At 35.1% G+C, this 57,671-nt stretch carries 44 protein-coding genes, 1 tRNA gene and 1 CRISPR repeat array (1 of these 46 running past the window's edge); of the genes, 11 read left to right on the forward strand and 34 right to left on the reverse strand.

Translation table 11 applies throughout. From position 1 onward, the window contains the following. The 4 genes from J3U66_RS06435 to recQ form a co-directional block, all read right to left on the reverse strand. Positions 1-618: hypothetical protein (locus J3U66_RS06435; protein ID WP_267348452.1), on the reverse strand; the 618-nt coding region annotated here is incomplete at its 3' end. Positions 619-1,676: 1,058 nt separating this feature from the next. Next, positions 1,677-2,855 carry a M20 family metallopeptidase gene (locus tag J3U66_RS06440; RefSeq protein ID WP_267348454.1) on the reverse strand — a complete coding sequence of 393 codons (1,179 nt, stop codon included), beginning with the start codon at positions 2,853-2,855 and terminating at the stop codon, positions 1,677-1,679. Positions 2,856-2,987: 132 nt separating this feature from the next. Beyond that, positions 2,988-4,220 carry a hypothetical protein gene (locus tag J3U66_RS06445; protein ID WP_416379677.1) on the reverse strand — a complete coding sequence of 411 codons (1,233 nt, stop codon included), beginning with the start codon at positions 4,218-4,220 and terminating at the stop codon, positions 2,988-2,990. Between the two features lie 94 nt (positions 4,221-4,314). Beyond that, positions 4,315-6,144: a DNA helicase RecQ gene (gene recQ, locus J3U66_RS06450; RefSeq protein ID WP_267344628.1), complete on the reverse strand. Its 1,830-nt coding sequence runs from the start codon at positions 6,142-6,144 to the stop codon at positions 4,315-4,317. A 297-nt stretch (positions 6,145-6,441) separates the two neighbouring features. On the opposite strand from recQ, the gene J3U66_RS06455 reads away from it, so the two are divergent. Further along, a tRNA-Val gene (locus J3U66_RS06455) sits at positions 6,442-6,518 on the forward strand. Positions 6,519-7,306: 788 nt separating this feature from the next. Further along, complete coding sequence (locus tag J3U66_RS06460; RefSeq protein ID WP_267332914.1) at positions 7,307-7,969, forward strand: DUF7424 family protein; 663 nt, start codon at positions 7,307-7,309, stop codon at positions 7,967-7,969. Between the two features lie 126 nt (positions 7,970-8,095). Here J3U66_RS06460 and J3U66_RS06465 read toward each other — a convergent pair whose 3' ends face one another. Next, positions 8,096-10,084: a TonB-dependent receptor domain-containing protein gene (locus J3U66_RS06465; RefSeq protein ID WP_267348456.1), complete on the reverse strand. Its 1,989-nt coding sequence runs from the start codon at positions 10,082-10,084 to the stop codon at positions 8,096-8,098. A gap of 172 nt (positions 10,085-10,256) precedes the next feature. Here J3U66_RS06465 and J3U66_RS06470 point away from each other — a divergent pair, with 172 nt between their 5' ends. The 4 genes from J3U66_RS06470 (at position 10,257) to J3U66_RS06485 (ending at position 14,746) form a co-directional block, all read left to right on the forward strand. Next, positions 10,257-11,183, forward strand: coding sequence for a siderophore ABC transporter substrate-binding protein (locus J3U66_RS06470; RefSeq protein WP_267348458.1), 927 nt, complete (start codon positions 10,257-10,259; stop codon positions 11,181-11,183). Between the two features lie 400 nt (positions 11,184-11,583). Continuing rightward, on the forward strand, positions 11,584-12,900 hold the full coding sequence (rimO, locus tag J3U66_RS06475) for a 30S ribosomal protein S12 methylthiotransferase RimO (RefSeq protein WP_267344624.1): 1,317 nt from the start codon (positions 11,584-11,586) through the stop codon (positions 12,898-12,900). A gap of 8 nt (positions 12,901-12,908) precedes the next feature. Then, on the forward strand, positions 12,909-14,297 hold the full coding sequence (locus tag J3U66_RS06480; RefSeq protein WP_267332918.1) for an MATE family efflux transporter: 1,389 nt from the start codon (positions 12,909-12,911) through the stop codon (positions 14,295-14,297). Positions 14,298-14,596: 299 nt separating this feature from the next. Further along, complete coding sequence (locus J3U66_RS06485; protein ID WP_267344623.1) at positions 14,597-14,746, forward strand: hypothetical protein; 150 nt, start codon at positions 14,597-14,599, stop codon at positions 14,744-14,746. Positions 14,747-14,842: 96 nt separating this feature from the next. Here J3U66_RS06485 and tkt read toward each other — a convergent pair whose 3' ends face one another. From tkt to J3U66_RS06515, 6 genes are all read right to left on the reverse strand, one after another. Beyond that, a complete protein-coding gene (gene tkt / locus J3U66_RS06490) occupies positions 14,843-16,849 on the reverse strand; it encodes a transketolase (protein ID WP_267348460.1) in 2,007 nt (668 codons plus the stop codon). 137 nt (positions 16,850-16,986) lie between these two features. After that, a complete protein-coding gene (gene tal, locus J3U66_RS06495) occupies positions 16,987-17,937 on the reverse strand; it encodes a transaldolase (protein ID WP_267348462.1) in 951 nt (316 codons plus the stop codon). A 213-nt stretch (positions 17,938-18,150) separates the two neighbouring features. Then, the gene (rpiB, locus tag J3U66_RS06500; protein WP_267332921.1) at positions 18,151-18,606 is read right to left on the reverse strand and encodes a ribose 5-phosphate isomerase B; all 456 of its coding nucleotides are present in this window, start codon (positions 18,604-18,606) and stop codon (positions 18,151-18,153) included. Positions 18,607-18,933: 327 nt separating this feature from the next. Then, positions 18,934-19,173 carry a FeoC-like transcriptional regulator gene (locus J3U66_RS06505; RefSeq protein ID WP_267332922.1) on the reverse strand — a complete coding sequence of 80 codons (240 nt, stop codon included), beginning with the start codon at positions 19,171-19,173 and terminating at the stop codon, positions 18,934-18,936. A 51-nt stretch (positions 19,174-19,224) separates the two neighbouring features. Then, complete coding sequence (gene feoB / locus J3U66_RS06510) at positions 19,225-21,561, reverse strand: Fe(2+) transporter permease subunit FeoB (RefSeq protein WP_267348463.1); 2,337 nt, start codon at positions 21,559-21,561, stop codon at positions 19,225-19,227. Then, complete coding sequence (locus tag J3U66_RS06515) at positions 21,558-21,800, reverse strand: FeoA family protein (RefSeq protein WP_267332924.1); 243 nt, start codon at positions 21,798-21,800, stop codon at positions 21,558-21,560. Before J3U66_RS06515 ends, feoB begins: the two co-directional genes overlap by 4 nt. A 605-nt stretch (positions 21,801-22,405) precedes the next feature. Here J3U66_RS06515 and J3U66_RS06520 point away from each other — a divergent pair. The 3 genes from J3U66_RS06520 (at position 22,406) to J3U66_RS06530 (ending at position 24,177) form a co-directional block, all read left to right on the forward strand. Beyond that, on the forward strand, positions 22,406-22,762 hold the full coding sequence (locus tag J3U66_RS06520; protein WP_267344618.1) for an ArsC family reductase: 357 nt from the start codon (positions 22,406-22,408) through the stop codon (positions 22,760-22,762). Between the two features lie 12 nt (positions 22,763-22,774). Then, positions 22,775-23,914, forward strand: a complete 1,140-nt coding sequence (gene dapE, locus J3U66_RS06525) for a succinyl-diaminopimelate desuccinylase (RefSeq protein ID WP_267348464.1) — start codon at positions 22,775-22,777, stop codon at positions 23,912-23,914. Positions 23,915-24,018: 104 nt separating this feature from the next. Next, the gene (locus J3U66_RS06530; RefSeq protein WP_082209445.1) at positions 24,019-24,177 is read left to right on the forward strand and encodes a YpfN family protein; all 159 of its coding nucleotides are present in this window, start codon (positions 24,019-24,021) and stop codon (positions 24,175-24,177) included. Positions 24,178-24,205: 28 nt separating this feature from the next. On the opposite strand, the gene cysZ is transcribed toward J3U66_RS06530, so the two are convergent. From cysZ to J3U66_RS06565, 7 genes are all read right to left on the reverse strand, one after another. Then, the gene (gene cysZ, locus J3U66_RS06535; protein WP_267333254.1) at positions 24,206-24,985 is read right to left on the reverse strand and encodes a sulfate transporter CysZ; all 780 of its coding nucleotides are present in this window, start codon (positions 24,983-24,985) and stop codon (positions 24,206-24,208) included. A 91-nt stretch (positions 24,986-25,076) separates the two neighbouring features. Further along, the gene (locus tag J3U66_RS06540; protein ID WP_267348465.1) at positions 25,077-27,017 is read right to left on the reverse strand and encodes a GNAT family N-acetyltransferase; all 1,941 of its coding nucleotides are present in this window, start codon (positions 27,015-27,017) and stop codon (positions 25,077-25,079) included. Positions 27,018-27,020: 3 nt separating this feature from the next. Beyond that, positions 27,021-27,476: a DUF441 domain-containing protein gene (locus J3U66_RS06545; protein WP_267332928.1), complete on the reverse strand. Its 456-nt coding sequence runs from the start codon at positions 27,474-27,476 to the stop codon at positions 27,021-27,023. Further along, complete coding sequence (purC, locus tag J3U66_RS06550) at positions 27,476-28,186, reverse strand: phosphoribosylaminoimidazolesuccinocarboxamide synthase (RefSeq protein ID WP_267344616.1); 711 nt, start codon at positions 28,184-28,186, stop codon at positions 27,476-27,478. The genes J3U66_RS06545 and purC overlap by 1 nt, the downstream gene beginning before the upstream one ends. A gap of 221 nt (positions 28,187-28,407) precedes the next feature. Continuing rightward, a complete protein-coding gene (gene bamC / locus J3U66_RS06555; RefSeq protein ID WP_267348467.1) occupies positions 28,408-29,172 on the reverse strand; it encodes an outer membrane protein assembly factor BamC in 765 nt (254 codons plus the stop codon). Positions 29,173-29,211: 39 nt separating this feature from the next. Continuing rightward, entirely contained in the window at positions 29,212-30,090 is an 879-nt protein-coding gene (gene dapA / locus J3U66_RS06560; protein ID WP_267332930.1) for a 4-hydroxy-tetrahydrodipicolinate synthase, read from the reverse strand. Between the two features lie 97 nt (positions 30,091-30,187). Then, entirely contained in the window at positions 30,188-30,946 is a 759-nt protein-coding gene (locus J3U66_RS06565) for a Nif3-like dinuclear metal center hexameric protein (RefSeq protein WP_267344613.1), read from the reverse strand. Between the two features lie 890 nt (positions 30,947-31,836). Between J3U66_RS06565 and rnt the strand changes: the two genes are divergently transcribed. Continuing rightward, positions 31,837-32,490 (forward strand): ribonuclease T, encoded by a 654-nt coding sequence (gene rnt, locus J3U66_RS06570; RefSeq protein ID WP_416379553.1) that lies wholly within the window; start codon positions 31,837-31,839, stop codon positions 32,488-32,490. Between the two features lie 55 nt (positions 32,491-32,545). Here rnt and J3U66_RS06575 read toward each other — a convergent pair whose 3' ends face one another. After that, complete coding sequence (locus J3U66_RS06575) at positions 32,546-32,872, reverse strand: Grx4 family monothiol glutaredoxin (RefSeq protein WP_323849467.1); 327 nt, start codon at positions 32,870-32,872, stop codon at positions 32,546-32,548. 377 nt (positions 32,873-33,249) lie between these two features. Between J3U66_RS06575 and yccS the strand changes: the two genes are divergently transcribed. Further along, entirely contained in the window at positions 33,250-35,394 is a 2,145-nt protein-coding gene (gene yccS, locus J3U66_RS06580) for a YccS family putative transporter (RefSeq protein ID WP_267332934.1), read from the forward strand. 57 nt (positions 35,395-35,451) lie between these two features. Here yccS and J3U66_RS06585 read toward each other — a convergent pair whose 3' ends face one another. The 15 genes from J3U66_RS06585 to J3U66_RS06655 form a co-directional block, all read right to left on the reverse strand. Then, positions 35,452-35,907, reverse strand: coding sequence for a hypothetical protein (locus J3U66_RS06585; protein WP_267348469.1), 456 nt, complete (start codon positions 35,905-35,907; stop codon positions 35,452-35,454). A gap of 343 nt (positions 35,908-36,250) precedes the next feature. Next, entirely contained in the window at positions 36,251-36,820 is a 570-nt protein-coding gene (gene cas6f / locus J3U66_RS06590; RefSeq protein ID WP_267348471.1) for a type I-F CRISPR-associated endoribonuclease Cas6/Csy4, read from the reverse strand. Positions 36,821-36,825: 5 nt separating this feature from the next. Continuing rightward, positions 36,826-37,854: a type I-F CRISPR-associated protein Csy3 gene (gene csy3 / locus J3U66_RS06595; RefSeq protein WP_267348473.1), complete on the reverse strand. Its 1,029-nt coding sequence runs from the start codon at positions 37,852-37,854 to the stop codon at positions 36,826-36,828. A 33-nt stretch (positions 37,855-37,887) separates the two neighbouring features. Continuing rightward, positions 37,888-38,811 (reverse strand): type I-F CRISPR-associated protein Csy2, encoded by a 924-nt coding sequence (gene csy2, locus J3U66_RS06600; RefSeq protein WP_267348475.1) that lies wholly within the window; start codon positions 38,809-38,811, stop codon positions 37,888-37,890. Then, positions 38,811-40,190: a type I-F CRISPR-associated protein Csy1 gene (gene csy1 / locus J3U66_RS06605; protein ID WP_267348476.1), complete on the reverse strand. Its 1,380-nt coding sequence runs from the start codon at positions 40,188-40,190 to the stop codon at positions 38,811-38,813. Before csy1 ends, csy2 begins: the two co-directional genes overlap by 1 nt. Before the next feature lie 69 nt (positions 40,191-40,259). Then, positions 40,260-40,583, reverse strand: coding sequence for a hypothetical protein (locus J3U66_RS06610; RefSeq protein ID WP_267348478.1), 324 nt, complete (start codon positions 40,581-40,583; stop codon positions 40,260-40,262). Positions 40,584-40,978: 395 nt separating this feature from the next. Beyond that, positions 40,979-44,332 (reverse strand): type I-F CRISPR-associated helicase Cas3f, encoded by a 3,354-nt coding sequence (gene cas3f, locus J3U66_RS06615; RefSeq protein WP_267348480.1) that lies wholly within the window; start codon positions 44,330-44,332, stop codon positions 40,979-40,981. Next, entirely contained in the window at positions 44,329-45,282 is a 954-nt protein-coding gene (gene cas1f / locus J3U66_RS06620; protein ID WP_416379729.1) for a type I-F CRISPR-associated endonuclease Cas1f, read from the reverse strand. Before cas1f ends, cas3f begins: the two co-directional genes overlap by 4 nt. Positions 45,283-45,443: 161 nt before the next feature. After that, positions 45,444-45,711: direct repeats of the CRISPR family, unit length 28 nt; unit sequence TTTCTAAACCACTTATGCAGTGTTGAAC. Between the two features lie 272 nt (positions 45,712-45,983). Beyond that, positions 45,984-48,092, reverse strand: a complete 2,109-nt coding sequence (locus tag J3U66_RS06625) for an SWIM zinc finger family protein (RefSeq protein ID WP_267348483.1) — start codon at positions 48,090-48,092, stop codon at positions 45,984-45,986. Beyond that, positions 48,089-49,258, reverse strand: coding sequence for a VWA domain-containing protein (locus tag J3U66_RS06630; RefSeq protein WP_267332944.1), 1,170 nt, complete (start codon positions 49,256-49,258; stop codon positions 48,089-48,091). The genes J3U66_RS06625 and J3U66_RS06630 overlap by 4 nt, the downstream gene beginning before the upstream one ends. Positions 49,259-49,266: 8 nt before the next feature. After that, positions 49,267-51,807: a DUF5682 family protein gene (locus J3U66_RS06635; protein WP_267348485.1), complete on the reverse strand. Its 2,541-nt coding sequence runs from the start codon at positions 51,805-51,807 to the stop codon at positions 49,267-49,269. A 9-nt stretch (positions 51,808-51,816) separates the two neighbouring features. After that, on the reverse strand, positions 51,817-52,911 hold the full coding sequence (locus tag J3U66_RS06640) for an ATP-binding protein (protein ID WP_267348487.1): 1,095 nt from the start codon (positions 52,909-52,911) through the stop codon (positions 51,817-51,819). 164 nt (positions 52,912-53,075) lie between these two features. After that, complete coding sequence (locus tag J3U66_RS06645) at positions 53,076-56,717, reverse strand: DUF4132 domain-containing protein (RefSeq protein WP_267348488.1); 3,642 nt, start codon at positions 56,715-56,717, stop codon at positions 53,076-53,078. Positions 56,718-57,070: 353 nt separating this feature from the next. Beyond that, positions 57,071-57,226, reverse strand: coding sequence for a hypothetical protein (locus tag J3U66_RS06650; protein WP_267344592.1), 156 nt, complete (start codon positions 57,224-57,226; stop codon positions 57,071-57,073). Between the two features lie 18 nt (positions 57,227-57,244). Next, a protein-coding gene (locus J3U66_RS06655; protein ID WP_267348489.1) for a DUF4132 domain-containing protein crosses the window boundary here: on the reverse strand, positions 57,245-57,671 show its end. The gene runs 2,117 nt beyond the window's last position; 427 of the gene's 2,544 nt are visible here — the last part of the coding sequence; the start codon falls outside the window, past its right edge; the stop codon is at positions 57,245-57,247.

Here is a 57,671-nt window from a genome sequence, read left to right on the forward strand (position 1 = left end):
CCCATACTGGGTGGTTAAACTACCAGCAGTAGTGGTTAATTCCACTTTATAAGGCGCATCACAGATATCTAAAGTAGCACTACGACTCACAGCATGATTTGCTTTATCGGTAATACGTACGCTTAAATTACCGCTAGCAGTAACACCATTAGTACCCTGACCATCACCATCTTCATCACCCCAATAATTATAGGGTGCACCAATTAAAGCACTTAAGGCAATGGAATTGGTATTGGTAGGTATTGACATAACAATATCAGCGAAACTCTGATTGGTTACCGGCAGCTGTATTGGGTTGACTGCGGTTGAAGTATTGGTTGCTGGTGTAATGTGAGTACCGTCGGATAGGGTAATCCATAACAAACCATCTGCAGTGGTAACCTTAGTTACCCCATTATCAAAGGTTAAATAAGGTGGATTACCATGAATATATTCAGTTGTACTTGCCGATAATGCTTGAGTATTAGAGCAATAAAACAACAATAACATCGGCATCCAAGCTAAACCAAGTTTAGATAACCTACCTGATGCTTGAGTTTGAGTATAAACCCCTAGTGAAGTTAAGATTAACCTTAAATTTATATCTTTAATTAAGCTTAAGGATAACGCTGAGCTCAAAGCGTATCTTTTGTTTACACTTATTGCTAAAAAACGATGATTATTTACGCTATTTCGATGAAATAAGTTAAAAGTAGAAGTAAGAATTGAATTAAATTTCAGCCTAAAGAGAGATTGATGAGTTTTTAAAACATTGTTTTGCCAGCGCTGGTGTCTGGTGTCTGGTGTCTATAATTATACTGCATGGCGTTCCATCCGTCAACTAATCTTTTATTTTATTTAGGTTTTTTTATGCTAAACGGCTATAAATTAAGCCTAAATCGTTTTAATTATAAGGGGATAATAAAAAAAAGCCACTCATTCAGCCGAATTATTTGTAAGGAAATGTAAAATAGTAAGATATATTTGAAATATATCGTATTATTTTTTATTCGAAAATATATCACCCCTTTTATTTCTTAAATTTCTTAATAGAATTTTTGGATTTTAGATTGGTTAAGATTTTGGACATTGGTCGTTTTGTGATGTTTTCTTTTCGGTGAAAACGACCGAGAAAAAAGGAGGTTTATGAACCTCCCCAAATTACTCGTATCGCCCATTTTTGCTTGCTTCTTCGAGGCTATTATCGCTATGTACTAATCTTCAAATTTGTTCCATAAAAAATTTGTCCCCACAACCGCTCGAATACTGGTCACAGCTTTACTGCTTTCGTTTCACATTAACAAACCAGCGAGAATCGTAGCTCGTGTATGCCCTCGCCTTATTCAGTATTCTGAATGTTCTAGGCCAATTCCCTCACTCGGCAAAATTTATATTGGAAATGAACATCTCGATTGGAATTAAGTAATCGCCCAAGAAAAAGGCTCAAGTATAAAACAACCTATGAAGCCTTTTTTAAACTGAATTCATACTTAGTAGTTGAATTCAAGCAAAGTTTTTATGCTAAAACGTACATATTTCCTTAAGCTTTTTGTCAAAATTTAATTTGTTAAATGATCTATTTGTCAGCAGTTGTGAAATAGTTTAGGTTAATTGATATGTTGAATTATCACGCTGCCAAGCCATTTGGCTCGGCAGAGTATCCGCCTAAATCAACTTTTTATTCAAGTTTTTGGCGTTTAGTTTTGATTTAAATAAGCCCAAGCATATTGTGCATAAAATTCTGCACCTAAGGTCATACCATCTTCGTCAACATTAAAGCAACCATGATGATGTGGCCATTGCGTGTCTTTTTCAGAATTACCGGAACCCACTAAGGCAAAAGCGCCTGGAATGTTTTCTGTATAGTAACTAAAATCTTCACCACCAGTTGTCGGCGGTTCAAAATAAAGGGTTTGTTCACCAAACGATTCGACAATAACTTTTTGTGCTAATAAGGCACTCTCTTTATCATTAATCACGGGAAGTGTACCGTAAATATATTCAACTTCGGCCGTAGCTCGGTACATAGCAGCAACTTGGTTAGCATATCGACGAATTGCTGCTTCAATTTTGTCACGTACAGCAACATTAAAACAGCGTACAGTGCCCTCTAATACCGCATTTTCGGCAATCACATTAAAACGAGTACCAACATCCATTTTGCCAATGGTGACTACAGCTGGATCAAGGGGAGATACCTCACGCGAGACAATAGATTGTATATTCATTACAAATGAAGATGCGACCATAACGGCATCAACAGTGTCATGTGGCATAGATCCATGTCCACCTTTACCTTTAAAACGAACAGTTAATAAATCTGCCGAAGCAAAACTAGAACCGACCACACAAGATACTTTCCCTACAGGTGTTTGTGACCAAATATGCATGCCAAAAGCGCTATCGACATCTTCAAGCACACCCTGTTTAATCATGCCTTTTGCACCTTGGGCGATTTCTTCCGCCGGTTGAAACACTAATCTCACATTACCTTTTAGCTGATCGCGAATAGCATAAAGTGCTTTAGCCGCAGTCAGTAGCATAGAAGCATGGGTATCATGACCACAAGCATGCATTTTGCCATCAATTGTTGATTTATAATCGATGTTGGTACTTAATTCTTGCACCGGTAATGCATCGATATCTGCTCTCAGTAAGATTCTTTTACCGGGTTTACCACCTCGGATATCAGCAATAATGCCTGTTGGTTTAGTCCGGCGGTAAGGAATACCGATTTTATCAAGTTGTTCAGCTATTTTGTCGGTGGTTCTAAACTCTTCCCATGGTAATTCAGGATGTCGATGTAGGTCTCGACGAAAAGCAATCATTTCATCAATATTTTGTTGAACGAGTTTTTTGATATCTGGATTTATCATGATACTACCTTTAATATTTCAATGTATTCTATTTTTTAGGATTAGATATGCAATCATCTAATCCTTATTTATGTCATTACTTTTTTTAATTGTGTCGGTTACTTTAGCCAATCAACACCATTTTATCTGTCACTAGGGCGTAACCGCTGATGGTGCAACAATCATGTTGACCATGATACCTGCAAGCACCACAGATACGATTGTGACTGAAATAAATCCACCAATCAGCATCGGGGGTAGCATATGGCTAGTCAGCACCTCTTTTTCTTTCTGATCTTTAGTTAAATTGTTGATCACTTCATTGGTAATAATATAATCGGCAGGAAAACCATATAAGGCGGTCAGTGCGATAGAAAACGCCATCTCTTTACTCACTTTTAAAACTTTACCCACAATCACCGAAAAGATAAACATGCCAACCACCGCAGATAAAATAAAGATGATAAGTGGTGTAATTAATCGAACTAGCATTTCAGGCGTTGCTTTACTTAAGGTATCAAAAATAAAGAGCATTAATCCCATCACCGCTAAACCAAATCCACCTGCTTTTTTGAGTGGATGACGTTCTAAGAAGCCACACGATGCCGCAATAACACCAAATAGTAAACATAAGACAAATGGGCTAACACTGACAATTGGCTTTAAAATTTCAGAGACAGAGTAAGCTAAAAGCCCAATAATTGCGATACGTAAAAAAATGAAATAAGATGAATTATAGCTGGAAGGAATTTTAGCAAACATGCGTGGCATCGGATTTTCATCATCTGCGACCACTGATTGTTTGTCAATCGATGACTTTGGATCGTTATTGGCATTCCAAGTACCTGCATGATACTGGCTTAGCACTCGTCGCCCTTCTCGTTTAAGCATGATTGAGGTAAGCGGATAACCAATAAAGCCTTGCATCACATAGATAATAATGGCAAATACAGCAAGATCAGGTAATCCAGCATCGGTTGCACCTTTCGCCATAATAATGGCCGATACAATGCCGCCAACTAGAGGCGGAATCGCCACAACAACGGTATTAAAGTCAAAGAATAGATAGCCCACTATTATTGCAATAATAATGATCCCCACAATTCCTGCCAGCGAAATTAAAATAGTTTTCCACTGTAGTAATAGTTCCTTAACCGATAATAGTGTGCCCATATTAACGATCAGTAAATACATAAACATTACAGCAACGACAGTTGGGATACCCGCACGAGCGACGATATCTTTTGGGAAAAACGTCCAATAACCAAGTAAGAAAAGTACAGCACAAATAAATACAGAGGGGATCCAAGCTTTGGTTCGGGTTGAAACAATATCGCCAAGATATAAAATAATTAACAATAATACGAGCGCTAACATTTGTGGCATGTCATTCATCGGTGACATAAAAAGCTCCATTTTTTATCTTTTTTAATAAATTTGTTTTCTTAAGAGACGCTATTATAGTTAATTATTTATGATGTTATATATTTTTTATCATGAAATCGTTAATTTCATCTAAAAATAAATTGCCATATTTCTCTAATTTAATTTTACCTACGCCTGTAACATTAAGTAGTTGTTTTTTGCTTTCTGGCATAGTTTGCACCATTTCTAATAAGGTCGCATCGCTAAATATGACATATGGTGCAATATCTTCAACATCTGCAATATCTTTACGTAATCGTTTTAGATTATTAAATAAAATACGCTCTTCATAAGACAAAATGGTAGTTAAGTTAATTGCTCTAGCATATCGATTTAAGCGACTCTTCTTCACAATCTCTAGTCGAGGTTTAGCTAATGATAAGCTAATCTCACCTCTTAAAATTTTTCGTGCCTCTTGAGTCAGTTGTAACGTTGTAAAAGTTGAAATATTTTGACTTAAGTAACCTAAATAAATTAATTGTCTAATGACACTTAACCAATAATCTGTTGAATGCTGTTTCCCAATTCCATAAACAGACAATTTGTCATGTCCGTTTTCTTTTATTTGCGAGCGAGCTGATCCTCGTAATACATCAGAAATATATTGCGCGCCATAACGTTGCTCAACTCGATAAACACACGATAAAACTTTTTGCGCATCAATTAAACCATCGTACATTTCTGGTGGATACAGACAAATATCACAGTTATTACAAGGCTCACTGTGATTTTCACCAAAATAATTAAGCAATACGATTCGCCGACAAGTTAAGCTTTGAGCGAATGATTCCATAGCATTAACTTTATGTTGCTCGACCTCTTTATGCTTACCATCCATTTTGTCAGCAATTTGTCGATGATACCAATTTAAATCTTTGCCATTAAAAAGTAATATTGCTTCGGCAGGTACGCCGTCTCGCCCTGCTCGTCCGGTTTCTTGATAATAAGCTTCAATTGTTCTTGGGCAATCTGCATGGATAACAAATCGAATATTCGGTTTATTAATTCCCATACCAAATGCAACTGTTGCAACAATAATTTGTACATTATCTTTTAAAAAAGATTCTTGTGCCTGTAAACGTTCGCTGTTAGTTAAACCAGCATGATAAGCTATAACAGAAAAACCACGTGCAGCAAGCCTTGTCGCCATATCTTCAACTTTAGAACGACTTGAACAATAAATTATGCCACTATTGCCTTTTTGTGTTTCAATAAAAGAGACCACTTGCTCGGTTAAATTAAACTTATCCACTACGGTATAACGGATATTGGGACGATCAAAACTACGCACGACAACTAAAGGATCCACTAGTTTTAATTGATGAATAATATCCGTCTGAGTCATCTTATCCGCTGTTGCAGTCAGTGCAACCAAAGGAATATCAGGAAAACGCGCAGAAAGCTGCCCTAATTGGCGATAATCAGGGCGAAAATCATGGCCCCATTGTGAAATACAGTGTGCTTCATCTATGGCAATTAATGAAGGGGGATGTTTTTCAATCATGGTAGAAAATGATGATACAGCAAGTCTTTCCGGTGAAATATAAAGCAATTTTATCGAGTGTGATAAATATTGTTCAATAACGGCTTGCTGTTCATCTGATGATTGAGTTGCATTTAGATATGCTGCCGAAATACCGTTGGCAATAAGTTGATCAACCTGATCTTTCATTAAAGAAATTAACGGTGAAATGACCAAAGCGGTACTTGGCAATAATACGGCGGGTATTTGGTAACATAACGATTTACCACCACCGGTAGGAATAATTGTTAAGGTATCTCGACCATCGATAATTGATTCAATAATTTCTTTTTGTTGATTTCTGAATGATTTATATCCAAAAATATTATGTAAAACATCCTCTATCTGATCTTTTATCGACATGTTAACCAAAACAAATAGCTCCTTAATTATTCCATGGAGTATAGCTAAATAAGACTAAACAAACCACAGAAAATTTACATTTATTTACAATTCGAGAAAAAAAAACTAAAACTGTTTTTTAAATTGTAATAATGATAAAAATAAATCTATTTTACAACCCTTATCTTGATCATAAAAACAACGGATTCGGTTATTCTATAACCACAATCGTTCAACAGATTAAAAAACAGGCTATTTTTAATTTTTTTACTTGATACAAATCGATTTCACAGCTAATATTTGCGTGTTTCAACATATACGCCCGTAGCTCAGTTGGTTAGAGCATCACCTTGACATGGTGGGGGTCAGTGGTTCGAGTCCACCCGGGCGTACCAATTCAAGTCCTTATCCGAAAAGACTCCGCAAGAATTAATCTTCATCTCAATTCTATTAAAGGGGTTAAATCGGGGTAAAACTGGGGTAAAACCCATACCATTTTTTAGCAAATCTATTATTATCTACTTTCCACCGCCGCACTTCAAATTTCACCATTGCAAAATTCGTTTATTGCTAATAAAAGACCGTTTGCTTGTAACATGATAACAATTAACAACACAATACCATTTACAAACGTGGGCTATAGCTTATTTTGAATATATACAATTATTCAATTGATTATTATACTTAAAAATCAAGATAATTATTGCATATAGAATAACTTCTAAACACGAGAATAAAAAAAAGCGATCAAAATCGCAATTGTTACAACAAATTATCTTAACTTACTTTATTGTTGGATGATATTCACTTTTTCACACGTACAAAATACGAGAAAGGCTATGCTCTTAATAACACCATATTGTGCCTGTTATTTCCCATCATCATTTTTTGATTTAATATTTATTATTATTAAATTCATATCTGATAAGTTAGTTAACTAATGATTGTCTTAGTTGATGTCAAATTTCGATTAATCATACGAACGGTATGACATATTCTTTATTTTAAACGTTCGATTGGCTAGCCTATCAGGATAAAACAGAGTTAACAGCATCATTCAAGTCATAAAAAATTTTGATAAATAATAAATTAAATTTTTTTGACTGTATTTTGAATTAACCATGGTTAAATAAATTTTTACTGATATGATCTAAGTAATTAAACACTTTAATAGGAAAATACAATGAAAAAAATTTTATTAATATCATTTATTTCTGCAATGCTATTAGGTTGTGATGCTAATGTTGAAACAACCGTGACAATTTCACAGCTTGATGCTAAACCATCTTTTGTTAAGGGAAACTTAACATTAGAAGTCCCAGCCTGCTCAGATTATAAAGACTCCAGAAGTGAATCATCGTCACTCATTACAGCTAAAAAAGAGATAGCCCAACTATTCAAATCAGTTGAATATAAAGAGTGTTATACTCAAAAAATGAAATCATATGCATCATTTGAAATTCCTATTTTAGTTGGTCAAGACATATCAGACACTGAACTTTTAAAACAAGCAGATATCCTAACGGTTAAACATGATAAAGGAATATATGCTATAACTAACCCCGAGTTCACAAAAAAATTAATTCAATATAAGAAAAAAGCCATGTCAAATATTGATTTTAAAATTTCAATTTCACTTATCAATGACACCGATAAGTCTATCGATAAAATTTCTGTAACAAAAGCTTTTATCAATAATAGCCCATACGATGCGGCAGAGTTCTCTTTAACACCAAATGCTAAGGTAACAATAACACTGAGTGATGTTTCTACCCAAATACTGTTAAACCCGACTACAGATTCAAATAATAAACAAGGCATAACTGAAATCGCTAAATTTCAGTAAAATAATATTGTTAAATGCATATTATATGTCTTTATGATACTTACATAATTAAAAAAGGGCGCTTTAACCCGCCCTTTTTATATGAAAATCGTCTTAGAAAAATAGTCGAGAGATTGTTTGGTTCATTTAGAAATTAATCTCAGTACCAACAAAATAACGTCGACCTTCTAACGTTTTACCAAAATCATCGTTACTTACGTCTTTATCAAACAAGTTATAAATACCAGCATATAATTTTGCTTGTTTATGGATTTTATAAGAAGCGCCTATATCCCAGAAGGTATAGCCTGCATAAGTGACATATTTAGTTTTTTTACCATCTCTTTTTGTTGCATTTTCTTGACCATAATAAGCCATTTTAGCCCATAAATCCCAATCATGGGTCACATACCAATCAAGTTGTGTATTGAACTTCTGTTTAGGTGTACGATTTAGCGCTCTTCCTTTATTTGGACCTGTTTTTTGTTCAGTCTTAGTCCAAGAATAATTGGTACTTAATAAGAAATCAGTAAATAATGGCGATTTGAATGATAATTCAATACCTTTCAGATTAGCTTTATCTACATTTTCTCTACCTTGTACAAAATCAAATTTTTCTTTATAACCATCAATTTTACATAAACCTTTACCTGCTGGACCATTACAAATATAGTAAGTTTGAATTTTATCTTTATACTTGGTATAGAAAGCAGTTGCTGATGCATCAACACCATATTCGTTAGTATAACCAAGACCAATTTCATAGTTATCAGATTTTTCCGGTTTTAGGTCAGGATTTCCCATTACCATGCCTTTATTCCCAGTACCTGCTCCACCGGTTACTTGTCCCCAATCAGAAACGACTTGACGTAATTGAGGAGTCGCAAAGCCAGTTGAATAACCACCTTTTAACGTAAAGTTATCATCAATATTCCAAACACTGTACACACGCGGATTCCAGTTGCTACCATAATTTTCATCTTTGTTATAACGCAAACCAAGCGTTAAACTCCAATTCTCCATTAATTTTAACTCATCTTCAGCAAACAAAGCATAATTCCAACGATCAATTTTAGTAACGGATTTATTTAACTGATTACCTCTGTCATGCAGTTCTTGATAGTTATATTTACCACCAACCGTTAACGTATTGATATAAAATGGAATTGTTATTCTTGAATCCACATCCGTGTTTCTAATTTTCATCTTTCTTTCTGGGTTATTATTACCTTCATAAGAAATAAAAGAAGTCGTTGATACATCACCAAATATCCCATTATGCGTTAAAGCAAATGAGTTACGAGCATTATCACGAACAAAATCACCTCTATTTTTGTCTCTGGTTTTCCCAGCTGATCCTTTACTATTTTGTAAAGAACGACCAAAGTCTAAATCAAATTTTTGAGTATCGGTTGCATTCAACGATAATTTTCCATTTATACTACGTAATTTTTGCTCGGAATGACCATTTAAAAACTCATCCTCATGGCGATTAGAGTATTGCCCATAAAGTTGGATACCTAAAATATCATCAATAATAGGACCCATTGTTGAAAAGCTGCCAGTATAAGTATCTTTTTCTTTGGAACGATAAGGGATAACTGACTCTAAACGTAAACCTGAATGCCACTTATCTGATACTTTTTTGGTAATAATATTAATGACCCCGCCCATCGCATCAGAACCATACAGTGAAGACATAGGCCCTCGGACAACTTCAATACGTTCAATTGCGGTCAATGGTGGTAACCAACCTTGCTCAAAACCGGAACCATCACTATTTGGCCGTGTTTCACGAGTGTTAATTTTTTTACCATCAACTAAAATCATCGTGTATTTAGCATCCATACCACGAATACTAATATCAGTTGAATCACCGCCACCTGTTATTGTGACACCTGGAATATCTTTTAAAGCGTCAGTGACATCACGGTAAGGTTTATTATCAATTTCTTCGGGCGTAATAACCGAAATTGTCGCCGGCGCTTCTTTAACTTGTTGCGCAAATCCCGAAGCGGTTACAACCATAGTATCAGTATCAGAATTAGTTGCCGCCAAAGCCGAGGTTGATAATGATATTAAAATACCTGAATTGATTGCATGTTTAGCAAGTTTAAGTTTCTTTTTGAAAGCCATGATGTATAACCCTATTATTAATAATGATATTTTTATTTCAAGTGGAATGTGAACACTACAGTATATGAGAACAATTATCAATATCTTTTCGAAAAATTATTTAAGACTAGACAATTTTAATTTATTAAATAATAATAGTTCTCATTTACACATAAACATAATGCGAGAAATTATGATGAAGAGAAATAAAAAATGGTTACTAATTAGCCTTATTGCCGCGACATTAGGACTAACCGGTTGCCAATCATCAAATACGATGATAGTAACAGCCGATAATCAAACAGTAACGGTTCCCAAATTACCACATAAAGTTGTCGTGATGAATTATGGTGCCTTAGACACCTTGGATGCATTAGGCAAAGGTTCTATCGTTGTTGGCGCACCACAATCAGTAATTCCAACCTACTTAAATCAGTATAAAAAAACCAATATTAAAGATACAGGTAATATGAAAGAACCTGATTTAGAGGCGATTAAACAAGTTAAACCTGATTTAATTATTATTGATGGTCGTCAAGCTAGTCGTGCGCCTGAGTTAACTAAAATTGCGCCTGTTATTAATCTAAGTGTTGATGCTAAAAACTATATTCAATCAACAAAAGATCATATTAATGTGTTGGCAAGTATTACCGGAACGGAAGCTAAAGCTACTAATTTAATTCAATCGCTTGAAAAAAAGGTAAATGATGCACAATCAATTGCTTTAGCAAGCCATAAAAAAGCGATTGTAGCAATTCATAATGATGGAAAAATGATCCTTATAAATACTAGCTCAAGTGCGGCTTTAATACATGATGTACTAAAAGTTAAACGGGCAGTACCCGTCGATGTTAAATCTAGCAATAATAACGACAAACCTAAACCGGTATTTATTGATAATCATTACATAAGCACAGTAAAACCTGATGTTATCTATATCGTTGATCGCAGTAAAGCGATTGGTAAAGAAGGCATGAGTGAAAATTACTTTGACTCAAAAGTATTGAAAAAGGCTAAAACACAGGTGATATATTTAACGCCTGATCTTTGGTACTTATCTGGCGGCGGTGCAGAAAGTTTGGATCGTCAAATTGATGAAGTGGTAAATTCACTAAAATAAATTATTATTAAATTTTTAACTTCCTATTTATGAGCTGTTATTGTCAAATAACGGCTCTTTTTTTAATTAGATAAATCAACCATAATAAATTAAAATACGAGGAATAATTAGCTACTTTTTAGCTATTCTAATTTTAATAACTCAATTCAAAAAACAGTTTACTTAAAATTCAAATTAACCCCATTAAAGCATAAGAAACTTATTTTAACGTAGAATAACCATCTATTAATACATTGATGCTAAAGATGTTTATACGCAATGAGAAATTCTTTATATCAACTAAGATGAAATATGGTAAAATGCACCCGTTTTTTTATTATTAGCTACAAAATTAAACTAATTGACTGATAAAATTCTCAAATATACCTCTAATTAATAAACACACTATAAAAATATGAATATGTCATCCCCTACTATTGGATTTGTGAGTCTTGGTTGTCCTAAAAACCTTGTTGACTCAGAGCGAATTTTAACTGAGTTACGTACTCAAGGTTATCAAGTTGTACCAAGTTATGATAATGCTGATTTAGTTATTGTTAATACCTGTGGTTTTATTGATAGTGCTGTACAAGAATCGCTTGAAGCTATCGGTGAAGCATTAAACGAAAATGGAAAAGTCATTGTCACTGGCTGCCTTGGCGCCAAAGAAGATCAGATTCGTTCTGTTCATCCTAAAGTGCTTGAAATATCAGGTCCACACAGTTACGAATCTGTGCTAACTCATGTAAACAAATACGCGCCTAAACCAGCTTATAATCCCTTTACAAGTTTAGTGCCACAACAAGGTGTTAAATTAACACCAAAGCATTATGCTTATTTAAAAATTTCTGAAGGTTGTAATCATAACTGTACATTTTGTATTATTCCATCACTTCGAGGCGAGATGGTCAGTCGCCCGATTGGTAATGTGCTTGATGAAGCTAAACGCTTAGCCGACAGTGGTGTTAAAGAATTATTAGTGATTGCACAAGATACATCAGCCTATGGTATTGATATTAAAAATCGTACCGATTTCTGGAATGGTATGCCACTAAAAACCGATATCAAAACGCTTTGTGAACAATTAGCGAGTCTCGGTATTTGGGTAAGGTTACACTATATGTATCCCTACCCGAGTGTTGATGAATTGATTCCATTAATGGCTGAAGGTAAAATTCTTCCTTATTTAGATGTACCTTTACAGCATGCCAGCCCATCAGTGCTGAAATCAATGAAACGACCGGGCACCATTGAACGTACTCTTGAACGAATTGAAAAATGGCGAAATATTTGTCCTGAAATCACCCTACGTTCAACCTTTATTGTCGGCTATCCTGGCGAAACCGAACAAGATTTTGAACTATTACTCGACTTTTTATCGCAAGCACAATTAGATCGTGTTGGCTGTTTTACTTACAGTCCTGTTGAAGGTGCAGCAGCGAATGCGCTACCAAATCAAATTCCTGACGAAATCAAACAACAACGTTATGATCGTTTTATGCAACTACAACAAATGATTTCTACCCAAAAATTACAAGATAAAATTGGGAAAACATTATCGGTCATCATAGACGAAGTAGATGAAGAAGGCGCAATTGGCCGTAGTATGGCAGATGCACCAGAAATTGATGGTGTTGTTTACCTAAATGAAGAAAACAGTGTTAAAGTTGGCGATATAGTTCAAGTTAATATTGAACATTCAGACGAATATGATTTATGGGGAACTGTTAAACAGTAATAATAACAATGAAACTACATTATCGGTTAGAGATTAAAAATATTATAAAATTAGCAGTTCCGGTATTGATTGCCCAAATATCGCAAACAGCTATCACCTTTGTTGATACCATTATGGCCGGCAATTATAGTGCTACTGCACTTTCTGGTGTAGCGATTGCGGTTTCCATTTGGCTACCAACAATTTTATTTGGTCAAGGATTACTGACAGTTTTAACACCGATTATCGCTAATTTAAATGGCGCGGCTAAACGCGATCAAATTGCAATTCATACCCGTCAAGGTGTAATTATTGCGTTATTTTTGTCGATAATCATGATGCTTTTTCTCTATCATTCCGATAAATTAATTACATTGAGAAGTTCAACTGATCATCCTATCGATCCAGAAATGGTTAATGTAGCGGTATCGTTTTTACGTGCAATTATGTGGGGAGTACCGGCTTTTTTACTCTTTTTTGTTTACCGTAATCAATGTGAAGGGTTATCAAATACTAAACCAGCAATGGTAATTATATTTATTGCATTACTTGCCAATATTCCCATTAATTACATATTAATATATGGTAAATTAGGGTTACCAGCTTTTGGCGGTGTAGGTTGCGGTATCACTGCCGCAATTATTTTTTGGTTAATGTTCGCATTAATTAGACTATACACATTAACCACCTCAAGTCAGCAAGATGTACGCAAAACACCAATGGTTAAACTATTTGATTTTTCAATCATCAAAAATATTATTGTTCTTGGTACACCTTTAGCATTAGCCTACTTTTTCGAAGTCAGTTTGTTTGCAGTTGTTGCATTATTGATAGCGCCATTAGGTCAAACAACCGTTGCTGCCCACCAAATTATTTTTACCATCAGTAGTTTAACATTTGCTATTCCCCTATCATTAGGTGTCGCAACAAGTATTCGTGTCGGTTTTTTATTGGGTAAAAGCAAGCCAATTTTAGCTAAGCAAAGCGCTTATATCAGTTTAACAATATCATTAATGTTAGCAATTATTGTGGCACTGATATTAGTAATATTTAAATCACCAATAATTGAAGTTTTCACCACCGAAAGCACTGTTATTTCTATCTGCATGCAATTAATTATTTTATTGGCTATCTATCAAGTCTCTGATTATTTACAGGTGGTTGCAAGTAACGTACTGCGCGGTTATAAAGATACACAAAGTATTTTCTTTATTACACTTATTTCTTATTGGGTAGTCGGCTTACCCGTTGGTTATATTTTGGGATTAACAAATATTATTATCGAACCAATAGGAGCTGCTGGTTTTTGGATAGGATTTATATCAGGCCTGAGTGTTGCAGCAATTTTATTGCTTGCAAGAATGGTTTATATTCAAAGACAACCTATCGATACCATTCTAGAACGAGCTGCTAGATAACTAGTTAAACTCTTTTATAAATAATAACAGAGTATTATTAGCATTCATTTGTATAAAATAGTGTTAGATATAGATTTTGAAATATCTGGCACTATAGCAATATCATTAATTATATGACCATATATAAATTAAAAATCAACGTATAAAAATGCTATTTATTTTATTGACATTAATTATTATTTTAAATATCCCTTAAAACCTCCAAATTTGCAGCCTTTTAATTAAAATAACAAATAAAAACAATATAATAAATTATTTAAATTGGATTTTTGATCTTAATTTAAAAATAAAGCAAATGGATGGGTGTTCAATTAGATGTCAAACATGATTATATGCAACATCAAATTACAGAAATACCCGAACAACAAAATATCAAAGTCAAAGATTGGAACATGAATAATTTATACGAGTTTGATAAATTGAAAAAAGATCCAAATCCTTTCAATTAGTATTTTAAATAATATTTTATAAAAATAGCTTATCAAAATAAAAACGCCATTAGCAATCTACTGCTTATGGCGTTGTGAGTTCGTTTTTTAATGTTGTTATTTTAACAAACTATTGGCTTGGGCAATTACATTTTCAACAGTAAAACCAAATGCTTTAAATAATTGCTCTGCTGGTCCTGATTCACCAAACGTTGTCATGCCGATAACTTTGCCATTTAGACCTACATATTTATACCAATAATCACTAATACCAGCTTCAATAGCAATTCTTGCTATTACTGATGAAGGTAAAACTGATTCTTTATAAGATGGATCTTGTTTGTCAAAGGCATCTGTTGAAGGCATTGAAACGACTCTAACCTTTTTACCTGCTTGGGTAAGTTGATGATAAGCTTCTACCGCAAGTTCAACTTCAGAGCCAGTCGCAATAATGATAAGATCTGGCGTGCCTGTACAATCATTTAGAACATAACCACCACGATAAACATTAGCTAATTGCTGTGCTGTACGATCTTGTTGTTTAAGATTTTGTCTTGAGAAGATCAATGCTGTTGGACCATCTTTACGTTCAATTGCATATTGCCATGCAATGGCTGATTCAACTTGGTCACACGGTCGCCAAGTACTAACGTTTGGAGTAACGCGCAAACTAGCCATTTGTTCAACAGGTTGATGCGTTGGTCCATCTTCACCTAGACCTATTGAATCATGGGTATAGATAAATAATGAACGAATCTTCATTAACGCAGCCATTCTTACTGCATTACGGGCATATTCCATAAACATTAAGAAAGTTGCACCGTAAGGAATAAATCCGCCATGTAGAGCAATACCATTCATAATCGCTGACATACCAAATTCACGCACGCCATAATGAATATAATTGCCATCAGGATTAGACAATATCTCTTTAGAGCCTGACCACATGGTTAAGTTACTTGGTGCTAAGTCCGCTGAACCACCAAGAAATTCTGGTAGTGCTGGTGCAAAAGCTTCGATCGCATTTTGTGAGGCTTTACGCGTTGCAATAGTTGCTGGATTTGCTTGTAATTTATTAATAAAATCTTTAGCTGTTTGTTGCCAATTAGTTGGCAATTGACCTTCAACACGGCGTTTGAATTCTTTCGCTAATTCAGGATAGGCTTTAGCATAAGCATCAAAACGCACATTCCACTCTTGCTCACTTTGCTGACCTTTTGCTTTTGCATCCCAAGCTTCATAATATTCTTTTGGAATTTCAAACGGCGGATATGTCCATCCTAATGCTTTGCGAGTGGCTTCGATTTCAGCATCACCAAGTGGTGCCCCATGGCTTTCATGGCTACCAGCTTTATTTGGTGAACCAAAACCAATAATTGTTTTACACATTAATAATGATGGTTTATCTGTTACGGCTTGTGCATGTTCGATAGCTTCAGCTAACGCTTTCGCATCATGACCATCAATACCACGAATCACATGCCAGCCGTAAGCTTCAAAACGTTTTGCAGTATCATCAGTGAACCATCCTTCCACTTCACCATCAATTGAAATACCATTATCATCATAAAACGCGATAAGTTTACCTAATTTAAGGGTGCCAGCTAATGAACAGACTTCATGAGAAATACCTTCCATCATACAGCCATCACCCATAAATACATAAGTGTGATGATCAACAATATTATGACCGGCTTTATTAAATTGGGCTGCTAATGTTTTTTCTGCAATTGCCATACCAACCGCATTAGCGATACCTTGACCTAATGGACCTGTTGTGGTTTCAATGCCTGGTAGATGACCATATTCAGGATGCCCTGCCGTTTTTGAATGCAATTGACGAAAATTCTTTAAATCATCTATCGTGACATTATAGCCAGTTAAATGTAATAAGCTATAAATCAACATTGACGCATGGCCATTTGATAAGACAAATCGGTCACGGTCTGCCCAATGAGGATTAGTTGGATTATGTTTTAAAAAACCTCGCCAAAGAACTTCGGCCATATCAGCCATTCCCATAGGAGCCCCTGGATGACCTGATTTTGCTTTTTGTACGCCATCCATACTTAATGCTCTTATCGCATTCGCGAGTTCGCGGTGAGATAAAGTTGTTGCATTCATTTTGTTATCTCCAAAATATTTAATTTAAATATCATTACTATTTGCAAGTTAAATCACACTTACAAAAATCGTTAAGAAATTAACGATAAAAAATAAAAAAGAGGGGGAAACACGCTCCCTCTGACGACAGAATATAATTAGAGAAGTGCACTAATCATGTCTTCTAATTTACCTTGATCAACAGCAAAAGCACGAATACCTTCAGCTAATTTTTCAACCGCCATTGCATCACTATTATGTTGCCATCTAAATTCAGCTTCTGTCATTAATGTAGGGCGCGCAACAATGGTTTGATTAGGATCTAATTTGCGTACTACTGGCGCGTTGGATTGTTGCATTTCTGATAGTAAATTAGGCGAAATAGTTAATCTATCACAACCAGCTAAAGCTAAGATTTGGTCGACTTTACGGAAACTTGCGCCCATAACAATGGTTTTATAACCATGTTGTTTGTAATAATTATAAATATTACGAACCGAAACAACCCCTGGATCTTGATCGGCCACATAAGGTTCAATAGGTTTTTTAGCTTGATACCAATCATAAATACGACCAACAAAAGGGGAAATTAAAAAGGCATTCACTTCTGCACAGGCTCGTGCTTGGGCAAACGAAAAGAGTAATGTTAAATTACAATTAATACCCTCTTTTTCTAAAACTTCTGCGGCTTTAATACCTTCCCACGTTGAAGCAATTTTGATTAAGATTCTTGATTTATCGATCCCTTTTTGCTTATAAAGTTCGATAATTCGGCGTGCTTTTTCGATACAACCTTGTTTATCAAATGACAGGCGAGCATCAACTTCTGTTGAGATGCGTCCTGGAATGATTTTTAAAATTTCAGCGCCTATATTTACAGCAACTTGATCACAAGCATTGACCAATTGTTGCTCTTTACTGCCACCTAATTTTTTAGCAGTTTCAACAGCAGAATCGATTAAATGACGATATTGAGGAAGTTGAGCGGCTTTAAGTACTAAAGAAGGATTAGTTGTTGCATCTTCAGGCGAAAATTGTTTAATTGAATCGATATCACCAGTATCAGCAACTACAACGGTTAATTTTTTGAATTCATCTAATTGACTCATACATCTATGTCCTCTACAACATTGCTATTTCAAATTGAGTTATCATATCATTTATTCAGTAATAAAACGACACTATCAAATCGCTATTTATATTGTTATTTTGAACTAAGAAAGTTAAAAATGTCGATAAAAACACGCGAGTTCTACTACAATATTTTATATTTTTTTATGAATTTAACTTCACTTTAACTAAAAAATTTCTTACTAACCTAATTACTTTGAATATAACTCATCGTAATAACAGATTCGTTCAACCTTAGCCGTTGATCCACCACCTTCAAATTCCGATTCTAGCCATGCTTGTACGAGCTTTTTCGCTAATTCTACACCGATGACTCTAGCCCCCATAGTCATAATCTGTGCATTATTACTTTTTCTGGCTCGTTCGGCTGAATAGACATCATGGCACTGAGCGGCACGAATACCGGGAACTTTATTGGCAGCTATCGCTACGCCAATTCCAGTTCCACAAATTAAAATACCTCGCTCATGTTTTCCGGCTTTAATAGCAGATGCAACAGCATTAGCAACATCAGGATATAAACCATTTTCTGACTGCTTATCACTACTATAATCAACGAGTTCAATACCTTGCTTAGTTAAATATTCAACAATACTATTTCTAAATTCAAAAGCAGCATCATCTGCGCCAATTGCAATAGATTTCATGTTTTCTCCTTACTAACTTTTACTAAAATGAACATAAGTTCATATTAATATCATTTGTTATTATTTAAATATAAATTATTTCAGTTATGTGATAAAGGTCTCGAAAATAAAATATTTATTAAGCTATTGATGAGTAGAAGACGAAAATTATTGATTATTTTTTACTTAAAAGCCCTAATAACCTTAATTTCTTTCACAGAAACAATCAAAGGTTAAACATAAAAACATTTGATATAGCCTAAAGAAACATGAGAAAAATGAGATGGCGGCAAATTTATTTTATCTGTTGATACATCTCATTGAAAAGGATGAATTAACTGACGTTATTTAAGATGATGCCCAAGTATAAATGCGTTGACCAGTTAGGTCACAACCGACACAACTGACACATTTTTTTGTTCCACAGGCATTTGAATCCTCCATAATATAGAGCTTTATCTTGCCTTTTTTAATCCAAAACAACATCATTTGTTCAACTACACTTTCAGGCAAATGAAAATAGCGAGCAATATCTTGTAGATTTGCTCGCCCTTTTAATTGAATATAATCTCGAATCGAAATTAACATATGAGTAAAAAGACAAACGCTAGGTTTGCTCTTCTCCAATAAGTTTTATGATCACTTTAATGATGGATCACAGCAGCGAGATCCATTGCTAGTATCATGATACAATTTAGGCGGCATATTTAGAGACGAATATTGCCCCAACCAACGCATTAACAAAATCATTGCACCAATAAAGGCAGCGCATCCCATCAACCAATAAATTGCCGAGACTGATTGCCCTAATAAAGTTATTTGATAATATATCGTCGCAACCAGCCAACCTACTATAAATGTCCACAGGGCAACAAATACCATCCATCTAATTCCCGCTTCACGATAAATCGCTCCCAATGCTGCTGCACAAGGTGTATAAAGTAGAATAAAAATCAAATAGGCAATGGCAACATTGTACGTCATAAATGAAGTTTTAATCTTAGCCACTGTAGTAGAATCAACCGCTAAATCATTTTCAATATCATCAATATCTTCTTTTAAAGATGAGAATCCTAATGGATCTAAAATAGTATCAGTAAAATCGAGTAAATTTTTAGGAATCGATAATATTGAAGCTTTAATACTGTTATTAAAATCGAAGTTATCGCGTTGCTGTTGTTGGTTATCCATAGAATAAAGTGAGTTCAATGTCGCAATAACAGCTTCTTTGGCAAAAATACCCGTAAAAAGTCCAACGGTTGCTGGCCAGTTTTGTTTATCCAGCCCCATCGGTGCAAGTGCAGGTGTAATGGTTTGACTAAATGCAGCAAGTAATGAATCATTAGATTGTTCATGTCCAAATCGACCATCAGTACCCAATGAATTTAGCAAACTCAATACCGTTACCATAATGACAATGGCTTTACCGGCTTTAGTAATAAAACTTTTTAACCTTTGCCAAGTTAGTTTAAACATACTTTGTAATGTCGGAATTCGATAAACAGGCATTTCCATAATAAAAGGTGTTGGCTGACCTTTTAATAAGGTTAGTTTTAAAATATAACCGGTAGCAAGTGCAACGAATATACCAAGCAAATATAAAGAAAAAACGACCATTGATGCATGACGTGGAAAAAAGATAACGGCAAATAAGGCATAAACAGGTAATCTTGCACCACAAGACATAAAAGGAATCATACAAATGGACATAATACGATCACGTGTACTTTCTAGTGTTCGGGTTCCCATAATCGCAGGTACGCCACAGCCAAAACCGACCAGCATTGGCACAAAAGCTTTACCAGGCAACCCAATACAGCGCATGGCTCTATCAACCATCATTGCCGCACGGGCTAAATAACCAGAATCTTTTAAAAAAGATAAGACAAAAAACATAGCAGCAATAACCGGAATAAAGGTTGATACCGTCTTAATCCCCGTTCCAATACCGTCAGCTAAAATAATATTCATCCAAATAGGCGCATCGAGTTGATGCAATAGATAAGATAGACCTTCAACAAAAATAGTATTAAAAAAACCATCAAAAAAGTCGATAAAAATTGAGCCAAAATTGATGGCGATCGTAAACATAACATACATCGCTAACAAAAAGAGAGGTATACCTGTTATTCGTCCTAGCGCAATTTTATCGAGCTTTTCAGAAAAAGTAGAACTTAGCTCCCGGGGTTTATTAATAACGTTTTTGCACACATTATCAATCACGTCATAACGAGCACTGGCTAAAGCAACATCAATTTCATAATCACACCATGCAGAAAGTAATAATCGACAAGCGTTAAGTTTTTCTGATTCACATGGGGTTAATTGATAACGTGAGCCGTCTAATAAAGCATCAATCAATTGCCAACGATTAAATTGATGAACCTGACTGTTTGCCGGCAATTCCTCTATATATCGAGTAATTACTGTTTGCTGATCATGACTTAAGGTATTCATTGCAGGTTGAGTCACTTGCTTAGTTGAGCTAATTTTTTCAATTTGTTGATATAATAAATCAATGCCCGTTTTTCTTTTGGATGATATGGCAATTACCGGACAACCGAGTATATGTGACAACTCTTCAGTATCAATTTGTTCACCAGTCATTTTTAACGCATCAGTCATATTTAAGACAACCACCATTGGCAGCTGTAAATCAATTAATTGTAAAGTTAAATATAAGCTACGTTGTAAATTCGTGGCATCAATAATGTTGATCATTACACTCTCTTTTTCACTCAAGACAAATTGACGCGTGATTAACTCATCTTGTGACACCGACAATGCATCAGATTCAATAGCATAGGTACCGGGCAAATCAATAATAGTATAGTGATTATTTTGATAATTAAGCACACCGGTTTTACGCTCAACAGTCACACCAGGCCAATTACCGACTCGTTGTTTTGCACCAGTAAGTAAATTAAACAGCGTCGTTTTACCACAATTTGGGTTACCAATGAGTGCAACATTCATGACTCAACCTCCATAACTTCGATAGTTGCCGCTTCACTACGCCGCAAACATAATAAAAAACCGCGTATTTTAATTTCAAGTGGATCGCCTAATGGTGCGGCTCGTATCACTAAAACTTTACAACCTGGCGTGACACCCATAGCTAACAGCCGACGACGAAATGGTAACGATTCAGGCAATAGGCGCGATATAACCGCCTCCTGACCTAAGGCAAGCTGATTTAAAGTTAGGACTGACATTGTGCTCCTAGATATTACTGAACCATTCGTTTTAATCTGTATAGTTCAAGTCATGATTATCAGAATAATTTAGCTTAAAAATGCGAACAACCCGCAATAATAATGATTTTTTCAATATAAAAAAACAAATAAACATTAAAAAAATAGAAATAATTGTGGAATTATGGTGTCAAAATGAGATTTTTAATTGAGTTTGTAACGCAATTTTATATATCTTTTTATAAAACGGTATTATATAACAACAAGTTATACTAAACCGTATGATTACCCTAAAACTTGTTGGTAAATTCTATGTATTAAAATATATAGCAATAGGTTTTTATAGTTATCGTCCAACGATCAAATTAACAACGAAAATTAACGCTATAAGCCTTAAGATCCTACTTTCTCATCAACCGCTATCTTATTTTTATGAACATTAGGAAAAAGATCATCTTCATCTATCTAAAAAATACCTCCACCACAAATACAATTAAACTAAAACTATAGTTAATTAAATACTATATCTTTATCCAAACTACTAGCTCACATTAATCGCAAATTGCCGAACTTAGCAGATAACTGTTATAATCTTTTTATAACAATTCAGATTAGGAAAGATCTTAATGTATATCATTTATGGTATTAAAAATTGTAATACAATGAAAAAAGCTTTCACTTGGCTTGATGAACATAATATTAGCTATCAGTTTCATAATTATAAAACTGAGGGTTTGTCACCAGAACTTTTAGATTCATTTTTACAGTTAGTCAACTGGCAAAGTTTACTCAATACTCGCGGTACAACTTGGCGTAAACTTGATGAAACCATTCGAGCCAACGTTGATAATGAACAAGCGGCAAAAGATATTATGTTAGCCAATCCCTCAATATTAAAACGTCCTTTACTCATTGATGGAAAACGCGCTTTATTAGGCTTTTCTGACGAAAGCTATTCACAATTTTTTGCTACACAAAAATAAACCGAGATAATTATGACAGACCCTGTTATTACTTTAACTAAAGCATTGATCGCTGAAAAATCAATAAGCCCTGATGATAAAAACTGTCAACAAATGATTATTGAACGATTAAAACCTTTAGGCTTTACTATAGAAGAAGTAAATTTAGGTCACACCAAAAATCTTTGGGCATATCATGGCGAGCCGTCACAAAAGACATTAATGTTTGCAGGGCATACCGATGTCGTGCCAGCAGGTGATGAAAGCCAATGGCTATATCCTCCTTTTCAACCTACAGTCGATAAAAACGGCATCCTATATGGGCGTGGCGCGGCAGATATGAAAAGTGGCGTTGCGGCAATGGTATGTGCAGCTGAACAATTTGTTAAAAACAATCCCAATCATTCTGGTCGTGTTGCTTTTTTAATTACCTCGGATGAAGAAGCCGATGCTTCTGATGGTACAGTCAAAGTTGTTGATCTACTTAAAAAACGTCAAGAGCGCATTGATTATTGTATTGTTGGTGAACCGTCTAGTGATCAAAAACTTGGTGATCAAATTAAAAATGGACGCCGAGGTTCGCTAACAGCGAATTTAATAGTCCACGGTATCCAAGGGCATGTCGCTTATCCTCACCTTGCTGATAACCCTGTGCATCGCTTTGCTCCAGCTTTAAATGAATTAGTTACAACAATTTGGGACAATGGCAATGAGTATTTTCCACAAACTACGATGCAAGTAGCAAATATTAATGGTGGAACAGGTGCCGAAAATGTCATACCAGGTGATTTAAAAGTCCAATTCAATTTTCGCTATAGTAGCGAATTGACTGACGAGGTCATTAAATCTCGGGTTGAGCAAATTTTACAAAAGCACAAATTAAGCTATAGCCTAACTTGGCGATTATCGGGTAAACCTTTTTTAACGCCGCAAGGAGAACTTACCGATGCAGCTACACATGCTATCAAACAATTAACACAATTAGAGACCAAACTTTCGACAAGTGGTGGGACCTCCGATGGTCGCTTTATCGCCCAATTAGGGTGCCAAGTGATAGAATTAGGCGTAGTGAATAAGACTATTCATAAAATTAATGAGAATGTAAATTGTCAGGATATCATCACGTTAACAGCAATATATCATAACATTCTAGAAAAATTATTATCGATTTAGTGAATAAAGATTATCGTTACTGATACCAAGAATAAGTTGCTAGTTTTATTTTTAGCAGTAAACGATAATTGCTTTTATTTTCGACCATAACCAAAGGTGATTAGATGGAGTGGCTCAAAGACTATTGGTGGATAATTGTAGTTATTTTGATTGGTATTTTTATTAATACAATTAAATCGCTAAGTAAACTTAATTACAAATCTTATCTGGAAAAAAAGAAAGGGATAAAACCTATCCCCTATAATGATGATGACGATGATTAACCAATTCAACCAACCTCAAAGTTAATCATCAACGATTATTATGACCGTCATTGAATATGACTTGATGGCGGTAGCGATCGACCCACATAGCGGTTGAACCACAAACCGCAATAGGCATAATAACAAGGTTTAAAATCGGCATCATCGTAAATAAGCTGACTAAAATACCATAAATTAAATTATCCGTTTTATCCTGCTTTAGTAGCTCACGCATTCGAGGAAAGGTAATTTTATGATTATCAAACGCATAATCGGCATATTGAATGTTAATTTGCCAAGCAGTAAATAAAAACCATATAACAGGCGTGACCGATTGCCCAATAACCGGAATAAAATACGTTAGAAAAATTAGACTTGCCCATAATAGATAATGAATCAGTTTTTGTAATTCTCGCCCCAATATTCTGGGTATATCCATAATCAAACTTATCCAAGAAGTATCAGGGGCCGGCATACCGGTTAATTGAGATTCAACATGCTCGGCTAATAGCCCATTAAATGGCGCAGCAATAATATTAGCAACTGTACTAAAAAAATAGCAAAATACGATAGCGAGTGTCACAACAACAATAAAGCTAATGATGTATCCTAACCATTGAAGCCAACTAGGAACAAAAGATAATCCCCAGTCCACCATACCGGTTATGGATACCAAAAACCAATAAAACAATAAAGACATAATCACAATATTAGCAAGTAAAGGTAAAAAGACATAGTGGCGAATGCTTGGGCTGAAAGCTAATGACCAGCCTTTAATAAAATATTCTAGACCAGTTTTTGGCTGGTAACCTGTTTTGTTACTGTGCATGTTGGTATCTGTTTTTTCAAAATTATTTAATTTCATATTTTGTCCCTTCTAATAAAATATGATCTTATGTTGAGTATGTGATTAAATTATTTTAAGCCTTGTTATCAACATTGTTTAACCACTGCTTAACTTCATACTTTATTGCCTGCATTAAAGCTGCTTTGCCGGTTAATTGATACTGTTTTATCACATGTGTTAATTTATTATCATCTTGCAATAATGATTTTAAGATAGGTAAATTGAAAGCGTTTTGTTGATGATGACTAAATTGATTCAATCGACAAAGTGCAGCATAAGTTGCTTCATAAGGGCGGTGATAGTAACAAAATCCACGAAGTTCATCAAGATCCTGATGGTTTAGTTGCTGATCGCTATTTAGTTGAAAACGATCAGCTAATGGTAGATCGATAATATTTTTCAACCAGTACCAGTTACGCTGCAATTTTTTGTTTAACTGCATGGTTAAAGATAATCCCTGCTTGGTGATAGGTTTTAATGCCATTACGGAATAACTACCACTGCTTGTTTCTTTACGACTACCAACGTGAACCAGTACAAATCCACATGCAGACCAAAACTGATCGTTTGCTTGATTAAAAGCATAACTGACCGAAATAAAATCTTTACCTTGTATAGTCCCATGCTGATAAATGCGTTCAACCAATTGCTGAGCAATATGCTGGCGACGATGAGACTCCGTAACGGCAATACGATTAATTCTAACTGATGCAAGCTTAGCTGCTAATTTTTCACCGGCATGCGCCACCAACGATTGAGCAACTAAATTACCTTTAGGTCGGCGCGTACCTTGCCACACGGCTTCAATTAAACTGTCAGATAATTGACCTTCATCTATAGTGATGGCTCCAGCAATAAGATAATTTTCTTGCTTTGCTTGCCAAACAGTTTGATTATTTGCATCAAAAATACGTCTTAAATCAATTAAAGTTGTTTGATAATGCGCAGTTTTTAATAAATAAAAAATCTGTTTTAATGCAGTAATATTATTACGGCTAACCATGTTATATTCAATCGATTGGTTTATCTGATGCCTATCTTGTTTTTGACAAAATAAACCATTTAGCAGTAAACAATCAGTAATAGTTTCTAGCTGATCGCCAGCTTGCCAACGTATTGGGTTTGTTAAGTAGAAAAACTCACACGATTTATTTTTAAATAATTGTAATAAAAAACCCTGTCCTGTCCCTTCATAACCTTCCATCGTTGTAGTTAATAAGACTGGGCAATTATTCTCAGATGCAAATTGCAATAAGTTTTCCAGCATCGGAAGTGGAATCATGGCAGCTTCGTCAATAATTAAATAATCAACAGCACTACCAAATCCAACCTCTATTAATTCATCGGGCGCAACAAATTTAACCGATGATTTGGCAAAACGAAAAAACGTAGTTAAAGCACTTTTGTTAGGTGCGGTAATAGTCATTGATTGGTGATAATGGCTAAATAGACCGGCTAAGGCTGATTTTCCTCGTCCGCGTTTAGCCATTAACACTTTAATTGGCGCATCACTTATTAGTAGACGTTCAAGAATAGTTTGTTGCTCTGTTAAACTAAGCGGTGCTGTTTGAATATTTGGAAAGTCAAATTGATCAGATTCAATGTTAAAATCCTTTAAGATTTGCTCAAGATGTTTGACAAAATTGGGAACTTCAATAGCTTGGCTGTTCTCATTCCAGCGTATGCTATCTTGATCAAGCCAATGGTTAAAATCTTCTGGTAAAAGTAATATAAGTATACTTCCTTTAACCAAAGTCCCAACCAGCATGGCAAAAGCATCTAAATTAAAACCTTGCGTTGCATCAAAAATCGCATGCAAAAATTCTCGACCTAATAACGATTTGGTTTGATTGGGTAAAAAAGTTTTAGTCAAAAAAGGGGGTAAATTATTCTGTGTAGTAATGGTGATCCAATCAGCTTGATGCTGATTTATTGTATCACTCAACTGATTCAACAATTGTGTTGCTTCGCCTTTTAATACCCAGAGCTTTCTTGTGCTATCTGGACCTGACATAAGCTAACTTTTTCCAATCACGAGCGATAAAATACCTGCCGCTATCAATGGTCCAACCGGGATACCTTTGAAAAAAGCAACACCAATTAATGTACCAATAATTAAACCATTAATTATGGTCGGATGAGCACCAATTAATGATACTCCCCGAGTACCTAACCACGAAACAGCAATCCCTACCAGGATAGCCAACATTGATTGCCACGTCGTAAAGGATTTTAGAATATCTTGAATTTTTAAAGTGCCATCAGCCAAAGGAACCATCATTGCAGCAGTTAAAATCACAATGCCAATAGTTAACCCGTATTGATTTAATAGCGGGAAGTAAGTTGATAGTGGCGTTAATTTGAATAGTAATAATAACAAAACAGCAAAGGTCACTGTGTTATTATGCGTCACATAACACAGTGCAGCTAAAGCTAATAGAAGAAAAAAAGAGATATCGAACTGAGCAAACATTACAAAGGTACACCAATGCGCTTAGCGACTTCTTCATAAGCTTCAATCACGCCGCCTAAGCTTTGACGGAAACGATCTTTATCCATTTTTTTCAACGTCTCTTTTTCCCATAAACGACAACCATCAGGGGAAAACTCGTCACCTAAGGTTACTTCACCTTTGTATAAACCAAATTCAAGTTTATAATCAACTAAGATCAAACCAGCTTTATCAAATAATTCAGTCAATATTGTATTGATTTTAAAGCTCAGTGCTTTCATTGTGGCTAATTGCTCATCTGTCGCCCAGCCAAAAGCTTTACAATGCGATTCATTAACCATTGGGTCATGCAATGCATCATTTTTCAAAAATAATTCAAATGTTGGAGGATTAAGGACTGTGCCTTCTTCAACGCCTAAACGTTTGACTAAAGAGCCTGCTGCGCGATTACGCACGACACATTCAACAGGAATCATTTCTAATTTTTTAACTAAAACTTCATTATCTGATATTAAGGCTGCAACTTGTGTAGGAATGCCTTCATCACGTAATAATGTCATAATAAAATAGTTGAATTTATTATTAACCATTCCTTTACGATCTAACTGCTCAATACGTAAACCATCAAAAGCAGAGGTATCGTTACGAAATTCCAATATTAGTAGTTCCGGGTTGTCTGTTGTGTAAACAGTTTTTGCTTTACCACGATAAAGCTCATCCAACTTTTTCATGCTTATAACCTTATATCATCATAGCCAATAAATAATTAAGGAGCTTTTCGCTCCTTAAATTCGAACTCATTGTTGTTATCTTTACTTCGGATTTATTGAAAGCGTAAATATCAACATACTACTTATTATTAAAGTCATCAATTACGATAAACCAATAACACACCTGACGACTTTTTAATTAAAAACTCGATTCATCACAACAACCAACTCGATAACGACAACTATCGACGGTTGTTGTCTTTAAGATCTTCTTTTAAAGCCTTCATGGACTCAGAATCTTTATCAGACTTAGCATCCTTTTTGGCATCATCATCTTTAGGATCTTTCACTGGTGGTTGTCGAACTGATTCGGGTGCAACCTCATCCATTATGATATTAAATAAACCAACTACGTAACGTTGTACTTCTGCTGGTTGGGTAGAAATATCTTCAGCACCACGAGTTAGCGAGTTCAACCCAAGTGTAATGGTTTCAGTGTTACCCATAATTTTTCGCTTAAATACGTATGAAGCTTCAGTTTGTTGCGATTCATCAGCACGTACTATATACGCCTTAGCCGTTTTAATAGTTTGATTATCACGACCATCAATAGGAATATTTTTGTTAGTTAAAATATTAGGAATTCGATCCCATATATTATAACTTAATGGTACATTGAACGTTACCATACCATTGTTGTAGATCACAAAAGCTTCAGAAATCGTTGAAAGCGGCAACACTGGTGGGCGAATATCAACTTGTTTTCCTAACGGCCCATCGATTTTGCCATTATTCACAAAATAGTCAGCAACTTCTGCTGGTACTGTAATACCTTGTGGAATAATTAATGGTTTTAAACTTGGTGAATTTAAATAGTCATCATTACCATCAACTTCACGTTTATAGTTTTGATCGCTTCCACATCCTACAAGAAAGAAAGAAGCAACAGCGGTCAAAATAGCGACTTTTTTTATGACATTATTTTGCAATACGGTTTTATTAAACATAGATGTCTGCTTATAAATTAAAAGTTATACGAAAATAAATTACAGTAAATTAGCATCTTTTAATGCTTGTTCCATCGCTGGAATTGAAGCATCAGTCAGCGATATCATCGGTAAACGAATTGTACCATCAGCGATTAAACCCAATCTTAGGCAAGCCCATTTTGCTGGCGTGGGGTTGGGTTCAATGAACAAATTATTATGTAATGCTAATAAACTTTCATTTAACGCTCTAGCCTCTTTGATTTGGTTGTTTGCAGCTAATTGACAAACTGTAGCAACTTGTTTTGCTGCAACATTAGCAGTAACAGAAATCACTCCATCACCACCTAAAATCATAAAATCTAAAAATGTAGCATCATCACCACTTAACAGTTTAAAATCATCTCCCACTAATTTTCGCGTTTTATATACGCGAGAAAGATCACCTGTTGCGTCTTTCAATGCAACAATATTTTTGATTTTTGATAAACGACCAACGGTCTCAGGTTTGATATCGCTACTTGTGCGACCTGGTACATTATAAAGAATTTGAGGTAATGCAGTACACTCAGCAATAGCTTTAAAATGCTGATACATACCTTCTTGAGTCGGTTTGTTATAATAGGGAGCAACAGTTAAACACCCCACTACCCCAATATTTTCAACTTGACGAGTTAATTCAATTGCTTCTTTAGTGGCATTAGAGCCTGTTCCAGCAATAATATTGATTCGTCCTTGCGCATAATCAACAGTACGCTTTATAACATCGATATGTTCGTGATGATCAAGTGTCGCTGATTCACCCGTTGTTCCAACAGACACGATAGCAGATGTGCCATTAGCAATATGATATTCGACCAATTTTTTTAAGCTTACGTGGTCCACATTTCCTTTAGAATCCATTGGTGTGATAAGGGCGACCAGACTTCCTGTAAACATAAAATGACCTCTCATATTATCTGTTTAAACAACAACTTTAAAGAATAAAAAATCTGCGAATAAGTATGCGATATTTCTTAGTTAAATTCAACTTTTGTTATGCAGGATTATCAATATCAATAAAAATAACCTCAAGGCTATATTCCTTAGCTAACCATTCGCCAAGCTTTTTAATACCATAACGTTCCGTTGCGTGATGACCTGCTGCATAAAAATTTATACCATATTCACGTGCAATGTGGATAGTGCGTTCAGAAACCTCGCCGGTAAAAAATGCATCATAACCTTGCTGAGCCGCTGCTTCGATAAAATCTTGCCCGCCGCCGCTACACCAAGCAACGCGTTTTATCACTTTAGGCGCATTATCACCACAAAATAAAATAGAACGCTGACTGTTATGCAAGACTTTTTCCAATTTATGCTTAAATTCAAAAGCGGTTAACGGTTCGGTTAGTGTTCCTTTAAAAAGTAAATCGGTGATATCAGTGCGCGGCTCAACCGAAATATTAAGCATGTTAGCTAATAAGATATTATTTCCAAGTGTGGGGTGGCCATCTAGCGGTAAGTGATAACCATACAGATTAATATCATGCGATAATAATGTCTTAAGCCTCTTATACTTAATGCCAGTAATTGTTTGTGGCTCACTTTTCCAAAAATAGCCATGATGAACTAACACCGCATCGGCTTGCAATTCAACAGCTTTATCTAACAAGTCTTGACAAGCTGTGACACCTGTCACAATTTTTTTTATCTCACTTCGCCCTTGCACTTGCAATCCATTAGGGGCATAGTCACGATAGCGCAAAACTTGCAGTTCTGTATTAATGATTTGTTGCAGTTCGTAATTATGCACAATGCTCCTCGCTACTTTTTACTCAATCATAGAGTTGCTCTAAAACAACATTAACAAAAAGCTGAAAATTAGCAGATAAATGTTAAGCCCTTTTGTTTAGCGCCAATTATAGACACTTTCTTGAAATATCTCACCTGATATTATGACTAATTGATTTTTACCACCCTAGTTGACCAAGGCTTTCATTATTCAATTAGTATCTATCATAATCATTTTAATGTTTATTCAGTTAAATAAAATAGATTAAAAATGTTGTCAGGTTTCAATTATAAGTAGTAGGAAAATGATAAGTGAAGCTTAAAAAAGCTATCTAAGTTAACTATCGTGCCAACGAGGCTTTCCACTTTTATAAAAAGCATTAACTTGTCTTTATCAAACCGCTTCTGAAATAGTATTGCAATAGGTTAACGCACTTTATGAAGATTAACAATTTGCTAAAGCAAACACTCGATTGATTAGAAAGAGAAGGATCGGGATTATTCTTCTAATGAAGGTCATTGACTTTACACAAAAATTTTGATTTCGTTGGATGGTAAAGAGCAGACTAACCAAGAGTTTGGTACACTAATTAGTGACTTTGCAAGCTTAGAAGCAACTTCTTATTTTTTATGTACATCAATCATTTGCAATCAAATTAGTCAAGCTTAAGATGTATTACAAACTGTTGTAACAACGTTTAAAACATCTGCCTAAACATTATAAACGTCTTAATTCACAATGGATTAGAAAGATTGAACTATCAAAACAAGAATTATCCCATTTAGATTGATTCATAAGATTTAAACGATGATTAAATTATCGCTTAAATGCTAAGAAGACTTAGGTAAAACTAGGCGAAAACAACAAAAACTGGCATAATAACCTTCATTTTTGACAAACTAAGATAAACAATTGTGCCAAACACAAAATTATGTGAACGCTTTCGGGGTTTTTACCCAGTCGTGATTGATATAGAAACTTCAGGATTTGATCCTAAACTCAATGCCATTTTAGAAATTGCCGCCATTACCCTTAAAATGAATGATGACGGTTGGCTTGAGCCTGATGAAACGTTACAATTTAACGTTAATCCTTTTGAAAATTCTATTTTAGAACCGAGTGCTTTAGCTTTTAATGGCATTGATCCTGATAATCCATTAAGGGCAGCTGTTGACGAAAAACTAGCACTGGAATCCATATTCAAAATGGTGCGTACTGGCATTAAAGCCGCTGATTGTACCCGTGCAGTCATTGTTGCCCACAATGCACACTTCGATCATAGTTTTTTAATGGCAGCGGCAGAACGTGCCGGAATTAAACGTAATCCTTTTCATCCCTTTGCGACATTTGATACGGCATCACTATGTGGTTTAGTATTTGGACAAACCGTATTAGCAAAAGCGTGTGAAGCTGCAAATATTGCCTTTGATCATAAACAAGCTCATTCGGCACTTTATGATACCGAAAAAACCGCTATTTTATTTTGTGAAATTGTCAATCGATTTAAACGATTAGGCGGCTGGCCACTGCCACAAACTAATGAACAACCTGATCAATCAGCATAAAAAAAGAGAGATATAATATCTCTCTTTTCTTTTTAAATATGCACTTACAATTTAATTAAGATTTATGTTTTTCAGCAGTCTCTTTAATTAAGGTTTGTAATTCACCAGCTTGAAACATTTCTAACATAATATCACAACCACCAACTAACTCACCTTCAACCCAAAGTTGTGGAAAAGTCGGCCAATTAGCAAATTTTGGTAGTTCGGCACGAATATCAGGATTTTGTAAAATATCAACATAAGCAAACGGTTCACCGCATTGTGATAAAACTTGCACTGCTTGGGCTGAAAAACCACAACTTGGCAACTTAGGCGACCCTTTCATGTACAAAATAATGGGGTTATCAGCAATCTGTTTTTTAATTTTTTCAAGTGTTGTCATTTCAGTTGTCATACTAGTTAATCCTTCTTTTATTTCTAGCAAATTGTGACTATTCTAACGTAGAATTATGACTTGTCATACTGCTATATTAATTTAGTTTTATTATAACGACAATTTATGAACATCTTGCCATTAGTTGACAAATAAACATCGATAAAAAATTAAGATTAAATGAACAAGGGGTTAATTAACGATATTATAAATTTTGATTTATCGACGATCCTCTATTCATTTTTTGTAAAAATTAAAACTTAACAGTTAAACTTAGCTGACTAAATGTAAATTCTTGATAAGTCATTTTGGCGATCTCTTTTCCTTGCCATCACAATATAGTATGCTTATTGCTATTAAAACGACTTTAATAATATAAATATATCGTGCATCCTTTAATCCTGACTTTACGTAAAGTTTTTTACAGCAGTAATCTCCTTTTTAGCGTTCGTATGCTAATTAGTCTTACCGGTTCTACCCTAGTGCCATGGTATTTTGGTCATGTCAATTTAGTCATCCCGTTAACTTTAGGCGTTGTGGCCGCTGGACTGACCGAGATTGATACCCGTTTACTTAGCCGTTGTATTAATATTGTTTTAACGCTATTTTGTTTTGCTATAGCAACTTTTTCGGTTGAATTGCTATTTGACTTTCCTTTGATTTTTATCGTGGGATTAGTTTTTTCAACCTTTGCATTTATTATGCTTGGCTCACTAGGACAACGCTACGGCGTCATTGCGTTTGGATCATTACTGATTGCTGCATACACAATGCTAGGGCATAATTTATATGCTGACAATTATACTTTACCTTGCTTTTTATTATTAGGCGCACTTTGGTACAACATTGTGTCGTTAATTGAATCTATCATTCAACCTATCCGCACAACCCAACAAAGTTTATCAAACTGTTTTATTAGATTAGCCCAGTATCTTGATGCTAAAGCGGCAATGTTTGATCCTGACGAGACCGATGGATTTACTAAACAAACCTTACAATTAACCGAAAGTAATACTCAATTAATCAATGCATTTAATCAAACTAAACGCTCTTTGTTCAATCGATTAAAAGGCTATCGCGGACAATCTTATGTCAAAAAAATGCTAAGTTATTATTTTGTGGCGCAAGATATTCATGAACGAGCCAGTTCAGCGCATGGACAATATCAAGCGTTAAGTGATAATTTTAAACACAGTGATATTTTGTTTCGATTTGCGCGAATTTTAAATTTACAAGCAAAAGCCTGTGCCAAACTTGCAATTTCGATCAAACTGAATCAAACCTATCATCATGATCCTTTATTTGCGCGCTATTTTTCTTATCTTGAAGAAGCGATATCTCAATATCAAAGTCACAATAAAAATTCGTCACTTTTAATAAAATCATTACAAAATTTATATCAAAACCTATTATCTATTGATCTGTTACTTGCCAATATTGATACAGAGCAGCATCTTGCTAAACAGCAAGAAGAGAATCAATTGGTTGATGATGAGTTAACGAGTTTTTACGATATTTTCGCCAAAATAAAACAAAATTTGACTATCAAATCGGCCCTATTTCGCCATGCTATCAGAATGAGTATTGTGCTCTTTGTTGGTTATGGTGTCATTTATTGCACCGATCTTTCACATGGTTATTGGATCATCCTGACCAGTCTTTTTGTCTGCCAACCCAACTATGCCACAACAAAACATCGACTAAAATTGCGAGTATTTGGCACAATATTAGGGATCATCATTGGTATACCTTTAACCTATCTATTCCCGACTATTGAAGAACAACTTATCTTAATCATTATTACTGGTTGGTTGTTTTTCTTATTTAAAAATTCACAATATGCTTATGCGACAGCGTTTATTACTTTACTGGTCTTTTTCAGTTTTAGCTTAATTGGAGAAAGTAGTATTGAGGTCGCATTGTCCAGAATTATTGCAACCTTAATAGGCTGTTTTATTGCCTGGTTTGCGGTAAGTTTTATTTGGCCCGATTGGAAATTTAGAAACCTTCCCAAATTAGTTGATCGGGTTTGTCACGATGACAGTCACTACTTAGCATTGATTGGTCGTCAATATCTGTCAGGTAAAACAAATGATCCTCAATATCGATTAGCAAGACGATCCGCCCACGATAGTAATGCAGATTTATCATCATTAATTAGCTTAATGACTAAAGAGCCGCATATGAATCCAGCCTTAATTGATAAAGGTTTTCGATTATTAACTTTAAACCATACGCTAATCAGTTATTTATCAACATTAGGGGCACATCGTGATAAATCTATTTCTAATCAGACATTAGAATTGTTTGATGATTTGTCGGTTTATATCATTAATTTATTGACTGATAAACAGTTAAATAGCGAATATCAACCGATTAAACAATCGGTCGCAAATTATATCGAGTCGATTTCGATCCAAGATGAACAAGCCAATAATGATTTACTCGTTATGCAACAATTAGCACTAATACTCGATATACTGCCGGAATTAATCAGTCTTGTTAGCGAATTAGACAATAAAACGACTTAGTCAAAGCGTACTAAATAAAGTGATTTGCTAACATGAAAATATTTATGAGTAAAGATGTTATACACCCAAAATATAGAGAGAACTGTATTTTTGCATATTCTCATCAATCCAAATGATTAGGTCACTAATCATTTGTGAAAAACTCAATTTATATTTCAGAAAATTTTTTGACATCTCTTTTTGCCAAGTTTTATCAAAAATAAATGCAAAATCAAACAGATCATCTCGCAGTTCAGTAAAATTTTGCGCTTTTATCACTTTCTGTTTCAATTTGAATAATTGAGGTTTTATCAGTAACCATTGTTGTTGAGTAACCTGTGTTGCTCCCCAATGTCCAAAATTCTGATAATTAGGAACATTATAATAGATAATACCTTCAATAAAGCTAAATGCGCTTTCTGCCAGATATTTGGACGTTGCATTCCAATGAGTATTTTTGAAAGGAGGGGGCGCAAATTCAAAATTTAGCCCTTGCATCTCTGATTCTAACGATCGTAATTTAAAATTTATCATATCTCAAAACAAAGCTATAACGTTATTTATCGAAGAATTACACCATTTTTGACTGAGCTTAAACCGGCGAAAGTAGATAGAATTGATCACAAATTAAAAGAGTAACCATCCCCCCTCAAGAAATTTATTTCGCTCAGATATAGCAGATATTTTGACTATCCTTTAGGCTTATCGAATTCAAACTTAGATAACTTTGCTGCTAGTTTCAAAAAAAATTGGATAATCATGATGATGTCACTTATTACGTGAATGTAATTAAATCAAGACTAAAAATCACTTAAGTTAAAGCCATATTTAACCTATTGAACCATCAATAGATTAAATACAGCGTTATTGATATCACTTAAAAGTCAGGCACGGTAGCCGTTTTACTTAGACCATAACTATTAAAAACTCCCTCTACCGCAGTTGAGCTTTTTTCTTGTTTTATCCATAAAATAAAGCGTTGCTCAGTGCTTTGACTATAAAAATGTAAATGCGGATAAGTAAGATTAACACTTCCCCATTTTTCTATCATTTTTTGTTGTACATCGCTAGACCATTTACCTTGAGCAGTTAAGCGTTTTTCGGCACGTCTTAATGCACTTTGTCCTTTAGGGTTAACCCGAATTAAACGTAAATAGCCCTTAACTTCAGCTGGTATGGCTGTGATTGGCAGAATCAAAACATAGTCAGCAATGGCAGCCTGTTGTTGTAACGTACTTTTAAATTCCTGTAACTGGGTTTCAGTACCAAAAATGCGAATAATTCCGCCTAGTGTTCGGCGCACATTATAACAAGGAAAACTGATACCAATATTACCTTGAAAATTAACCAAGACGTGATGCAATTTTTGCATCACTTGATTAATCAACTGCACTTCAGTTATTTCAATTTGTGGTATGGCGCGCAGTTCAAAATAGTGTGTATGCATATTGCTTACTCCTTACCACTCGCCCCAAATACACCGCCACGAATTAATACGGCAATCACATAATGTTGTTGTTCCAAACTTGGCTGCTCACCTTTTAAAACCCAGTTATCAAACAAGTTATAAAAGTCCAATTTTTGTTTAGGTTGACGGAAAGCATGTCCCATAGTGGTTACCGAACCATAAGGTTCAATCGCAATTGGAAATTCCGCTTTTTCATCATACCAGGTATCAATAGTACGAATTGCATTACTCACTTTTTGAGAATGCATCGCTGCTTGACCATTTTTGTCATAAAGCACTTTGCTTTTTTCTTTACCAGTATCTAAAATTAATTCTTGCGATGGGTAAACTTCTTGTCCTAAGCCCATTTTTAGTGTTGCGGTAACATCAAAGATCACAAATTTTTTATTGGCTAATCCTGCTTCAATAAGATCGGTCAATGCTTGAACAGATTTATCATCATAATCAAAACTGTTAAGCTGATAATTTTTGGCATCAACGTTAGCAACGTCAATTATCTTAGCCTCATCTTTATCATTGTGCGCTTGATAACTCACGATAATATTAATTTGCTCGGCTGCCATACGGTTTCGCCACAACCAACGACCATTTAAAATATTAATGGCATATCGTTTTGCTAACGCTTTTAAGCCAACATCTTTAATATATTCTTGAGTTGTCGTTGTTAACTGTTCTTGATATTCAACATCATTACATACTGATGGTTTACCGGTAAAAGGTAACACTTTACAGCTCCATGTTACCACTAAAGTATCTTTATCGGCATCTAAAGCCGCAACATCGACGGTTTGTAAATTGGCTTTTTGAATTTCGGCATCTAATTTAGCGGGATCGCTAGCAAGGGCATTTTTAAGGCGATTCGAAATGGTTCCGCGTACTGATTTTTCGGTTAATCGAATTGGAGATAATATTTTAGGATTCGCAGAACTTGGCTGTGAAAAAACAGCATCAGAAATATCAAAACTACGTTCAAAAGCTAAAACGGATGCGGTAGTGATTTTACTTTTACTCATAATAAATTCCTTATTGTATAACTTTAAAATTATTTAATTATTTTTTTGATTAATGATGTAAATCTCTGCACCATTTGATTGCAATGTACTGCATTGATAGCGCCAAAACGCTTGTGATAAGTTTTCCTTTAAGCGCAATGGAAATACCCATTTACCCAGTCCATAAATACATTCAACAAATTGTGATTGATGTTCATTACTTCGAGCTTCTTGCAACTTACCAGCAGCAAATAACGGTGATATTGCTTGATACCCTAATGGTATCGGGACTAACCAACCTCGCCCCTGTTTGACTGATGTGGTTTGCCAGTGTCCTTTCTCTTGTGGATGATGATGCAACATCGCTGTTTCAATTAAAGTATTAAGCGCTGTCGCATTGGGGTCTTTTTGTTGTAACTCAGCCGTGATCTCTTGCAGATCTTGCTGTGCTTCAACTAATACAAAAGCAGGTAATAACAAATTTGCTAATGTTTCGTCTGATGCATCAGAGGGAATTAATTTTGCATCACCAATTTCTAACACATGACCGCCAGCAATGCGCTGTTGGTACAGTTTTTGTTTCATCTGATTAATAAATTCATTCTTTTGATCGTCATCATAAAGTGCTTCAAAATTTTCTATTTTTACTTCAATCAGCAATGAAACATCAAGATGCACTCGTCCCTCTTCGATAATTGCGCGGGTATCACCATTTTTAGCCACTGGATTGCGGGTTAATCGAAAAGTATAATCACTATAATCATTAGGTCGATAAACTTGTACATCACACTCATGGCAAGCAATCAATACTCCATCTAAATAAATAGGATCAGTCGATTCAATTTTACGGTTTAATGCATGAATAGCACCAACAAAACCCGAAATAGCGGGAAATCCGTAGGTTAATGGGCTGGATATCGCATTAGCATTATGAATTTTGACATGATCAAAAAACAGATAGTAATTTAATGTTTCCATTAAAAAATCCCCTCTTTTCTACGTTGACTGGCTTTTATTGCCGAACGAAATTCTCGGCGCCATTCTTGAGATTCAACTTCTGATAATTCTTTTCTTATATTATTGAATTTATGATCTAATGCATTATCAATCCAGAGAGAAAAATCTTTTTCTAAACTATGTCGCCACTTACCTTGTTCATACTGTTTTTGAAAATCTTCTTCATTCTCTAAATCTGCACGTTCTGGATCCAACCAAAGTTTTTGATGATTGAGGAGAGAATATTGACGACTCCAACCTGCTGGCATGGTAATTTGAATATGCCTGACAAATTTAAGCAGCGAAGATAAGATTGCAGCAAAAGCATTTTTACGGCTATCTCGTTCTTTAACAATGTTTTTAGGAGCTTCAACCATCTCAAAAAGCAACCTAAAACCAAATCGACAAAAATATTGCATTGAATTTGTAAAAATGGTTTCTTGTTCTGTAGTAATTGTCGGAAAAGCGGATTTTTCAAATTGAGGGGGTATTGACGGTAATAAAAAATTACGTCCACCTTGATTACTGGTTAATTGACTGACACCTTGCGGATTGCTGCCCCCCAACTTAACCACGGCTAAGTGATGAAACGAAAAATAAGATTGATGTTCAATCCCTTTGATTCTTCTTTGTTCTCGAGCCTTTTTATTCTCGTCAGAAAATCTTGTTTGTACTTTTTGATAAACCAAGTGACATAATGATGATGGATACAACGGAATTAACAGACGGTAATGATTATCAACCCCTGAAAGATAAGTATCTTCACTATTTGGCCAATATAACTGTTTATTAAGTTCTGATGCTTTTGGATTATCAAAATTATTAAAAATCGCTTTTTTTAAATTAGCTAAATAAACCGCTGCCTTTTGCTCATCATCCGATAACGCCGGCAAAATAGCAGGATGATTTTGTATAATTAATTGCAATAATGTTAAATCATCTTTTACAAACTGATTAAGTAAAGAAAAGATATCGAGTGCTGCAGCATTTCCAGAACAATTGATACTTAAAGTTGATGGTGTCGCTGACGACACATAATTTGACGTAACCGGTTGATTTTGTGCAAAATAATTGATATCATCAGCTGGGCTAGATGGATGCACCCCGCGACTGATATGGCTTCCAATCCTTATCCATTTTACTCGTCTTATTGCGGCATCTTCCATCCAAGTTTCAAAATCAAATCGTTTAACTAAATCATTAATTTTTTGTTGAGATTCATTAATTGCCGATACATCATTTGCTTGCTTAGCTTTATCCAGTTTTGTCACTTCACTTTTATAATTAGCATTATTATTAAGCCGCTGCTGAAGAAAGTCGACAATAACCTTTCTTATATCTTGCCAAGAAATATCTTCCATTGGCCCTCCTTAATTTCCTTTTATTAAACGAAAAAAGTCCATAAAAATCATGGACCTTAATAATTATAATTATGATGCTTTAAATCTTATATATAACGCTAATAAATTAAGTGCTTTATTGCTATACAGCCACTTATTAGTAGCATTAAGATATCGGTACTTAGGTTGATCAAGTTCTAATTTCTTAATTAAATATTCGATTTCTTTGGTTGTCGAAATATTTAATATTTTCATTAGTTCTGTAATTGAAAAGTCTTCAACCGATTCCGGCAAATAAATTACAGACTCATCATTAGCAGCCAAAGTGCTAATTGCAAAATTTTGCAATTTATTTAACACTAACTTATCAGTCAAAAATTGACTTTTAATAATCTTAGTTTTATCCTTAGACATAATTTTGTCCCTCCTGTGAATTTTTTAGGATAAAATTTTAAACCTCAGTTGCCTGCTACGCTTCTGGGGTTTTATTCTATTTAACACTATGTTATTTATAGTGCACTTTTTATATGTAATATGCATTACATGGATGCTATATTATGCCCACAAGAAAAACAAGTCAATAATTTTTTCAATCTAATGTCATGGGAAGCATAAAAATAATTTATTTATTAACAAAATGAAACCGCCTATTCGGCGGTAATAAAAAATTTATTCAAAATAATTTCATGTTTCTAAGCTACCTATTCGGTAGTCGATGTTAGTATAGTTTAATTATCTATTTATATCTAGCTATAACCAGTTTGTTTAGATATTTTGCGTACAACACTTATTTCTGGATATAAATTTCACTAGCCACTATTTTTAATCTGATAAAAACCCAAATTTGGGTGGAAATACCAATATTTTTCACTATTTAAAGTTACACTACAAAATTCATTGGTAAGTTGATATAGGTTTTGATTAGGGAAATATGTGGCCATTTTTGCTAAAGCTTGCTCAACAGAATTAGTCAACCAAAATGAGATCTGTGAATTATCAAATAACCACTTATCATCTACCATTATATTGTTTTTTATTTTCTGGGATTTTTCATCTGGCGTCAGGTTGGCTTTATCACTATAAGTAAATAATAGTTTTCCATTGTCATCCAATTGACAAATAAATTCATCTTCTTGATGATTTTGCATTCTAAAAGGTGAAATTAATTGTAAATGCGAACAATGATGATGCGCTAAATCGGGTTGCCAATAACTCGTAACATAATTACTATTTCGTGCATTAAGCGCAAATAGATGTGCCATCACTTTATGCTCCAATTCGCCAAGTGTAAGCTCATCTTGTGTTGAATTAGTTATGCGTGGTGTGGCATCAATATTTGTTAATTGTTGTTGTGGTATCAATTTATTGGTTTGATGTGTCGTAAGTAAAAAAGGTTTTTGTTCAAAACCAGGCTTACAAAAACACGCTGAACCGGCACCATAGTTCACACCCTGCTTAATTGATTCAATATTACTGCCTAAAATAGCAACATTCGGACTTTTAGCAACTTTATTGGGGCGATGGCGCCATACACGACCAACTAGCTGTATAATTGAACGCATTGATGACGGTTCAATAATGGCCCAATCGTAATCATGATCTCGCCCGACTTCGGTTACTGGTGTGCCTATAACAATAAAAATATGATTTTTTTTGTCACTATCTTTAATTGCTTCAATAATTTCTGGTTGCTTAAAAATTGCTTTTGGATCAGTACGATTTAAAATTCTATCTAACTTTTGCTCTAATTGGTTACGTAATAATAATAATTGTCTTGCATGGTAAACCACAATATGAAATTGAGTATCTACAGCAAGATCGGTTTGTTGATAGATTTGTTTAGTTAAGGCAATCACATCTTCAGTATGAGCAAAACGGATTAAACCAATACTTATTTTTTTTTGTGTTTTTTCATCGAGTTGATGATGATTTAAATGAAAATCATAAGATTGCCTTAACAGTTGATTAGCTAATAAATAGTAATTTAACTTTTCGTTTTCTGGTTTTTTATGCTGGTAGTCAAGTAATTCTAGAATATATCCTTGACGACGCACTTCGCCCTTAGCAAGTTCATTAATGCGCTCACTGACAAATAGCTGATGTTGTTGGCTAAATGCCGCATTATCAGTAATTTGCGTAATTGATTGCTGATACTCATCAAACCAACCACAGACGATCGAATCATTTTTACGTTGATGGTTTTGATTCCATATTTTTCGTCCCGCTTGATAAGCCGCAAATAAACCCGCAATTAAATCAGGCGTTAAAGTTGCCGATGACAATAACACTTTACTCCCATAAAGTCCGGCTAAATGAACGAGCCGCGCCAAAGCTGGCAAGTCATTTTGGTCAAAATCATCAGGCTCATCTAAAATCAAATCTGAGGTAAGTAACCTTAAGGTCGGCGCAATATATTTGCCACCTCGTATGCATTCGCTGGCTTGAATAATATGATCAATAGTACATGTAACAATCGGCGCATAAATTAGTTGACGAGCTTTGCTATTTTCAACAATTGTGCCTAATTCACTATCCGCAATACCACTTTCTGCCACATCAACATAGTCATCGACCAATGATTCTATCGATTCGCTACCCTCTTGCTCTAAATTATCTTTTGAGATACTCTGCTGTTCTAAATTTGATTTTTGTAACTTTTCTTCATTCTCTAACTCAAATAACGTTTGCGTTGCTCGCCCGCCAACTAAGATCGCTAAATGTTCATCGCCAAGCTGTAGTTTTTCTCGCAGCGCTTTACCAGTTTGCAAGGTTAAAACACGTAAACCTAAGGCAATGGTAAATCTAACGCCACGTTTAGGATTCGCCAGTGCATACATAATTCGACCATTGGCAAGCGTTTTACCGCAACCAGTGGATGCCATATTTACACCAAAAAAGCCTTGTTCATCGCTTAATGATTGATAATGCTTAGCGATATCATATGCATGATTTTGCCATTGAAATCGATCGATAGTCGTCCGTTTAGTAAAAGGTTTATGGTGATTAATGGCTGGTAATTCATCAACCATTTTCGGTAGTAAACGCGCAAAGCGTGCAGAAAGATTTGCTACGCCAATTAAATGATCATCTAAACACTGTTTCGCCTTTTTAAGATAATTAGTGTTAGCAATCAGAATTTCATGATTTTCATCTGCTTCTTCATTCGATAAAGATAAACTTGAATAATTGTGATCTGCCACCATTAGGCTTAAACGCGACATATGCAATAAAAAGGCATCAATATTCGTTAATTGCATTAAAGGTGGATGAGTTAGCGCCTTATTAGCATAACGGCTGAGTTTTTTTAACCATGCTTGACTTAACGTTATATCGCTTTTAAGTTGCCAAAACTGATTAGGCGAAGGATGTTGGCTAAAACTATTTTTTACCCATTTTTCAACAGCCGTAAGGGTTTTATAAAAACTGGTTGTTTTTAAACCTGAAATATATAAATCTCTGGTTTGTTTCTTATTTTTATCACCATTTAATGAATCAATTAAAAATGGCATTCGGTGATGCGATACAATCAACCAAGCTATCCACTGTGTTAATAAAGGCCACTGCATCAGATCGGTTTTTTCAGTTTTGTTAAGTTTTTGATACCAATTGGGGTATTGCTGCTGATATTGAGAAAAATTTGCCAAACGTTCAAAAACAGCTTGATCTGTTGAGCAGTCTTGAATCATTAATAAAAATAATTGTAACGAAATCCATTCATGACGGTATGGATCGCCAGCCACTTTCTCTGTTGCGCGTAATTTAGATTGAAAACCAATAGTCGCTTTACCAAGATCATGTAATAAACCGGCAATCGTTGTGATTAATTGAATCGTTGTTGCATAATGCCAATTACTTTCATTACCACTTTTTAATATATTGCATTTAGTACGATTAGTTGGTACTCGACCTTGCTGATTAAATTGACTACGATCGCCAACAATCCATAGAAGATCGGTCAAATTTTTACCATGAGTCCAATAACAAGCAACGGCTGTATTTTTGCGAGCCGTTTTGCGCAACAATTTATATAAGGTTTGTAATCCATCTTCGGTCATGGCTGTTTGCCATGTCCGTTCACCACAACGCTCAGCAAACTGATCAATAATTCGTCTGGTTTCGGTTAATGCCCGTTTTTTACATTGGCTTATTAATAAAATATTCATGCTTTTTCTGCTATCTGTTTTAATGTATCAATTATTCGATCTAACGCGCCTAGCTGAGCAAATTGTGAAATGCATGCTTGCCGAAACGCTTTTTCACTGTCGCCTTGCTTTGCAGACAAAAAAGCTTGCGGTAAGACTATGCCATCTTTAATAATATCAGCGGCATCAAACACCAAGCCACCACGCCGAGTTTTACCATGCAAAATCGCCAATCCATGTGGTAATCCTAACACCCAACAAGCGGTTGCGCCAAGCCCATAAGCTAAGTAGTTGCCATGATCTAAAAATTGGTTAGCCGGATCATAGCTTTTACCACGGGTACCTTGATCACGTTTAAATTTATTATCGCTTAACGTTAATTGATTCGCCATACCATACAATGTTTTACTTAAACGCCCTTCTGCTGCGAGCAATGCTTGACTGTTATTTATATTAGCAAATTGCGTTATTGCATCATTTATAATACTGTTTAATTGACTTTGATCAATCGCCCAATCAAACTTTGACCAACACTCGCGAATGATTTCCAGGCGACTTTGTTGCAACATTTTAGCCGCTTGCAATCTACGTTCATCGTCAAACCAAAATTGACACCAACGTTGTAGGTATTCCGTTGCACGATATTCACTTTGAGGAGAGAAAAACTGACACGCAAATTCAGCTTCGGTAGAGGAAAAAAGTGGCGTTCCACCACCACCGCAAAACCCAATCATCACGCCAGCACGGGAAAGCTCGCGTACAGCCGCTTGCGTTAAAGAGGTACCGGTTCCTAACAAAATACAAGTAGTATTAGCAATCGGAATATTCCAATAAAGCGATTGTTGCCCCTGATCGGTAACATACTCAACGCGCCCACCATTAACCAATACACGGCAATGCTCTAGGTAATAAATGTTGGCACGTTTTGAATGTAAGATGGTTTTAAGATCGGAAGAATGAATCATATCCATGTTTTTCACTAACTTAATTCAATTTAAATATTGACCATAAATTAGCATGATAATGCGCAAAAAACGAGGTAAAAATAATCAAAGATAAAACAAAATCAAAGCTAATCTTTAGCTTATATAAATAAAAAGACATCAAAAAATCGGAGGTTAAAACAGTAAATTGTTTAATCCACTTATGCAGTGTTGAACGAAGAAAAACAAACTACTTGCGCTAATAGATTTTTCTAAACCACTTATGCAGTGTTGAACCATTTTGGACTGAATATGACTTAGCTGGTGAGTTTCTAAACCACTTATGCAGTGTTGAACATAAAGCGGTGCCGCTGCCAGTAACGAACATTTTTCTAAACCACTTATGCAGTGTTGAACAAATGGAAAGTCTATTAAAAATTATTAAATCATTTCTAAACCACTTATGCAGTGTTGAACTAGAAACCGGTATACTATAAACTCTGTTTATAAAAAGGCAAACAAGATTTTTGTACTCAAAAACCCTTTTTTAATATATTGATTTTAATCAATTTTAATTTAGTGTAAAAAAAAGGGTTGATTGGCAAAAAAGTAAATCAAGATTTTTATATTGAAACGTGTATATTTGCTTAAACTTTTTACAAAACTTTTATTGCTGTAATCTTCTAGCCAGCTTTAATATACTTTTTCAAAATGAGTATTTGCTTTTTGTTCGATTTAATTCTACTTTTTTACTCTTCTTCAGCATCATTCCTAATCATAATGGGTAATTGGTAATGCGCATTCTGCATGAGATGGCATAGGTACACGGCTTGTAAAATATGAACGACTTCGATGTTTGGGTGGTTGCCTATTTTTGTCAACACTTGACTTAATGTGTTTAATCCTAAGGTGTCGCATTGATTTTGCAATTGCGCTAATTGCTTTTTATCGTCATTGTTCAGTTTAAGTCGTCCCGAACTCGTTATTGTTTCACAAAAATTGAGCGTCGGCTTGATAATGTAGATAACAATTGGATCGTGTTGGTAAACAATCTGCTGAGGTTGTTTTTGAAAGAGTATTTCGGGTTGTTTACAATAGTCATCGCTGTTATTCGATATTTGGTATAACGATTCGTTGTCAAAATCCAGATTTAAAATATTGATATCATCGGTTAGTGGCTGTTTATAAAATAGTGCAAATGGTTCAAGATCTAAATTATTATCATTTTTTACACATTTTACTAACACGGTTAAGGGTTGCAACTCTATTTCGTGTAGCAAATAAAGTGATTCAATACGTTGTTTTTGTTTACCATCCCAAAAGATGCGTAATAGTAGGTCATTATTCTGTGAATCTTTAACACACCACACCAAGCATTGTCTGATTTCGTCCAAATAAGGTTTTTGTGCTTTGGTAACGTGAATAAAGAGTACTTGGTTGAACAGTGAAATATTAGTATCGTAATTTTGTAAATAGTGACTTAGTAACGACCAGTTATCAAAGCCAACTTGTTGTTGAAATTGCTGATACTGCTGCAAATTCCAACCTGTTGGTTGTAATTTTATGTGTGAACCACGACTTGATAATTTACCATCATGCGATAAACGTGGTTCATATAAGATAAAAGCTTTATTCATTAAGTCACAAGGCATCGCTTGCCAAATTGATGCACTTTGCCATAGGCTTTGTCGATTAAAGTTGATATCTGAATTATTAGGTCTGGCTAAGGTTGTCTCATAATATTGTAGCGCTATTGGATCCCAAAAGTAAAAGGTCGCCCCAATTGCGCCGGTTTTGCTTTGCCACCAATAAGCTCCCAATGGTAGCAAGTCAATTAATTGAGCATCATTTTGGTAATGACGTTTTTGCCCCCCACGTACTGTGGTAAGTTGTTCACCTTGATAATGTGATAATTTTTCCAGATATGCTTTAAGGCGAGCTAAGAATAACAGTATGTCTTGTTCGTCAACGGTAAAATGTCGATTGGCTTGTTGTTCAACAAGTTGGCAAAGGTGTCTTAGCATTGCGGCTAAACTGGCAAGATTTTGCGATCGAGCAGACATATTAAGCAACTGTAATTGTGTCGCTTGGCTTTGACTCACATGGGATAATCCATGGGTGATTAATGTATAAATATGTTCTTCAACTTGCTTAATTAATGCTATTTCATCAACGCTTAACCGATCAATCGGTTTATCCGTTAAGTTGTTTTCGATTGGCCAAGTCCATGGCTGGTGATGTTGTTGAAACAGGTACGCAATAACCGCTAAATGTACAGCTGTTTTCTGTTTTTCGGGTAGCTGTGAAATCATCCCAGCAAAACCGGTCCCAGTCATATAGATAATCGGCATGTCACTTTGTGGTATTTGAATACGTAATTGCCCTTTTTGATTTTCTACGGTTAATGTCGGCAGTTGCTGCCACTCAAAAACCAATTGATAAGCAAGGCGCACATTGGCTTTACCTGCTTGTTTAAGTAGCGCGCCAGCATCGATTGTCAGTAGCTCGCTTAATGCATCTTTTAATGGTGGCACTGACCGTTCAGTCGCTGAATTTTGCGATAATGTTGCATTATTATCCGTTTGATGATTGTGCGGAAGTTGTAACCATAAAATGGCCGCAATAATATGTTTGCAGTGTCCACTAGCTGGGCAACTGCAAGTTGCTTTTTGAATTCCTTGCGCAGTAAGTTTAACCTGTTGACCATCGACCATAAACAGAAGAAAATCGGGTTGCTCTTCTTGCAATAGGACTTTATCGGCTTCGATATCTTTGCGTGCACGGCGAATTAAACCAATATTGGCATAAAGTGCTAACGCTTCTTGATCATAATTTAAGTAGGTTTGTTGCCAACTCATCGCATCACCTCGGCAAGCCAGTTAGCAAAATGCTCGGGAGTTAAGGCGGCAATTAGCATACCGCGATCAGCAAGTTTTTGTGATATTTGCATATCATAAACAGCATTAGCTTGATAGTCTAAAGCAGCTAAACCCAGCATTTTTACTCGATTAGCATTAAGACGAGTGACAGTTCGATATAAATGCGTTACATTTGCGCCTTCATAAAAATCACTCACCACCACTACCACCGTTCGGCTCGGGTTTTTAATTTTTTGTTCAGCATAATTAAGTGCTTTACCAATGTCTGTTCCACCGCCTAATTGTACAGTCATGAGCACTTCAACCGGATCTTCGGCTATATGTGTTAAATCGACAACTTGAGTATCAAACACCAGTAAATGCAAATTAATCGCCGGTAGTTTAGCGATGATAGCGGCACAAATTGCTGAATAAAGAATTGAACTATCCATCGATCCACTTTGGTCAACACATAAAATAATATCCCAAGGTAATTGTCTTATTTTTCGTGAATTGAAAATTGCTTTTTCGATAATAATTTGCTGTTTGTTCTGATCAAAATGCCTTAGATTAGCATTGATTGTTGCTCGCCAATCAAAGTTCTGGTTATTTTTGATTAAAGAGCGCCTAAATCGATTTTTTTTACCAGTGATCGCATTGACAAAATTCGTTTGAATCTTTTGTAAAATTTCGTCCACCACTTTTTTAATTAATATCCGTACTTCTTGACGAACGTCATAACTCAATTTACCCCGTAAATTCATCAGTAAACGTACTGAGTTTACACTAGGTTCAAGATCTCGTATGACTTTCGGATCGTCTAAAATTCCATCCAAGTGATAACGCTCTATCGCTTGATTTTGCATCCGTTCAAAGGTACTTTTAGGAAACAATTTACGTGTCAGTTTTAACCAATCTATCGTGTTATAAACAGAACGACTTTTATCACCCGCTTTTAGTTCTGAATCAGCTTTGTCATTGGTCAATAAACCTCGAGCACGATATTCGTGTCGATAAAGATACTCTAATGATTGATCGATTTGCTTATCATGCGCATTAAAATTAATTTGACCTAAATCCTCATCGGCATAACTTCCTAAAATTAAACGCCAACGTTTAATTTGTTCATTGGTAGTTTTATCATCGATGTGATTATCGTTAGTCATACGTATTCCTATTGTTTAAACCATGTTTGCAAATGCTGTTGTTGAATATGTTTGGTTATCAATAATTCTAAAGAAAGTGCTTTGTTTAACTCTTTTTCACTAAAGTTGTATTGGTAAAAATTTAATTCATCATCGACAATATGATATTTTTTAGCAATCTGACTAGCCAACGAAGCATTCTGTGTCGGGTTTAATTGAGAAAAGGCATAACGTAAATCAGGCAATATTTCAATAAATCGCTCAGGTGACCAATCAATCATTAGTTGATCTAAGCTATCAAGTAGAAAAGTTGAATGAATAATCAATTGCGGGGTACACTGCATAATAGCGATAAAATAGTTAATTGCGTGATCATTTGGTGTTGTTAAACTGAAGTTATTTTTTATTTTATCTTCTAGTTGTTGTTGGCTTAAGTATGTATCTAAGTAGCTAAGACTATCAATAGCACCACAGATTAATGGCAGTTGGGCTAACTCAGGTTGTAAACGATGCAAATTATGATAAAAATCGTGTTTAAATTGTTTAACATTAAGTTGCTCTGGTAAATAATTTAGTAAGTCTCTAAATGAAAGTAATATTTTGATATTTTTTTGTTGCTGTTCTTGCTCTGGTTGTTTTAACTTGGCTAACAAGAAAAGACTCTGTTTAATTATTTTAACTAATAATATCAGTAACGTTGCGGTATTTTTCAGTTGTAAAAAATTTTGCCCTTGCCATAAGTAAAGTAAGCGATGGCCACAATTGATTAGATTGTCCAGTTCGTTATCGTTCTCAATACAATTAGATAGATTATTTAATAAATAAGCAAAACAAGATTCAAGCCCCATCAAAGCGCCTTGAATTAACTGTTCAACTGCCACAATACTTGAAAAACCAGTACTGTTTTGCCCAAACTGTTCAGTCGCTAATTGTAATTGCTTTATTGCGATTTGCTCTAACTGCGTCCCCTGTTCAGATAATTTAATTAAACGCGCTTCGACCATGGGGGTCCAAGCATAACGCCAATCTTCAAACATAATCGATAAGCGTTTACCATGAATATAATCAGGACCATCTATTCGATTGGCAAAACCCACTTGTAAAAAAGCCAATAAATGTAAATAACGGCTACGTTGCCGATGCTGTGATTTGCGATAAATATCGATATGCGTAAGTTTAGGACTGGAATAATCTAACTTAAATCGATATTTTTTTAGCGTTAAATATACTTCATTCACTAACGGAGGTTGTGCAATACCTTTAGGTATTTCACCCAACAAATTGCCCGATAAGCAATTTTGCACGGTTAACCAAAACTCATGACGAGAATCATTGATACTCTCTTTGATAAAGCAGGATTGAATCGCATCAAGCAGATCATATCTTCCTGGTCCATGATGTTCTCGTAAGTTGGCTAATAACATTGATTGTGCTATTGCAGAACGAAATGGGATAAAACCGATAATATTGTCACTGTTTTGTTGTCGTAATTTATCAACAATATCGGTAAGCATATCAGCAGTTAAAGATTGGCGAAATGCGATGCAAGATTTGCCATTGGTGGTTGATTTATCATAAAGTAACATTGACTGCCATGCCGCTTGATAATAAGCGGGCGAAGGCATTCCTGACGCATAACCATTTAAGGAATCAAGGCGATCAAAGCTATAACGAATTAGCCAATTTTGATCTTTATCACCACTTTTTTGTTGGTGATTAAATCGAGTCATCTCTGCTTTTTTAGGTAGCACAAGCTGATCGTGCCATAATCCTTCCAGTAAAGGTAAGGTATGAAAACCACCTGTTACGACCACAATTTTTGCATCAGGTTGAGATTTCTTTAATTGACCTATCGCTGTTAACATATACTGTTCACGCTGAACTGAACCCTCTGCGGCAAGTGAAGACGGTGAATAATCAAGCCTTGCCATTGCACACCAAATAAAGGTATCAATAAAGAAATTTTGCCAATCAGCGATATCATTATAATCTTTCAGTTCAAAAAGATGTTCCCACACTTCATCATGATCACGACAATGCAATTTTTTCATTAAATATTGAATGTATTGGCTGTGTTTTAGATAAGTTTCGGAAAGTAGCGAGCGACTTTTATCAAAATCAGCAGCGATTTCTTGATCACATTGCAAAGCCCAAGGCAGATCAATGAATTGTAGTGTGGCATGCTGCTCTTTTGCCATTTGTATTGCCACCCATTCTGGCGAGTAATGACAAAATGGGTAAAAAACCGAACAGGTAGATTGTTTCGATACACTATCATCTTCACTTTCTGTTACTAACGGTATTGTGTCAATTTCTGTCTGAGAAAGTATCGCAATGGGCGGACGTGTATCATCATGTAACAGTTGTTCAATTAACGGTGTAAAACTCACTGGCGCTTCAATCAATATATGCGTTGGTTTTGTTTGCTCAATCAATTTTTTAAGCGCAAAACTGCATGATGGGCTATGATGACGTATCGGGGCAAAATAGATCTGCTCTTGCTGCAAAGCAGCAAGTTTATTTAATGCTTGTGATAACCTATCGGGTAATAATTCTTGGCTAAGCGTCATGTTAAGCCGTTATTTCCAGAACGTTTTTGATACTTGATAAAAACTGTGCCATGTCTCGGATTTTTTTGCGCGTTCACGCACAACATTATCCATATAAAATTGGATTCGTTTTATATCATCGGCATTATCTTTTAGAACCACACCAATAAGCTGTTTGGCGATTTGTCCTGCATTTAAGGTTCCATCGCTAAAATAATAAGCATCTAATGCTGAAGCATAGGCAATGTTTACCGCTTCTGCCGTTGACATCACGGCATCAGGTGTTTTTATATTTGCGCCATCTTGAGTTTGACCTTGCCTTAACTCTTGAAAAGCCGTAACAAGTAAGTCAATGACATCAACCGGAATAACTATTTGTGTTTTTAATTCACCTAATTCTTGTTCAAGTTGCCTTTGTATCAATTCAATCTCAAAATCTTTATTATTTATTGGATTAACAGTTTCAAAGTTAAAACGTCGCTTTAATGCAGCAGACATTTCATGCACACCACGATCTTGTAAATTAGCAGTGCCAATAATATTAAAACCGGGTTTAGCACTAATAATTGCATTTGCTCCCATTTCGGGGATCATCATCTGTTTTTCAGACATAATCGAAACAAGGATATCTTGAATTTCTGGTGGACAGCGAGTTATCTCTTCAAAACGAACAATTTTACCTTGTTTCATGCCTTGATAAATTGGCGAACCAACTAATGCACGTTCGATTGGTCCTTCGGCCAGCAATAAGGCATAATTCCAAGAATATCGGATATGATCTTCACTAGTACCAGCCGTACCTTGGATAGTCAAATTTGAATCACCACTGATGGCGGCGGCCAATAATTCGGATAACATAGATTTGGCCGTACCCGGTTGACCAACCAGCATTAATCCTTGTTTACCCAATAATGAAACAATAGATCGATCAACTAAAGGATCATCACCAAAAAATTTACGGCTGATGCCCAAACGATCGTTACCTAAAATAAATTGACGCACCGCTTTAGGGGATAAAACCCAACCTTCAGGTTTATTATTTTCGCTATCGGCCTTAATCAGTTTTTCCAATTCTTTACTATAACGTTGTTCAGCACTTAACCTAATAACTTGTTGTTTTGCCATAATCCTTTATTCTCCCAATCTGAATCAAAACCAGCTGTTCTATCAGCTACTATTCTATAATTACTATAGCTTTCGACCAGTAACAAACTGGTAATCATTGAGTATTTTGGTTCAGCCTTTTAAACATACATTGTGAGTATTTTGCTAGCTATATTTAGTCAATCTTACCAAATTAACTTGTCTTGCCAATTTGGATCAAAACCGCTTGATGCATCTGCTACCGCCATATAATCGGCATAGCCTTCAGCAAGTAACACGGGCGGTAACTCATCAAGTGCAATTAATCTATCTTTAAACGTTGTATTTTTACTAAAGTACAAATTGAAAAGCGCTGCCGGTATATTTTCTTCAGGGACAAAGCTACCACTGAATTCAATATTAATATACAGTTTAAGGCTAGCAAAATATTTATAATAACTATCAAAGTAACCCGCATCTTGTATATCATTACGTTTATAACCCAATTTAGTTAGGATTTTTCGTATGGTAAAACTATCAGTTAACCAACCATAACATTTATCAATCATGTCATCTTTAAAATGACGAATATCCGGTAATGGATGATTGAATTGATCGAATAATTGAATAATTTTGTAATCTTTAAGATGAGTTTGCCAATGTGCTGTGATATCAGCGGTTAATAGCGCTGAATGCGCAACGGTAATATGATTATTTTCGTTCAACACAATTTCGTCATCTTGATTATTGACCAAACTACCATCTTCAGTTGGTCTAAAGCTATTAACAATATTGCCGTTTTCATCGAGTTCCAACCATACTAAGCGTTGAATAAGTCGACCCACAATTGGATGCGGTTGTAGATAGGTTTGCCAATCATCAACTCGCCAGCGGCGCTGAGTGCACATCGCTTCATAAAAACGATTAATTTGCATATCCAGTAATTGAGTCAGTTCTTTTTTACTGTTACTAAATTGTTTTTTCGCATCTTTTACTAAAGCTGAATCTTCACTTTTACGTGCTTCCGGTAAGGCTTTAATTTCGTCACCATCGGCATTTTTTAAGTGCCATTTAAACTTATCATCTAACGTTGCGCTAAAGGTGCGTTCGCCATAATCGAGAGTTAACACACCACTTTCATCCAACCCAGCTGTTGATATAGTGCGATCGGCTAATTCGTCTAATGTCCAACCATTACGTTCAGCAATAGTTTCTACTAAGGAACGTGCTTTTTCTTGTATTGTTGCCATGCGATGACGTCGAGCTATTGAGAGCAACAATTGAGTAATCAGTGGATCATCACTTTGTGCAAGGGGTTCTAGCATCGCTTCAATTTGAGCACGCCGTTTTTGGTGATGTTTCATAAAATCAAGTAATAACGAAACAGCAATACGCCCTTCAATACCGGTAGTTAACGCTAATACACCCTTTGCTTTAATTGCAGAACCAAGGTAGGTAGCTAATGTCTCTTTTTTTATCTGTTCAAATACTTGTTCCAATGTAATATTGGCATAAGCAGGATATAAACTCGGGTATTGTTTATAATAACCTAAGTATTCTTGCAAGCGTTGATTAGCCATTAGGTTAGCTTGCGCTTCGGCTTCGTTAATGCTTGGCCTTAAAGTATCTTGCTTGATAAAACTACGTAAAATAAACTCAGCTAATTGTTGTTGGCTTGGTTTACTTAACAATTGACTATAAATCGTTAATAGTGGGTTTACGGGCTCTTTTAACTTAACCGCTAACCAAGCCCACCACTGGATAATTTGTGGTTCGACCGCCTCGCCGCTTTGCCAAGTAAGTGCAGGCATTAAGCTAATATCAAACCAGTCAAATTCATTAGGTTTTTTACCTTTTAGACCTTGTTTTGCTTCAGCTAATAATTTTTCAGTGGTTAGTTGTTGACTTATGTCTTCACCACATTTTTCTAAAGCAATCAATAGTGATGCTTGTATAATTTCGCGTTTTTCTTTTTTTAATGCATGATGTAATGCTTTAATTGACGATTTTTGTCCTAATAGTGCCAACCAATCTGCCGCTGCAATTCTCTCTTCTTGTTTGGGCGATAGTAAAGCTTGTTCAACTTGATCATGAATATTAGGAATGACTTTTAGAGTGTTTTGTGCTGCATGCCGTATTAGTTTGTTTTCTTTTAGTGCGAGTTCAAAAAGATAATTAACATATTTAGTCGGCAGACTAGGAAAAAGTTGTAATATTTTTATTGCACTAACTTTATCAAGTTTAATGTAGGACCAACATTTATTGCTCTCAGCAAAGCCTAAAACTTCATCAAGTAAAAATTCATGTTCAGCAAAAAATGGCCATAATTTATCTGGTTGATTTTCATAAAAAGGATGATAAGTCTCACTGGTTAAAAATGGTAAAGCAACAGCATAGAGCACATCTTGACAATAATCAATTTTCGCCATTACATCGGCGATTTGCCTAAGATCGAAATTTTTAACAACGTCATTTTTTATATATACCCTTTCAAAACAATAAGTACCACCATTTTGATCAATTAATCGCATTGCTCTAAATAAGTGATAAAGGGTGAATTCGGGTAAATTTTGTAGTCTATTTTTAGTCAGTAAAAAATGATAATCGACGTTTTTATTAATCCCTTGAAGTAACGTCGTGTATTGAATTTTAGCATTTAAATAATGATAAATATCATCTAAATTTTTTTCAGTTAGTGTGTCATATGATTCATTATGTTTTAGTTTGTGATAGTCTTGATAATTTTGCCGTAAAATGTCTTGTGCCATCGATGGTAAATCGATATCGATAATGGGTTCAAAACTAGGAATAACTAAATTTGTTTGTTGTTTTGCATTATTAGCAGTTTCAAGTCGTAGCAAAGCGCTTTCAATGGAGCCAATAACGGTTTTATTGGTTTCACTTGCTAATGCTTGTTGTAATATTGCAGAATCTGATGATATTCTTGCCAGTAATTGAGCGGCATTACTACGTTGTTTAACCGAGCCCGACGTTAAAAAGTGTTGTAGTTTTGGTTGCACATCTTCAACAGGAAAACCCATTAGCATATCTGTCGCTAATTGACTGACTTGTTTGGCAGTATGTAAGGCTTGCTGAGTAATAAACTCAATCAGTGGTAGCTGAAGTTCAGAATGCTTTTTTATATACTTTAATTGTTCTACCTGCCCCAAAACAGCAATATCCTGATCGGGTAGCTGGCTAAATAATTTAAGATGATTTTTAATATAAGATAATAATCCATCGATGTTGTAAAAATACTGAAAGTCACTTAGGTCATTGCTCGTCATATTTTGCCGATCAAATATCGCCAATAATAACTTTTCACCCAATCCAGTTTGTTCCATTTCGAGTAGTTGGTGTAATTGTTCAATTGACCAACTTTTTCGTTGTTCAATGTCTTCTTCATTTTTACAAAAAGAGGGCATTGTGCTAATCAAACCATCATATAAAAGATATAAAAACCATGCCGGCAACTGTTGGTTAATTAATTTAACTAAATGCAAATGGTAACAAATTGCGCTCAAAACACATCCAAAACGCCTTATTTGTTCAAGTGTATAGTCATCAGTCCAACGTTGATAAAAATCTATTCTGGCTTTTTTAGGTGGTTTTGGTTTATCGTAAAAGCTTGTTCCATAAAAATCACAGGGCCTATATAGTAATTCAAAGAGTTTATAAGCGTTATCGCTAGTTTGACATAATTGTTCTAAATCACTTAAAACGTTAGCTTCATCCCCCTGTAAAACATATTGAGTAATACGCTCTGGCAAACTCTTATCGATTGTGGTTAGTGGTTCAAATATAGTTGCAATTAATTGTTGAGCAGATTGAGCATGTGTTTCTTTCATATTCCTTGGTTCTCCTATACAGGATATTTTTTATTAATCATTTATATTAATTAAGTAGCCATCTTCCGCTGGTCTAAAGCTAGTTATAATTTGATTGTTTTTAATGATTTCTAACTAAACCAAGCGTGTAATCAGTCGTTTTCTTATTAATTATAATTATCCATCCATTGTTCATAAAATCCGATCCTTGCATTAGGCGACGCGCTATCACTATTGTAATAATAACAATAATTGATACCGAGCCAAGAACAGGAATAAGACATAAAATCCATTATGTCATCAATGCTATAATGGCAATCTTGCGTTAATTTATTTATTCAAAATTGCGTAATTATCTCCTAGCATAACATATCTTAAAATGTTTTCAGGGATTGTTTGATTGCGTTTTCATAAAGATTCAAAATAGTTAATATTAGCTGTTCAGACGGCGTATCAATCTCTTTTTTACTGACCTGCGATTGAAAACGGCTAAACAGTGAGGCAATTTTACCTTTTACTTTATTAAACATTCCCTATTCTTAATATCTTTATTTTGTTTTCGCTACTAAACAATAATCGGCATAACTTTCAGCTAATATAATTTGCGGAACGCGATCAAGCGGAATCGTTTTTTCAATTGTTCCTATTTGCTGAGTAAAATACAAATCATAAAGTTTTACAGTCTCATCACTATTTGTTGTTGTACGATAAAATTGGCTGACCATAATACGTGCTCGAATCCCTAAGCTTGAATATAATTTAGCGAATCCATCAATACAATCCCAGTCAGTAATGCTATGATAGCCTTTCGAGTATAATATGTTTTTTAAAGTATTTAACTTGATAACCTTGCCATAATAATCATTTAGTTTATTGTCAATCACTTGACTCAAATCAGGTAAATGATTAGCAAATTGAGTAAATAGAGGCGTAACTTTGTAATCCTTAAGATGATTTAACCATTCTTCTACTTGA

The organism is Gilliamella sp. B2969, from assembly GCF_026536195.1.
Taxonomy (GTDB): domain Bacteria; phylum Pseudomonadota; class Gammaproteobacteria; order Enterobacterales; family Orbaceae; genus Gilliamella.

Coding starts and splice junctions, on each gene's coding strand:
- J3U66_RS06440 (WP_267348454.1), bottom strand. CDS start 2,855: ATGATAAATCCAGATATCAAAAAACTCGTTCAACAAAATATTGATGAA.
- J3U66_RS06445 (WP_416379677.1), bottom strand. CDS start 4,220: ATGCCACAAATGTTAGCGCTCGTATTATTGTTAATTATTTTATATCTT.
- recQ (WP_267344628.1), bottom strand. CDS start 6,144: ATGTCGATAAAAGATCAGATAGAGGATGTTTTACATAATATTTTTGGA.
- J3U66_RS06460 (WP_267332914.1), top strand. CDS start 7,307: ATGAAAAAAATTTTATTAATATCATTTATTTCTGCAATGCTATTAGGT.
- J3U66_RS06465 (WP_267348456.1), bottom strand. CDS start 10,084: ATGGCTTTCAAAAAGAAACTTAAACTTGCTAAACATGCAATCAATTCA.
- J3U66_RS06470 (WP_267348458.1), top strand. CDS start 10,257: ATGATGAAGAGAAATAAAAAATGGTTACTAATTAGCCTTATTGCCGCG.
- rimO (WP_267344624.1), top strand. CDS start 11,584: ATGTCATCCCCTACTATTGGATTTGTGAGTCTTGGTTGTCCTAAAAAC.
- J3U66_RS06480 (WP_267332918.1), top strand. CDS start 12,909: ATGAAACTACATTATCGGTTAGAGATTAAAAATATTATAAAATTAGCA.
- J3U66_RS06485 (WP_267344623.1), top strand. CDS start 14,597: ATGGGTGTTCAATTAGATGTCAAACATGATTATATGCAACATCAAATT.
- tkt (WP_267348460.1), bottom strand. CDS start 16,849: ATGAATGCAACAACTTTATCTCACCGCGAACTCGCGAATGCGATAAGA.
- tal (WP_267348462.1), bottom strand. CDS start 17,937: ATGAGTCAATTAGATGAATTCAAAAAATTAACCGTTGTAGTTGCTGAT.
- rpiB (WP_267332921.1), bottom strand. CDS start 18,606: ATGAAATCTATTGCAATTGGCGCAGATGATGCTGCTTTTGAATTTAGA.
- J3U66_RS06505 (WP_267332922.1), bottom strand. CDS start 19,173: ATGTTAATTTCGATTCGAGATTATATTCAATTAAAAGGGCGAGCAAAT.
- feoB (WP_267348463.1), bottom strand. CDS start 21,561: ATGAATGTTGCACTCATTGGTAACCCAAATTGTGGTAAAACGACGCTG.
- J3U66_RS06515 (WP_267332924.1), bottom strand. CDS start 21,800: ATGTCAGTCCTAACTTTAAATCAGCTTGCCTTAGGTCAGGAGGCGGTT.
- J3U66_RS06520 (WP_267344618.1), top strand. CDS start 22,406: ATGTATATCATTTATGGTATTAAAAATTGTAATACAATGAAAAAAGCT.
- dapE (WP_267348464.1), top strand. CDS start 22,775: ATGACAGACCCTGTTATTACTTTAACTAAAGCATTGATCGCTGAAAAA.
- J3U66_RS06530 (WP_082209445.1), top strand. CDS start 24,019: ATGGAGTGGCTCAAAGACTATTGGTGGATAATTGTAGTTATTTTGATT.
- cysZ (WP_267333254.1), bottom strand. CDS start 24,985: ATGCACAGTAACAAAACAGGTTACCAGCCAAAAACTGGTCTAGAATAT.
- J3U66_RS06540 (WP_267348465.1), bottom strand. CDS start 27,017: ATGTCAGGTCCAGATAGCACAAGAAAGCTCTGGGTATTAAAAGGCGAA.
- J3U66_RS06545 (WP_267332928.1), bottom strand. CDS start 27,476: ATGTTTGCTCAGTTCGATATCTCTTTTTTTCTTCTATTAGCTTTAGCT.
- purC (WP_267344616.1), bottom strand. CDS start 28,186: ATGAAAAAGTTGGATGAGCTTTATCGTGGTAAAGCAAAAACTGTTTAC.
- bamC (WP_267348467.1), bottom strand. CDS start 29,172: ATGTTTAATAAAACCGTATTGCAAAATAATGTCATAAAAAAAGTCGCT.
- dapA (WP_267332930.1), bottom strand. CDS start 30,090: ATGTTTACAGGAAGTCTGGTCGCCCTTATCACACCAATGGATTCTAAA.
- J3U66_RS06575 (WP_323849467.1), bottom strand. CDS start 32,872: ATGACAACACTTGAAAAAATTAAAAAACAGATTGCTGATAACCCCATT.
- J3U66_RS06585 (WP_267348469.1), bottom strand. CDS start 35,907: ATGATAAATTTTAAATTACGATCGTTAGAATCAGAGATGCAAGGGCTA.
- cas6f (WP_267348471.1), bottom strand. CDS start 36,820: ATGCATACACACTATTTTGAACTGCGCGCCATACCACAAATTGAAATA.
- csy3 (WP_267348473.1), bottom strand. CDS start 37,854: ATGAGTAAAAGTAAAATCACTACCGCATCCGTTTTAGCTTTTGAACGT.
- csy2 (WP_267348475.1), bottom strand. CDS start 38,811: ATGGAAACATTAAATTACTATCTGTTTTTTGATCATGTCAAAATTCAT.
- csy1 (WP_267348476.1), bottom strand. CDS start 40,190: ATGGAAGATATTTCTTGGCAAGATATAAGAAAGGTTATTGTCGACTTT.
- J3U66_RS06610 (WP_267348478.1), bottom strand. CDS start 40,583: ATGTCTAAGGATAAAACTAAGATTATTAAAAGTCAATTTTTGACTGAT.
- cas3f (WP_267348480.1), bottom strand. CDS start 44,332: ATGAATATTTTATTAATAAGCCAATGTAAAAAACGGGCATTAACCGAA.
- cas1f (WP_416379729.1), bottom strand. CDS start 45,282: ATGGATATGATTCATTCTTCCGATCTTAAAACCATCTTACATTCAAAA.
- J3U66_RS06625 (WP_267348483.1), bottom strand. CDS start 48,092: ATGAGTTGGCAACAAACCTACTTAAATTATGATCAAGAAGCGTTAGCA.
- J3U66_RS06630 (WP_267332944.1), bottom strand. CDS start 49,258: ATGACTAACGATAATCACATCGATGATAAAACTACCAATGAACAAATT.
- J3U66_RS06635 (WP_267348485.1), bottom strand. CDS start 51,807: ATGACGCTTAGCCAAGAATTATTACCCGATAGGTTATCACAAGCATTA.
- J3U66_RS06640 (WP_267348487.1), bottom strand. CDS start 52,911: ATGGCAAAACAACAAGTTATTAGGTTAAGTGCTGAACAACGTTATAGT.
- J3U66_RS06645 (WP_267348488.1), bottom strand. CDS start 56,717: ATGAAAGAAACACATGCTCAATCTGCTCAACAATTAATTGCAACTATA.
- J3U66_RS06650 (WP_267344592.1), bottom strand. CDS start 57,226: ATGTTTAATAAAGTAAAAGGTAAAATTGCCTCACTGTTTAGCCGTTTT.